Raw genomic sequence first — 57,671 nt, forward strand, 5'->3', positions numbered from 1 at the left:
AGATTAAAGAAAGTACAACTGACCCTGAGAGTGGCTACTATGTAAAAGATGAACGAACAAAACAGTTTGCCTATTCATTTCATGCGGCTGCAGACTGCAACGGTTTTGTGCTGGGGACGATTGTAACACCGGGAAATACGCATGATAGTCATACCTTAGAGCCTCTTGTTGAACAAGTGATTGAGAAAGTTGGAAAACCTGAAGCTGTTGCAGCAGATGCAGCTTACAAAACACCAGTCATTACAAGCTACCTTTTTGGGAAAGAAATCACACCAGCTTTACCTTATACACGTCCACGAACAAAAGAAGGGTTCTTTCGCAAGCATGACTATGTTTACGATGAACATTTTGATTGTTATCTCTGCCCATCGGGTGAGATTTTAAAGTACTCAACAACAAATAAAGAGGGCTATCGCGAGTACAAATCACCCAAACACACTTGTGCGACATGCTAATTTTTATCACAGTGTACAGAAAGCAAAGACCATCAAAAAGTGGTGACACGCCATATCTGGCAAAATTATATGGAAGAAGCAGATCATCTGCGTCATCACAAGGATGTAAAACCTATATATGCGAAACGTAAAGAAACAATAGAGCGTGTATTCGCAGATGCAAAAGAAAAGCATGGTATGCGTTGGACCACTTTAAGGGGACAAGGGGTGGCTTAATATAGTGGGCTCGTAGAGGCCCAATCTCTTAATCTTGAGCAAAATTCAAAGGGAATTTCAAAAGGGGTCCGGAATTAAAACATTCCGAACCCCTTTTGTCTACAAACTGGACAGCTCTTAAGTATGAGAGCTGTTTTTAGTTTGTATATAAAAATTGACAAATTTTTAATATTTGGTAAAATCTAAATAAATCCAGTTTAAGCATAATCATACTATTTCTCTTTATATGACTGGAAAAAATGTAAGCGGATACAACAGGAGGTGCTGTCTTACGGAGTTAAAAGAAAAAATCATCGAAACATCGCTGACACTCTTTGAACAGCATGGTTTTCATGGCGTCTCGGTTAATGAAATTGTAAAAGAATGCGGAACAAGCAAAGGTGGTTTTTATCACCATTTTTCTTCTAAAGACGAGCTCTTATTTGTCATTCATGATTACTTTATTTCATATGTTTTAACGAAAGCGCAGGAAGCCATTTCAGCAAGTACCCACCCAACAGAAAAAATGCAAAAGATTATTCAATCATTTGTTAAAGTTTTTGACCTCTATAAACCACACATCTCAGTTTTCTATCAAGAAAGCATATACTTAAAACCACCTTATGTAGTAGAAATCAAAAAAAAGCGTCAAATGTATAAAGAAATCATATTTTCCGTAATTCAAGAAGGAATTGACAAGGGAGAATTCCGCAGCGAACTGCCGGTTGAAATCACAGGAATGTCTATTTTAGGCATGGTAAATTGGTCCTATAAATGGTACAAAAGGGACGGGGGAAAAACAATCGAGGAAATTGGGGAAATTTACGTCGATTTAATATTACAAGCATTATTAACAGATAAACAAAAAAATGACGCAATAACCCAGCCATATTTACTAAAAAATCAGATGGTTGTGGATTAAAAATAAAAACGCTTGCATTTCACAGACCAACTAGTCGGTCTCAATAGAAAGGGGAACGAACAAATGGATTTCTCACTTACAAAAGAACAGCAGATGATTAAGGATATGGTAAGAGATTTCGCTGAAAAAGAAATTAAACCAATTGCAATAGAACTGGATGCAAAGTCCATGTTTGCAGAGGATGTATTCAAAAAAATGGGGAAGCTGGGGCTACTGGGGATTCCATTCCCTGATGAGTATGGTGGTTCAGGCGGAGACACGATTTCGTATGCTATTGCCGTTGAGGAGGTTGGCAAGGCCTGTGGAGGCACCGGTTTAAGCTATGCAGCAGCCGTTTCACTTGGAGCAAGCCCGATATATTATTTCGGTACTGAGGAACAGAAACAAAAATATCTTATTCCAATCACGACAGGTGAAACATTGGCAGCTTTCGGGTTGACCGAGCCGAATGCGGGATCTGATGCGGGTGGTACGAGAACGACCGCAGTATTAGAAGGTGATGAATATGTGATAAATGGCGAGAAAACATGGATAACTAATGCAAGCTATTCCAGAACTGTCACTGTAACGGCTGTATCTGGGAAAGACAGTCGAGGTAAGAACATCATCTCTGCATTCATCGTCCCAACGGATACACCGGGACTAACAATTAATAGTAATTATGAAAAAATGGGAGTTCGCGCTTCCAATACATGTGAAATCATTCTTGATAATGTCCGGGTACCAAAGGAAAACTTATTGGGGGATCAAGAAAAGGGATTCAAACAGTTTTTATTTACTTTAGACGGTGGAAGGATTTCAATTGCCGCGTTGGCGGTCGGTATTGCGCAGGCAGCCTTTGATAAAGCTTTAGCTTTTTCAAAAGAGCGAGTTCAATTCGGTAAATCTATTTCAAATTTCCAAGCAATCCAATTCAAGCTTGCTGACATGGCGATGGAGATTGAATTAGCGAGAAATATGGTATACAAAGCTGCGTGGTTAAAAGACAATAAAAAACCATTTGCGAAAGAAGCGGCGTTCGCTAAGCTTTTTGCAAGTGAGACTGCGTTCCGAACGAGCAATCAAGCGATTCAAATACATGGCGGCTCTGGCTATATGCGGGAATATGAGGTGGAACGCTATTTAAGAGATGCTAAATTACTAGAAATTGGGGAAGGGACATCAGAAATTCAAAGAATCGTAATCGCCAGACAATTGGGCTGTTAATCTTTTACGAACGCAAATGATCCAAAATGCTTCTGCTTATTTTGGTGAAAAGCAGATTATATCTATAAGGTAAAAAGCGTTCATACTTACTTTTACTTGATGGGAGGAGTTTGATGTCTGATTTGCTTGATGTTACTATCGGAAAACTTCTTGAAAAGACAGCTGAAGAATACGGAAATAATGAAGCGGTAGTTTATCACGAACTTGGTCTTCGTTATACGTACAGTGAATTTGAAAAAGTTTGCCGGAAGGCAGCACGCGGTTTCATGTCACTTGGGATTGAAAAAGGGGAACATATCGCCATATGGGCGTCTAATAAACCGGAATGGCTGATTTCCCAATTTTCAACTGCAAAAATGGGCGGTGTGCTGGTAACTGTCAATACAAATTACCGCACAAGTGAGCTCGAATATCTGCTTCATCAATCGGATGCGACGACGATTATTCTGATGGAACAATTTAAGGATCATTCCTATATAGAAACACTTTATGAGATAGTTCCTGAATTGAAAACAGCTAAACCAGGAAAACTACAATCGGAAAAACTACCAAAATTAAAGAATATCATTATCTTAGGTGAAACGCGTTATCCTGGTACGTTTTCGTGGGAAGACGTCATCAGCGGAAGCGAATCTGTTTCGGAGGAGATGCTGGACATCCAAATGAAGGACCTTGCTCCTGAGGATGTAATAAATATGCAATACACATCAGGGACAACTGGATTTCCAAAAGGAGTCATGCTGACACATTCGAATTTAGTCAACAATGGGCTAAATATTGCTGCATGTATGAAGCTTACAAAGAATGATCGGCTTTGTATCCCTGTCCCACTGTTTCATTGTTTTGGCTGTTCCCTTGGTACAATGGCTTCTGTTACTGTTGGAGCCACAATGGTGCCGATCGTAGAATTCAATCCACGTACTGTACTTCAAACAGTGGAAGCTGAAAAATGTACGGGGCTTCACGGGGTGCCGACGATGTTCATTGCTGAATTGAATCTCGATGACTTCGATCAGTATGATTTACGTTCATTACGGACTGGAATAATGGCTGGCTCCACTTGTCCGATAGAAGTGATGAAAAACGTGGTGAATAAGATGGGAATTTCCGAAATCACGATTACCTATGGTCAAACGGAATCGTCCCCAGGAATTACGATGACCCGCACCAATGACCCAATTGAACTTCGTGTATCCTCAGTGGGAAAGGCTCTTCCGAATGTGGAAGTGAAGATCATAGATCCTAATAGCGGAGAAGAAGTCAAGCGTGGAAGACAAGGAGAACTCTGTTCAAGAGGATACCATGTCATGAAGGGATATTATAATAATCCGGAAGCGACGGCGCAAGCGATTGATTCGGAGGGTTGGCTCCACACAGGAGATTTAGCGGTGATGGACGAAAACGGTTATTGCAAGATTACTGGTCGACTGAAAGATATGATCATTCGAGGCGGGGAAAATATTTATCCGCGCGAGATAGAAGAATTTCTCTATCAACATCCCGCTATAGTCGATGTCCAAATACTTGGTGTTCCCGATCAGAAGTATGGGGAAGAGGTAGCGGCATGGGTCATTTTGAAAGCAGGAGAAACATTGACGGAGGAAGAATTGAGAGCGTATTGCAAAGGGAAAATATCTTTTCACAAAATTCCTCGATACATTCAATTTACTGATGCATATCCAATGACTGCATCTGGGAAAATTCAAAAGTATAAGCTTCGGGAGCAAACGCTTGAACTATTAACGGAACGTACCAAATGAGGGGGATATCGAATGATTCGAAAAATTCTTATCGCAAACAGAGGAGAAATTGCATCACGCGTAATCCGTACGTGCAAGGATTTGGGAATTAGTACGGTCGCCGTCTATTCAGAGGCAGATTCGGAAGCACCATTTGTAGCATATGCGGATGAAGCCTATTTATTGGGAGGGTCCAGAGTTCAGGAAAGCTATTTAAACGTCAAGAAGATTTTAGAAATCGCTAAAGAAACCGGTGTAGATGCCATCCATCCAGGATACGGATTTCTAAGTGAAAATGCAGATTTCGCTCGCTCATGTGAAGATGCTGGATTGATCTTCATTGGACCCAGACCTGAAGTTATCCAGCAGATGGGCAATAAAGTTGAAGCGCGAAAAAAGATGGAGCAAGCAGGTCTTCCATTAGTGCCAGGATTCTCACGGCCATTAATTGATAGCAGTGAAGCAGCGGCAGTTGCCGAAAAGATAGGGTATCCAGTTATGCTGAAAGCGTCAGCCGGCGGTGGTGGTATCGGTATGCAAGCCGTTGCAAATGCCGATGAACTGTTAAAAGCATTCGAAGGGAATCAAAAACGCGCTCAATTATTTTTCGGTAATGGAGACATGTTCATTGAAAAATTGATTGAAAAACCCCGTCATATAGAAATTCAAGTATTAGCGGATACGTTTGGAAATGCTGTTTACTTATGGGAAAGAGAATGTTCCGTTCAAAGGCGCCACCAGAAGGTCGTAGAAGAAGCCCCATCTTCTTTCCTTGATGAAGAAACAAGAAAGCAGATGGGGATAGCCGCTGTAAAAGCGGTGAAGGCTATCGGGTATTGTAATGCGGGTACCCTTGAATTCTTAGTTGATGCCGATAAAAACTTCTATTTTCTTGAAATGAATACACGCCTTCAGGTTGAACATCCGGTCACTGAGGAAATTACAGGACTTGATCTTGTTGAACAGCAAATTAAAATTGCTTCAGGCAACAAACTCGATTTTACACAAGAAGAGGTTAAAAGGGAGGGGCACTCTATTGAAGTGCGCATATATGCGGAAGATCCCAAAACCTTTTATCCTGCACCGGGGAAAATCACCGGTTTGAAACTTCCTGAAGGTGAAGGGATTCGTCATGAACTGGCCGTTCAGAATACATCCGTCGTTTCACATTTTTACGACCCTATGATTGCCAAATTGGTAGTAAGCGGCGGTTCGAGGAATGAAGCCATCGATAGATTAAGAGAAGCCTTAGACACCTATAAAATAGATGGAATTAAAACGAACCTTCCTCTACTCAAGGAAATAATCGCCCATGAAGCTTTTTCAAAAGGCGATACAACAACGGATTTTATTGATAAATATATTAAAAAAATTACTGTATAAACTGTTGTCGGGGACTGGGAGGGAAAACCTCTCCGTTTCTAAAATCTAAAATTATTTGGAGGAATATGATATGGCGGAATTAAAAGCAAGTATGGCAGGAAGCGTATGGAAAATCGTAGCGGGTGAAGGTCAAAGTGTTACCGATGGTCAGGAAATAATAATCTTGGAATCTATGAAAATGGAAATCCCTATTACTGCTGAGGATGCGGGTACGGTTAAGGAACTTAAAGTAAATGAAGGGGATTTCGTAAATGAGGGCGACGTTTTGGCCGTCATTGAATAAAGAGACGGAGGGGTAAGATGAATTGGCCTGAAAAAGTAACCATTAAAGAAGTGGGTCCGCGTGATGGGCTTCAAAATGAAAAGGTCATTATACCGACGCAAAGAAAAATAGACTGGATCAATCAGCTTTCTGACACTGGTCTTTCCTATATTGAAGCAACTTCTTTTGTACATCCAAAATGGATTCCTCAATTGAGTGATGCTGTGGAGGTAGCCAAGGGAATCAACAGGAATCCAGATATCACCTATGCAGCTCTTGTTCCGAACAAAAGAGGATTGGAGTCGGCCCTTGAAGCGGATATTGATGAAATTTCAGTTTTCATGTCATCAAGTGAAACCCATAATCTAAAGAATATTAATAAAACGATTTCAAATACCTTTCCTGTATTAAAAGAAGTCATCGATTCAGCAGCAAGAAGCAGGAAATCGGTTCGAGGGTATGTTTCAACCGTATTCGGGTGTCCTTATGAAGGTGAGGTTGCTATCGAACAGGTTTTCCGGGTTTGTGATCAGCTGTTTGAATACGGAATCAGCGAGCTATCATTGGGAGATACCATCGGTGTGGCATCTCCTAGACAGGTAGCCTTATTCCTTGAACAGGCTGTAAAAAGATACGATACAAGCCGAATTGCTCTCCATTTTCATGATACAAGAGGCATGGCCCTCGCTAATGTCCTCAAATCACTAGATTATGGAATTAAAACTTTCGACTCCGCGCTCGGTGGTTTAGGGGGATGCCCATATGCACCAGGTGCGAGCGGGAATGTGGCTACGGATGACCTGATTCATATGCTACATAATATGGGGATTCACACGGGAATCGATCAAGGGAAACTTATAGGTGCAGCGTCTATGATGCAAAGCTTCTTGGAAAAACCATTGTCTAGCCATCAGATGGCTGTCTATAACGCTCAATAAAAAACAGGAGGTGAAACTATGACATCGATAGTAAAGATCAGTCATGAGGAACAGGGAATTGCCATTGTGACCTTAAATCGGCCGGATGCTGCCAATGCATTATCCACAGAACTACTTCATTGCTTATACGAAGGACTGAATGAATTGAAATTACAGTCTAATCTGCGGACAGTCATTATAACAGGAGCTGGAGAAAAGGCATTTTGTGCTGGTGCAGATCTAAAGGAACGAGCAGGGATGAACGACGAGAAAGTCAGGGAGACATTAAGGCTAATTGGTGACACGATTACAGCGGTTGAAAATCTTCCAGTTCCAGTCATTGCTGCAATAAATGGCTCCGCTTTTGGCGGAGGACTTGAGCTGGCTCTTGCCTGTGACATTCGCATTGCATCTGAAACGGCAAAGATGGGACTGACTGAAACTGCGCTTGGAATTATTCCAGGCGGTGGCGGTACTCAGAGGTTGCCGCGGATTGTCGGAATGGCGACTGCGAAAGAACTAATTTATACAGCTAGAAGACTGGACGCTAAAAATGCGCATGCCATGCAAATCATCAGCCATGTGTACCCGTCTCAACATTTGCTTGAGGAAGCGAAAAAACTAGCTGGAGAAATTGCTGTCAATGCTCCTTTAGCACTTAGAGCTGCAAAAGCGGCCATGAATCAAGGGGCAGATACAGACTTGAAAACAGGATTGCAAATCGAGAAGGACTGCTATCATAAAACGCTGCAAACCCGAGACCGACTGGAGGGTCTGTCAGCATTCAAGGAAAAACGCAAACCGGTATTTACAGGTAATTGATTTCAATTGAAGGAGGAACATAGATGGTTACGACGGATAAACTAACAGAAACGGTTGAAACTATAAAAAAAGGCGGTTTAGAAAAATATCATCAAAAAAATGCTGAAAAAGGGAAGTTTTTCGTACGTGAACGGCTACAACTTCTATTTGACGAAGGAGTTGAAATCGAGGACGCATTCTTCGCAAATTGTGCAAGTGATGGGCTGCCTGCAGATGGTGTCGTTACAGGCATCGGCAAAATCAACGGACAGAGGGTCTGTGTCATGGCCAATGATTCAACTGTAAAAGCCGGTTCTTGGGGAGCAAGGACCGTCGAGAAAATCATCCGCATTCAAGAAACCGCTGATAAGTTACAATTGCCACTCTTATATTTAGTCGATTCAGCCGGTGCTCGCATAACGGATCAAGTCGAAATGTTTCCAGGACGCCGTGGGGCAGGCCGGATCTTTTACAACCAAGTGAAGCTATCTGGAAAAGTACCTCAAATCTGCCTATTGTTCGGTCCTTCCGCAGCGGGTGGGGCATATATTCCTGCGTTTTGCGATATTGTTGTTATGGTTGATGGAAATGCATCCATGTATTTAGGTTCACCGAGGATGGCCGAAATGGTTATTGGCGAAAAAGTGACCGAAGAGGAAATGGGCGGAGCGAAAATGCATTGTTCCGTATCAGGATGTGGTGATGTACTTGTTAAATCAGAAGAAGAATCCATTGCATTTGCTCGCCGATACTTAAGCTATTTTCCAGGAAATTATCAACAAAAGCCGAAAGCTACCAAACCTGAGCTGCCTGCTGAGTTTGAAAAAACGCTGGAAGAGCTGATTCCAAAAAATCAAAATGCTGCCTTTAATATGTATGACTTAATCGACAGGATTATAGACCGTAATTCATTTTGCGAAATCAAAAAATTATTTGCCCCTGAATTGATTACTGGTCTTGCACGGTTAAATGGGCAAACGATTGGAATTATAGCCAACCAGCCGCGTGTCAAAGGGGGGGTTCTGTTCCATGATTCCGCTGACAAGGCTGCCAAGTTCATCAATTTATGTGACGCTTTCCATATCCCACTTTTGTTCCTAGTGGATATTCCAGGATTTATGATTGGAACTAAGGTCGAACAGGCGGGCATTATTCGCCATGGTGCAAAAATGATATCAGCAATGAGTGAAGCCACTGTTCCCAAAATTTCTGTCGTTGTTCGTAAGGCTTATGGTGCCGGATTATACGCGATGGCAGGTCCTGCTTTTGAACCGGATTGCGTTCTCGCGTTACCAACTGCTTTAATTGCGGTTATGGGTGCGGAAGCAGCGGTTAACGCAGTCTATGCTAATAAAATCAATGCAATGGATGCAGTAGAACGGCCTGCTTTCATCGAGCAGAAGCGAAATGAATATAATGAAGATATTGATATTTACCGCTTAGCCTCAGAAATGATTGTTGATGCTATTATCCAGCCAAATGACCTGCGTGATGAATTGAGCGCTCGGTTTGAAGCATATAGTAGCAAGCAAATGACATTTACTGAGCGTAAACACGGAGTATATCCAGTATAATAAATATAATAAACAGCCCGGTCATGTTGACCGGGCTATTTATTATGCGGTACGGAAAAATATGATGAATGATTTTTCTAATAATATGAAAATTTCACTAAATTAAATGTTGCAAAGTTAATCAAGGAAGAGTACTATAATTAGTAATTAATGATTTACTAATTACTACATTCCCATTCTTAGTAAAAGAAAGTGAGAGTTGCCATGGCTCAGCAGGAAAAAAAGAAATATATTACTCCAGATGGATACACAGCAGATATTGCGATCTTTACGATTACCACAAAGAAGACGGCAGAGAAAGCCCCGCCTGAAATGTGTTTAAAGCTATTATTAATCAAACGTGCTACAAAAGATAGGGAAGGAAGCCTGAATGTTGAAGGCGATAAATGGGCTTTACCCGGTGGTTTTGTGAACGCTGGCGAGACAGCCTATGAGGCAGCCAAACGAGAACTAAAAGAAGAAACAGGTGTGACAGGATTTCATGTGAAGCATTTTGGCGTATTTGACCATCCGGGTCGAGATCCGAGAGGATGGATTATTTCTAATGCTTTTTATGCAATTGTTCAGGAAGAATTTCTTCATCAAAGAAAAGCGAATGACGATGCAGCTGAGGTGGAATTGTTCACAATACAGGAAGCTTTAAAATTAGAACTTGCTTTTGATCATTATACAATTATTAATGAAGCGATAAATTTAATGAAAAAAGAAATGGTGCAAACAACGATAGCTCAAAAATTTTTACCAGAAGAATTTACACTTTCCGAACTCCAACGTGTTTTACTGACAGTTAGGGATGATGCGAAAATCAGTGCAGATTCACTTTTTTTTGCAAAAGCCCCAAAACTCCCTTTCTTGGAGAAAGTATTGGATGAAAAGGGAATGCAGAAGAAAACTAAACGTAATTCATATCGGCCTTCACAACTTTACCGATTTAATGCAGAGATTGTCATGGACTCTATTTATTATTAAGGAGGAATGAGTGAAATGGGTAAAAAGGCTTTAATCAATATCGATTATACGTACGACTTCGTGGCAGACGACGGTGCATTGACATGTGGACAGCCTGGTCAAGAAATTGAAGATACTCTGGTCGGTATAACTAAGGAATTTATCAAGCAAGGGGAATACACGGTTTTCGCGATTGACCTTCATGAAGAAGGAGACCGCTTACATCCTGAAACGAAATTGTTTCCACCACATAATATTAGCGGTACAATAGGTAGAGACCTATATGGTACGTTAAAAAAGGAATATGAAACAAATAAAAATCTAAAGAATGTTTATTATATAGATAAAACACGTTATTCGGCTTTTGCAGGAACGGACCTTGATATCAGACTTAGTGAACGGGACATTACCGACGTATATTTAGTCGGAGTTTGTACCGATATCTGTATATTGCATACTGCAATTGACGCTTACAATTTAGGCTATAATATCTTTGTTTTTGAAAATGCAGTGGCTTCATTCAATAGTGCGGGTCACGAATGGGCGCTTACACATTTTAAAGGATCACTCGGAGCAACCATTCTTTAATATCTATTTACGCAACAGAATAGAAGAGAGGCGACCGCTTCTCTTTTGGGAGGAACTATCCATGGAAAAAAAGTACAACGACGACAGTTACGCACTACACACTGACCTTTACCAAATTAATATGGCCCAAACTTATTGGCAAGATAACACACAAAACCGAAAGGCCGTATTTGAGATTTATTTCAGAAAGCTACCGTTTAACAGCGGATATGCAATCTTTGCGGGACTTGAGAAAATTGTTCATTACCTTCAGAACTTTTGCTTTTCGGAAAGTGATATCAACTATTTAAAAACGGAATTGCATTACGATGGTGAATTTTTGGATTATTTGCAGAACGTCCGTTTTACTGGAACGATTCGTTGTATGAAAGAAGGCGAGCTTGTTTTTGGTAACGAACCGATTTTACGTGTAGAGGCACCGCTTGGTGAAGCGCAACTCATTGAAACAGCGCTGCTGAATATTGTGAACTATCACACACTCGTGGCGACAAAAGCTTCGCGCATCAAACTAGTAATTGGTGATGAATCTGCACTTGAATTTGGCTCAAGACGAGCACAAGAAATGGATGCAGCAATATGGGGAGCACGCGCTGCCTACATTGCTGGCTTTGAATCTACGAGCAATGTCCGAGCCGGCAAGCTGTTCGGTATACCGGTTTCAGGAACACATGCACACTCCATGATTCAGGCTTATAAAGACGAATATACAGCATTTCATAAATATGCAAGCACTCATAAAGACTGTGTATTTTTGGTAGATACTTATGATACGCTACGTTCTGGCATCCCAAATGCTATCCGTGTCGCAAAGGAACTGGGCGATAAAATTAATTTCATTGGTGTCCGTCTTGACAGCGGCGATTTGGCTTACCTGTCAAAAGAAGCACGCCGTATGCTAGATGCTGCTGGTTTCCACGATGCGAAGATTGTCGCTTCCAATGACTTGGATGAATATACGATTATCAACCTGAAGCAACAAGGAGCAAGAATCGATATTTGGGGAATCGGGACCAAATTAATTACAGCTTATGACCAGCCTGCATTAGGTGCCGTTTATAAAATGGTTTCAATTGAGGACGAAAATGGGAATATGAGAGATACCATCAAAATTTCTTCAAACCCTGAAAAGGTAACGACACCTGGCCTTAAACGAGTATACCGAATCATTAATAAAGTTAACCACCATGCAGAAGGCGACTACTTGGCTATGGAATATGAAAAGCCTCAGGAACAGGAAAAGTTAAAAATGTTCCATCCTGTCCATACTTTCCTAAGCAAATTTGTCACTGATTTCGATGCGGTGGACCTTCATCAGGATATTTTTATGGACGGAAGTTTAACTTATGAATTACCATCCATTGATGAAATCAAGGCCTTTACGAAAAAAAATCTTCAAGTATTATGGCCAGAGTACTTACGTGCACTCAATCCTGAAGAATATCCGGTCGACTTAAGTCAGGATTGTTGGGATAATAAAATGAGAAATATAGATGAAGTAAAAGCAAATGTTGAGAGAATGCTTACGAAATAACCTATTTATTTCATAAGGAAAGAGAGGGGCTATGCCAATGCGTCCATTACAAAATGAAATCGTAAAAAAATTACTTGTCCAACCAACGATTAATCCTGAAGCCGAATTCAGAAAAAGTGTCGATCTTCTAAAAGATTATATGAAAAAAAACACTTTTCTAAAAAGCTTTGTACTTGGAATTTCTGGAGGTCAAGATTCTACGCTAGGCGGCTATATTGCACAAACTGCTGTTAATGAATTGAATCAGGAAACGAACAGTAAAGAATATAAATTTGTTGCTGTGAGCCTTCCATACGGTGTACAGGCTGATGAAGATGACAGACAACTGGCTTTGAAATTCATTAAACCAAGCCAAACAGTAACAGTTAATATTAAGGAAGCAGTCGATGCATCGGTAAAGGCTGTGGAAGAAGCAACGGGTGAAAAACTATCCCATTTCTTAAGAGGAAATGTCAAAGCACGTGAGCGGATGAAGGTGCAATACGATTTAGCCGGACTATATAAAGGAGTCGTGCTTGGTACAGACCATGCAGCGGAAGCAATCACCGGTTTCTTTACAAAACATGGTGACGGGGCAGCTGATATCATCCCGTTATATCGTTTGAATAAAAGGCAAGGAAAAGAAATCCTGAAATTCGTCGGAGCACCTGAGCGTCTATATATGAAAATCCCAACTGCAGATCTAGAAGATGACAAACCGTTGATTCCTGATGAAGTGGCTTTAGGTGTGAGCTATGATGAAATCGATGATTACCTTGAAGGTAAGGAGATCAGAAAGGAAGCAGCCGAGGTCATCGAAGGCTGGTATACTAAAACCGAGCATAAACGGAATGAAGCCATTAACGTGTACGATACTTGGTGGAAATGAAGGAATAATGGTGAAAATTAGTTAAGATAGGACTTCGGCTTGTAATTGAATGATAAACGCGCATCACTGGTGAAAATACAGGATTACGAATCTATTATTAGAGCCCATATTCCTAAGACGATGCAATAGAATACTATGGGTATGGGGAAGCAAACCATGGTGGACATCAGTTCGAATACAATCCAACTGGCCGAAATGGCACAGAGAATGCTTAAGGGAGAATAATATGAACAAAAAATCATCGCACACTTTAAGAGGTATGCGGTGGTTTTTTTAGTTGTAGGAACTATAACGTCATTTATAGGAAGACTCGTTAATACAAGGGGATACTCCATATACAGGTCCAAGAGAGCTTTTTACATCGGAAAATAGTAAACAAAGTATTTGTATATTTAGATATCTTGAAGTAAAGTATATTTAATATATATAATTTTAAATGGTTTTCCGATGGAGGTTCTTTTTACGATATGAAGGCGAGATATGAACTCGAAAACATGAACTTAACACTTAGCAATGTTACGTTACGCAATGCAGCGGACAGTTATGTTCTCTTAAAAGCGGCAGATGATCATAATAATAATGAAATAACGATTAAGCTTTCCCACGGTCAAGCAGAATTTCTAGAAGCGGAATTAAGAGAAGTAAACCGCCGTCGTAAGGGAAATAGCTCTGAAATATCTGGACATAATCAGGAAAGTTTAAATGACGACGATTCTTTCAATCTGTTTAGCATTGATTTATTTGATGAAAATGAAACGAAGTAAATTTGATTTTTTAAGATTGTAAAGTCTATTACTCCACATAATGCCACCTTCTCTGTAACTTCTCCCTTTTTCCATTCTTAAAATACTACAGAGAAAGTTCACATTATAACTTCTTATATAACTCCAAATGCTAAATTCCGAATAAACTAGCGTAAGCAATGTTTAGAGAAAGGTGACCTCTTATTACCTTTTTTTTGATTTTTTGAAGAATTTTTTTATCAATAAATACAGTGAGGAAATGGCAGCAAAAACTAAGAAAAATACGATGAAGCCCCAGAGGCCTACCGCAGCATCTTGAAATTCCATATTTCCTCTACTAGTTAGAGCTTGCTGTATTTCAATTGCAAATACTAAGACAACCATGACAGTAAAGGTATATAGGAAAGAGAGAATGGTAATCCCAAAACGCATCCGTGATATTATATTAGATAAAAATAACACAAACAAAAATATAATAATTCCTATAATACCCATTATCCAAAAATGTAGATCTTTGTCCGTTGCATTTGAATTTAGAGTGTCGCTTACAAATAATAAAATAAAGTCGTGAATATTGTTTGCGATTTCCGCTAATATCTGGATGAATTCTTTCATGTATAACACCTCCAATTCCTAAATTATAGCAGGTTATAATTTTATATAGAAGGGATAAGTTATTAGGGTTATTCTGCATAAATTAACATAGATGCCATAGAAAATATAGTTAGTCTGATTGAGAAGGAAGGATATATTAAAATAAATGCATTCGTTTAACGAATATTCTAAGACACTCATTAATACGATGCGTGTTTTTTTGTTTTTCAGTTATTTTTAGCTCAGCACAATGTTGGATCTTTTTTAGGGCAAAACTAGGAAAGAAAGTCATATCCGTAAAACTTAAGCATGGTGCAAAGGCAGCTAAATAAAGGTATAGTTAATATATGAAGTCTAGCTGATGGCTATACAACATTTGATACATAGGTAGGATAAACGATCAAGTAGAAAATGAAAGTAAGTAGGTGAGCATGATTTTTAATATTATAGTTCCTATATCAATTTTAGCCTTGAATGTATTGTTTGGCTTTTTCATTAATAAGTTGGTTAAAATAACAAAGAGATAAATTAGTTGATTACGAGTTCTATTATGTTCTAGTAACAAAAGGTATATTGGATTCTTATTATAAGTTAGGTTATTAACAATATGTAAAGGCTATTTGATTTATATAGTGGAGGAAAAAGAATGAATGATGAACATAATCACATGTTAACAATAATTGATTTTATGAAAACCGGTCACAATACTTACTTTGTGAAAGTAGTAGGTTTTGATGCTGATGCTGAAAGGGAATTTGAAGGGGAAGTCAAATTTGTCCAAGGTATGCCTTTTGGAGATTTGATTCACCCTCAAAGATCGTATTTATCTTCTACTTGCAGAGAATTTGTTCGTGAAAATTTGATAAACAGATATGATACATGTCAATTTAACTGAATTTAGGAAACTAACGTTCTATTTTGAATGAATATCTCCTTGTTAGTTCTTTGTTTACCTAGCTTATCAATATGTCTGATATAAATTTACTTGTAAGACATCATATTCTAAGATAATTTTTTGTTTCAGTAGAGGGGGCATCTTTTCATTCCATAGTTGATGAAGTGTTTTTTTTGTTGTTTAATTTTGGTAAAAAACAGGGTATAAAGAATTTGTTGTACATAAAAATGATTATGCCAATTTTCTCTGTTCACAGACAAAATAGCTTATTTTTCCCTATTTAATTCTCAGACTTTAATCCTTATAATAGAAAATATGAAAAATATGACAACTATAATAGAAATATACTATTTTTGAGGTGAGTCTTTATGGTATATGCAGACATATTGAGTAACATTCACTCTGCTATCTCCAGTAAAAAAGCTAGTTTAGACGAAAAAATTGAACGTTTAGTGAAAGCGAAAGACGATATTATAAAAGAACAAAGTATGTGTCTTAACGAGATTAGAAATATTAAAAATCCAGACCTGGGTAGTAGCTGGACAGGAAGCCGCTCAGATAATTTCCAAGAAGCCCGTAGTGATGCTTATAATGTGATGTTTAGTGTCATCCATGACGACTATGACGACTATCAATGGAAAATCGAAGCGATGATTACAAAGCTAAGTGCCGAGAATACGCTTCTGAGCATAGCGGGGAATATAGCCCAAGAAGCCGATTCCCTTTTGAGCAAAGGCGAAGAGGCGTTTGAGCAGCTAGAAAGTAAAATATCAGATTTAAAAAGGCGGTTGATTTAATGGCAACAATCAAACTGAATCATCCTGCCGTAACAAAGCAAGTTAATCAGGTGAAGACTGCTCTTGGTACAGTCACGCTTGGAAATCTGCCGGCCGACGAGCTTGGGAACAATAAGCTTGAATTTACCTCAAAGTGGATCGACCGTGAAGCAAACCTCGAGAAAGTATTTGAGCAATATATCAAAATCGTTCAAAAAAATGTGGAAGATACCCGTGCTAACATTGATCTATTGAAAGAACAGGACGAAGCCATAACCTATTCGTCTTCACAAGGGTAATGGTAACTCACTATGAAAATATATGAAGCGAATACATTGAAAGCTGCGACCAAGTCGCGTGCCGAACAATATGAACAGCTAAAGGAGCAAGTCGTCGCGTGAATTTCAGGGAATAGTCGGCTTGGATAACGAGTTTCAAGGTGCCGGTGCCACAGCGATAAAAAGTTTCTATGAAGCGCAGAGCGAGGTGGCGGACGCCTGGATTGAATTTTTCACCACCCAAATCAGTTTTTTGGAAGGCATTCCTGCCAGTCTGGAAGAAGCGGACCTTTCCGGAAATACAGTGGTCGAGGTTCCCTTTTTAGATGGCGAAGTTTCGAATGGCATTAATCAAGCGAAGTCGCTTGTCGATGAACAAGCGAGTGATCTTCAAAGCATCCTGAACAGCATTGACGATATCCTTCCTCTTCATATGTTCGACCAAAAAGACTTTAATGAAAAAATCACGCTGGCCGGACAAAGACTGGATGACACCGTGACAAAGGTCGAAAATGTCGACCGGCAATTGGTCGAGGAATATGATGTCTCCGTCGGGCAGGAAAACGTGGCTGTTGGCCTCTTCCGCGCCTTGTTGGATGCCACCAAACAGGACGGCAACGTTTCGCCGATAACTTTCAACCAATCGGCATTTAAGAATAGTGACGTCTATCAAGTGAAGGATGAAGTCGCCGGTCAGATGAAAGACTATCAGACCTTCAAAAAGCAGCAAGCCGAAGCTCGGAAAATCGAACGAGAAATGGAAGAACTTGAAAACCGCCCATGGTATGAAAAAGCCTGGGATACGACAAAAACCTTTACAGGGGAATTCACGGGATATTATGATTCTATCAGGGCCTCAACCGGAGTCGATCCAGTGACGGGCCGCAAGCTGTCCGAAGCCGAACGAATCGCCGCCGGCGCCATGGCAGCCGCTGGATTCATCCCCGTCGTCGGCTGGGCCGGCCGGGCCTTCAAAGGCGGCAGCGCCCTCTACAAAACGGGCAAAGGACTCAACGCGGCGAACCACGCGCTCGATGCCTATAAAACGACAAAAGGCTTTAGCCTCCTCCAGAAAACCGAATACGGGATATACGGACTACTCGCAGCCAACGGCCTCGGGGAAGCGGTCACCGGCAAAGACATGTTCGGCAACCAGCTAACCGAAGAACAGCGCCAGAACGGGCTGTTGATGGCCCTTGGAATCGGTGGTGTGGCTGGTGCGGCGAAGGTCGCTGATAAAATAGCAAGTGGTACAAAGTTCATCCCTTACAGCAAGGAATTTGCGCAAAGGCAGGTTCAGAAGGCAAAAGCATTCGGCCGGCAAATCGGCAATGTGGAAGTACCTCTTCGTTTCAGGGTAGAAGAGTTAGCGACAGCGTATGGAAGCAACTACAAGCATGTCTCATTTGATAGTACGACGATTAAGGATATCGTACAGAAGTTTGCGGTGAAGAGTGATGGTGGTAAGGGTATGGGTGTTTTGTACCATTTCCAAAGAATCTCAGAAATAGAAGTCAAGTTCAAGCAAAATCCTAAACACAATGCAGAAGAATTCGCAAGACAGTTAAAAGACCAAGAAAAAGGGCTGAATGATTTAACTATTGATGAGTATTTAAAGAATAGAGAAAGATATATAAAAGAAGGAAAAGCTTTAGAAGGGAATGCAGCTCAAAAGGCTGCAAGAGTAAAAGCTTATTTAGATAAAGTTGATGAGTTAAGGGATACAGGCTTATCTAGAAAAGAATCAGAAAAGCAGGCTACGGTATGGATAAATGAACAGGCTGCTTTACATAATCCAGATCAAATTGCTGGTGGCAATCCACTTGATATTGGTGGAATGGGGGATAAAAGGGTTAATTCATCCCTTGGTTCGCAATGGAGATATAGAATTGATGTTATAGATGAACAAATAAAATCTATTGCAGCTAGTATGACGGAAGTGGATAAAAAGTCAATATATTTAAATGTGAAATTAATACAATGAAAATGAAATAGAGGTGATTATAAAAATGTCAACTAACATTTTTGATAACTTTAAATTATTTGAAAAAGCACAAGCAGAAACTATTAATAATTTTAATGGTTACATACCTGAACAAGTATTAGAAGTGTGGAATAAATATGGTTTTGGTAGTATTTTAAACGGGTATTTAAATATTGTTAACCCAGAAGAATATCAGGAACTATTAAAGGATGTATATGTAAGAAACGAGGATACTCTAGTATTGTTTACTACATCAATGGGGGATCTAATTGTTTGGGAAGATAATAAATATTTAATTTTACTTAATTTTAGAAAGGGTGAAATTAAAGGGATATCGTCCGGTTTTAAATACTTCTTTCCTGATTTAGAAGATGAATCATTTTACCAAGAAATTTTAGACTGGAATCCTTATCCTGAAGCAGTTGAGAAATATGGAGAACCAGATTTTGATGAATGCTTTGGTTATACTCCTCTCCTTGGATTAGGTGGACCCGAGAAAGTGGAAAACATGAAAAAGGTGAAACTTATTGAGCATATTTATCTGATTACTCAATTCATGGGACCAATCGAATAAGGGAGAGCCAATGAAATTGAAAAGATTGTTGATGATTACAACTGACTATCAAAAGTAAATGAATCCAGGGTCTTTTTTGGGGTTATGTCAAAAGCCTAAAGATTAGGGGCTTATCGTTTTTTTCGATAAGCTCTTTTAATATGGTAAAAAAAGAATCCTAAGTACTAGAAATTGGTTTTAAAAGTAGAAAAGAAAATTAATCCCCAATTAACATAACTTCCAGAAGACCAAATGCGATCTGTTCGGATTGAAGCAGTCACAAAGACAAGTTCGACTGATCGAGGAAAAGCGCCAGAACAGGCTGATGACGGTACTTTGAATCCGCAATCAACAGGGGTGCAAGGATGACGAAAATCGCAAACATAGTATCAAGTGAAACAAAATCCCCCCCCCTTCCAGTAAGATATATTGGAGTTAAGAACATTTGAAAAAAGAGCAGGGGGATAAAAAATTGAATGAATCAAAACTAAATGATTATTATCAGAAAATAGCTCAAACTGTAAATGAGATGATTCCAGAAGGATGGAGTAAAGTAATTTTGTATGGAGAAATTACTGAGGGGACAGGGACTGCGTTCTTTTTCTATCAGTCTAATATTAATGATAAACTCATTTGTAGCCATGATATCCCTGAATTACATAGTATTAGTAGAATGGGGTATAGAGAAACATGGCGGAGGTTAATAAAGGTCTTAAAAGAATTATCAGAATAATTTAAACAGAATAATCAAGTACAATGGACCAATTTAACCCTTATTTTAGAAAGTAACGGTAAATTTAAGGTTGACTATGATTATGAAGATCTATCAGATGCAGATGATCACGAAAGAAGGGTTATTTGGGAATATACTCGCTTGGGTCTTTTACCTGAAACTGAATATGATAAGAGTATTCTAGAAGAATACCTTAAGAAAGAATAATGGAAGATAAAAAAAGTTTTGTTCTTTTGAACGACCTTAACGAAAAAGTTAAGGTCTATTCAGTGTTGAAAAATGAATGTGTATGTTCTTTAGCCATATCGATACCCCAGATAATAGACCAAGAGACCATAAAATAATCCTTTAGAAAAATTTATCGTTTATCAGATTCACAGTATGTTCAGACCTAAGGAAAGGTTTAAAACAAAGTAATAACCAGATCCCTTATAGTAAATCGCTCACGAAGCTGATGATTTGACCAGCGTTCCTCCAACTTCAAACGAGCGACTTCTCGCTTTAATTCTTCTGTATATGTTGGAAAGTTTTGCCCCTTTTTTGCCATAGAAAAATCCCTCCCAGATAGACTGTTAAGAATATATTATGATGCTCTCTTTTTTCTCTGTCTACCTGTAGGGGATAATACCACATTATAAAAGCAGCTATACTTTTTGTTTAAATTTAACAAAAAGTATAATAAAAGGGAATGGAAAATTGAAGAGAAAATTGGATGTGTGTATAATTCTATAAATATAGTATAGAAAGGAAGTTTTTTTATGGTAAGGATAAAAAAGGGTTTTTTAATTATTTTAACAAGTTTTAGTCTACTACTATTAAACATTTCGACACCTGTATCAGCTAAAGAATCGAAAACAAAACAAACGGTAATAACGAGTAAAGATGGATCAGTAATTTTAACTAAAATTCAAAAAGATGTGTGGGTTCATACTACTTATACTGAAATTGATGGTTTTAAGATTGCAGCAAATGGTTTAGTCCTTAATAATTCTAAAGGAATTGTATTAGTTGATGCAACATGGGATGATCAGTTAGCAAAACAATTATTAGAAATGATCCAGAAGGAATTTCAAAAACCTGTAAAACTAGCGATTATAACTCATCATAAATACGATAGAATAGGTGGCATCCAGACATTAATGGATCAGAAAATAAAAACTGTTAGTACCCCTGAAATAGCAAAAATGGCTAAAGAGTTCAATTATCCGATGCCCGAACCTTCTCTAGATTCTGTAGCGTCAACATTAAAGGTCGGAAATCTAAAGATTAAAACCTACTTTCCAGGAGAAGCCCATACATCAGATAATATTACAGTATGGCTACCCAAGTATAACTTGTTATTTGGTGATATGATTTTCGCTCTTGAACAGCAGAATTCTGGAATTATTGATGAAGCTAATATGGAAGCATGGCCAAACACTATGAAGAATTTAATGTATGTATATAATGACGCAAAAATCGTTGTGCCAGGTCATAAAACTTGGGGAGATTTTAGTTTGCTCCAGCATACGTTAGATATTGTCCGAAAACATGAAAATTAAGATCTAAAAAATGAGTAGAAAATATAAATCACTTTTGAAATTTTAATAATTATTTACAACCTACTTTTTTTGATTGCTTTTCTGTACTTGTCCACACTTTCTGTCAGTCTATGCATATACAATATTAAGGAGGGTGTTAGAATGAGCTGTTTTATAGAAAAATGCTTTGAGAATAATGATCCATGTACAGTTTGGGTTCCTAAAAAGCGTTGTAAATGTAAGAAAAAGCATCGTTTTTATTAATCATTTAAAGTAAGAAATAACGGTGGTTTTAGAAGTTTTTTTACAGTTTAGAAGCAATTAAGCAATAAGAATCCTGATAATAGAGCGTGCATACTAGATTTTGTTGTAATTGTAATAGTTTTTAGGGGCAGTCTCTAGGACTGCCCTTTTAAATGATAGAAATATAAAAGGGCACAATATGATATATAGTAATAGGCAAGATAATGATTGAACAGGAGTTATATGCTGAATGTATTAAGGAGTAACTGTTTGGGATATTTTCTATATAAGAGTAATAAACATATTGATTTTGCTTTACCTTTCAGGCTCCAAATAATATGTTATTGCTTATTGTCGACGAAAGTGAAAATTTGATAATCTACAATAGAAAAAAGCACTTAACTTTAATGGATGAGTGCTATTTACCTGGAACTATTCTTTCTTTAAAATTTGTCTGCTTTGTAGGATAATCTCGTTATTTTTATTGATTGCTTCAACATTGTTTAACTTAACATGGTCATTAATTAAATCGTTATCTTCCATATATTCAAGTAACAATTCGACAGACTTATCCAACAACCTTTCCAGTTGGATATTCCTTTCTTCGGATAAACGAGTGATTCGCATGTTTAAATGTGACGCCAGTGTTACCTCTATTGAATCTCTACCTCCGCTCAATAATTTTCCTCCTTCAGCTGCATTACTTCTAATATAGGATGGCAAGGATTGGAAGGCAAAATTATTATATGTTTTGTGAACTGAATGCAACAACTTGACTAGTATTACTGGTTGTATAAAAGACGCAGTCCAGCACCTATTTGTTTTAATGAATTATTAAATGTATTAGGAGTACAATAATAATAATGACATGTATACAGTTCAGAGGTATGTCCCCTAGGCGGATAAGGATTGTTCTTTGACTGACTAAACATTGGGATCTTTATTTGTTGTTATCATTTCTTCTATAAAATTGATGTATAATAATAGTATATTTTACAATTAGGAGGAATTTATGGATTCAGCTAGCAGTTTAATTGGTCTTTTTGCAATAATACCCATTTTATTTTATCTCGGACTTGTTGTTTTAAGTGTTTATTTTGTTATTAAGGTGATTAAATTTATTAATGCTAAGACAAGACTAGATCAGGAAAGAAACGAAAAGATGGATGAGTTAATTAGGGTTATCGGTAAGAAGGATCAGGAATAAATAGAAAAACACTTAACCTAAATGCTCGAGTGTTTTTTTGATATATGGAATTACTTTTTTTATTTATGTTATAACATTTGGGCTAGGAGTTATTGTTAGTGCATTAATGGTTGGTTTAAGAAGTGATAATAGATAAATATGATTTAATTGCTGGTACATACTTGACATCAACTAAACCTTAATACATCAATTTTAAGCAGTTTAATAGCTCCTTTTTTATTATACATGTTACCTTTTAATAAACAGTGGGAACAAACTGTAGGGTATTTAAAAAATAATAAGTTACAAAATACGAGTCGCCTCTTTAAGGGGGTGGCTTTTTATTATGCAAAAACCAGGTAGGTGTACAAGCATTTGTGATTAAATAGCATAAAAATAATAGGAGGTGAATAAATAAAATGACGGTAAAATTACAAACGTTATTAACCAGATCCGAAAAGCATATGGGCAGTGGTATACATCCAGTGGTGAAAGAATCAGCATTAGAAATGATTAAACGCGCCTATAAAGAAGGTATTTTTGTTCAAATCAGTTCGGGCTACCGTTCTATGGAAGAGCAAGCAAAGTTATATGGTCAAGGTCGCCTAGGATATAGTTATAATGGGAAAAATTATAGTGATCTATCGAAACCAAAAGTGACAAACGCTCAGCCAGGTCAATCTTATCACAACTATGGACTAGCCATTGATTATATCATAGTGCGTGATGATGGGAAGAATGCAATATGGACAGTTAATTCAAAATGGAAACGTGTAGCTGCTATTGGTAAAGATTTGGGTTTTCAATGGGGGGGAGATTGGGCTTCGTTTAAAGACTATCCTCATTTGGAGATGACGGGTGGATTATCCTATTCACAATTACAAGCAGGCAAAAAACCCCATTTGGTATCAAAGGTGCCTACTGGTGATCAGACTGTGAAACAAATCCAGAAAACATTAAACAGTAGGTATAATACAAAAATCGTTGTGGATGGGTTTTATGGCCCTAACACTAAAACGGCGCTGATAAAGGGGCTACAAACGGAGCTAAATAAACAATATAGTGCAAAGCTTAGAGTCGATGGGAAATGGGGTCCTAATACAAAGGCAGCTTTACCCATTGTTAGAGAAGGGGCGAATGGGAATATCACATATATCTTACAAGCTGCTCTTTATTCCGAAGGCTACAATCCAAATGGTGTAGATGGTATATTTGGAAGTGGCACAAAATCAGCGGTAAAAGTATTTCAAAAAGCTAAAGGGTTACCAGCTGATGGTATCGCTGGTGAAAATACATTTGCTAAGTTGTTTGCATGACATAAAGTTGTGTGAATGAATATGCAATATTTTTATGGGTAAATTATTGTATAACTCCCAGAATCACACCACGTTAGAAGCCCGTCTCTAAATCGAGAGGGGCTTTTTTTCTCTATCTATTCAAACAGAGTATATAATCTAATTGGTTTTTGGTTGCCAGAAGAATCTAATCCGGGATTTAAACTTAAAAATACAGTCTCTACACTTGAATTATTTGGATTGTTTTCAACTTTTATTCCCTCTGCTTCAAGAGTGCCTACATAACTTCCTGTTATTTTTATGGTGTTGATATGCTCTGCATTACCACCGTTACTATAAGAATATTTATAGAGTGTAGGTGTATCACCTGCTGCACCGCCATACAGATAAAGGAATTTGTTACCAGAACCTACTCCAGTGATATCAAAACCTTGAAAGGAATTATTGGGTCTTGTCAGTCCTGTAAAATTTGTCAACTGCAATGAGCTTAGATCTTTTATAGACATCTTATTTTCTGATGAAGCCTTTAATGCTTTTGTTACATCACTTAGTTTATATACGGCGTAGTAGGTATTAGATGCTGAAGTTCCAATTTGAATTCTAAAACAAATACGATCTTTGCCATCTGCTATTGCAACAGCACTTCTATAGGCACTACCACTTATTTTTGATGTGACTTCCTCTAGATTTGTTATCGTTTTTACATTTACTACTTCTGCGCCAGTTGATTTTGCAGGGTTAACTTTATACTCAATAAGTGATATATCAGTAGACCATTTATTACTATCACCACTATTTACGGTATTCCCTACCCATAATAAAGTTTTTCCATTCTCTTTTATCACTTCTAAAGACTCTCCGTGTCCATAGTCTCCAAGCATTACATAATCTTCTACTTCACATTTTTCACCTTTAATAATGCAGCGTGAAATCACTGTAGCCGATTTAACCCTCTGAGTAATAAAAACTTCATTCTTATCGCCATAATCAAAGTTTTGTATAGCATTTTCATATTTCAGGCCTAAATATTCAAAAACCCGGTCTATAGTAGTCGTTTTTGTTGGGACTGTGTTGGCAGCGCTAATAGGAATACCGGACATATTTAAGAGTATGAGGCATCCAAAAAGTGATATAAAAGTTTTTTTAAAAATCATTTTCATTTTATAATCCCCTTTTTTATTTTCTTATCATTATTATTTGCAGATAATATCATAACATGTTAATTATGTTTAATTTTATCTTAAAAGTTAAAATATATAATGAAGTAAAAGAGGATTAAAAGGTGTCGTTTATTTGGATGTAATTATAGGATCTACTACAAATTCAGGAACAGTCTTCACTTACGATTGAACAAGTTTTTTCTCAAGGAGTAACTGTACTAAACTGTGTAATACCAGCTAAGAGATAATTACCTGAATTGGAACTAGCATAAATGACCATAATGACCATAGATAAAAATATAAAGGATGATATCATGATTTATATCTATAATGACTATGGTGGGACACATACCACGGCTCTTGCAGCCGCCTATCATTTAAAAGAAATTACCCAATCAGAACGAAAACTAACTAAAGAAGAAATATTAAATGTTAATTATTTCAATAAATTAACTAAAAATGATTCAGGGAAAATCATTTTTCATGGGATAGATGAAAACGGAGACTCTGTTTATACTCTAGGACGGAAATCATCCAAAATTGTTGTTCCAGCATTAAAAAACTTAAGCTTAATACTTCAAAGCAAACATCAATTTCATGAAAAAATAATATTCTCTAATACATCACCAACTGTACCGTTGGTAATGTCAATTGGGGGTTTTTTATCAAGACAATTAAAAATTGATTTTATTGGTGTACCATTATTAATTTTAGGTGCCAAACAATGCTGTGATAATATTTTCCGGCTGGTTGAAAACACCAAACAAATAGGGAAATCCTCAGTTGAGGAAAAAGTGATTATTTTAGAAAATGAAAAATATAAGTAATATAGTTAATGTTTTATCTAGGTTAGAAAGAGATATCCATAGCACATAGAAAATCGGTTTTTACATTAAAATAAACTAAAATGTTAAGCATGATACATTGAGTCAACCATTAATGTTGGCTCTTTGTTGTTAACATCTGAAAGAAACTATGATGTAAATTATCTCTTATGAATTTAAAAAATCAAAAGTTTTTTGGAATCTATGTAAATTTTGTAATGAATATACGTGAATTTCGTAAACTTTTGGAATCCTAATTAATTTCCTGATTTTTAGTTGTATGATTGAGAAAAAGGAGTTTATTGAGATGAAATTTTCAAAGACTATTGTAAATTTTTTTTCAATCAAACAAAAAGAAATACCCGAAACTCACTTTCAATGTCATGTCTGTGACGGAACAGGTGCCTATGATATATATACTGACTGTCTTACTTGTAATGGAAAAGGGCTAATAAGTAAAGTTGAGTATTTTAGTAGGCTTGAAAACGGTGAAATCTAAAGGTTTTCATGTAGACTGTTACTATGCCTAACGATGTACAGAAGCACTGACAGAAAAGCTTACACAATAGTGGTTAAAAATGAAAGCAAATAAAGTTGTTTAGTGTGCGTATACGAGGATTTGACAGGGATTGAAGAGCAGGTTTAGTTGCACAGTAAGATTTTATTTTTTTATCTGTCTTAAAATAATAAGAAGTACAAGAACCTTTTCAAATATATTAGTTCCAGTCATTGATAATGACCTAATGATAGAAAAAAATCTACACTTATATTATTTCTAGTAAAATACATTAAATTTTAGTAGGAAACGGCCAAGTTACATGATCCAAATAAAAGTCCCTAGGAGGCGAATCCTATGTCGTCCAAAAGGACGGGCTTATTAATTTCGAAATGGAGAGACAAAAAGTGTTCAACTTGGATTATCAGCTTTATATAGTTTGGCAACAGGGTGCCAAACTATTCAAAGCATGGACACCACTTTTGGGAGTTACAATGGTCATTATTGCATAGACATTATAAAGGGATGTATAAAAGCTTTATGACAAAGGATTAAAAAGCAGAAAAATGTATCAAGGAATGATATCCATTTAAAATGAACCAGTCAGATAACATTGATAATTTTTTACAAGCAAAAGTAAAAACATTGATAGTTAAGGGTGACCTTTAATTGGTGCTGTAAGGAATTAATTAGAGGTGATTATATCCTTTAGTTGAAATGATTAGAATAGGAGTGGTGAGTGTGAATAAAGAAAGAGTACGTTTGGCTATTTTAAAGGAATTAGACAATGGAAATAACACCTTTAAACATGTTGATTTAGGGATTGAGCCTAATGCCCTTAAAGACGCTGTTGGATTCCTACAAGAGGGAGGGTATATTGATGGTGCTGAAGTATATTTTACAGGGAATTATGATATATCCAACGCTATGATAATTAAAAAGGGAGAAAATTATTTAGAGGATAATTACCTATTAATGAAAGCGTACAAGGGGTTGAAGGGAGCGAGAGATTGGATAAAAATTTAATAACAACATTAAAGCATCCAATCATTGGATGCATTTTTTTTGTCATAAATAAGAACAAATGTTCTATAATATAAATTATAGAATGAATGGAGTTGTTCCTATGTCACTTAAAGATCGCGGAAATATAAAATGGAAATCAGCTATGTTTTTGCCTGAGCACGTTAAATTACTAAAAGATTTAAATAAGGATTATTATCGGCAAGTAAAACCACTATTAGATGAATACCAAATAGAAGAGTTTGAAAACAAAATACACTATGCTATGGAGTTTAGTTCACCAGTAAAGTTTACTGTTTGGGAAGACGGCTTCGATTGGGAGTATACAGGATTATTACATAGATTAGACCCAATAACTAATTTGATTCATTTAGAGTTGGAGAAAGAAAAAGGATATATTATAAAAATAAAATTTGAAGATATTGTAGAGGTAGAGGTTAAAGAGTAAAGGTATTTAAATGGAAATATCAACTTTTCTATATTCTTAATCTTACTTGTTACTATAAAAAGTTAATTAATGTGAATATACTTAAAGCTAATAAAGGAAAAACGCTAAGACTATACATTAATATTACTTGGCTGTGTTCGTTTGAATTATTGCTAAGGAACACAGTCAAAGTCATAAAGGAATGTTGTGAGAAAAGAGATATGAATACACAATCACACGATTTGTTTTTTTACTTGTTTATCAAGCATTATAATAAGTATTTCACTTGCTTTCTTTTTCTTAATCGTCCTATTAATTGGCAAGCGTTGTCCTATATAGCCACGAATTTGTTTGTTATGATTAAAAAGCCTAGTATATTTAGGGTTGTAATACAAATTAGTAAACCAATCATATTCTTTTAACATATCAATGTGTTTATCCGTATGTTTTGTACTATTATGTAATGACATTGATGCAACGAATAAAAAATCTAATGCTAAGGATAATAATTCACCCATAATGAAGGAACCTCCTTTTATTTTATTGGTTAATTTTACCTTAAAAGGATACTTAGGAGAAATTATTTATTACAATAGCAGCATTATTTCAGAACAGAGCTTTTTGTTTACAATAAAATGAATTTATAAAAAAACCACCAGTCATATAGGATTGGTGGTCTTCTTTTGTTTCAATAAACTCAACAACTTCCTCAAGTTTACACAGATGTCAGGGACGGTGGCAAATACGTAAAATTCAAAGGGAAGGTTTCATCATATAAAGGTTCTTTAGAATGGAAAGCACCATTTAAACAGCTGCTCAAATAGTAGTTGATAATCATACTAGAATCTATTTGTATAGAAAACTGCTTATGGTAATTCAGGTATATATGTATTAGGATAAATATAGTAAATGGTTCATTATAACGAATTCAGGGGGAGAAAACGTGCGTAATAAAGGTATTTTGTCATTGGTTGCTGTAGGGTTATTAGCTTCCACAGTGTCCGTGGGTATTGTTAAGGCTGAAGGAAACGAGAACGAGTTAGCTAGGAAAGCTATAGAAAGTCAAGTAGAAAAACCTCTCCAAAAAGGTGTCATTGATCCTAAAACATTTAATCAAATTGAACAAGCATTAAAAGGTTCACAATCATACTCAGTAAATAGTTTCAATAAAATGGGTACGATGAGTAGTGGCAATTCTGATGAAGATTACTTGATTGAAAGTGAATATAATGACGACTTTAATTCAGCAAATATATCATCATATGAAAAGCCGACAATCGGTCAACTACTTCCGTTGTACGATGTTGATTTCTATAAAGTGAAAGTACCTCAGAGTGGAATTTTATTAGTAGGAGGAGAAACTAACTCATACTCCATTGATCTTCTATTTACTGCCGTGCAAAAAGATTTTGTTACTAACAGCAAATTAGAATATTTAGGTAGTGAATATGAGGATAATGTTGAAATACAAGCGTATCAAGCTAAAGCTGGAACGTACTATGTGGGTGTTATAGACACTGATAACGACTACGTTGACAATAATACAGAAGAGGATTTATATGCTATCTCAACTGGATTTGTAGACAATGTTAAACCATCTAAGCCAAGTGTTAATAAGGTTGACAATAATGACAAAGTAATTACAGGGAAAGCAGAAGCTAATTCTACGGTTACTGTTAAAAGTGGAAGTAAAGTATTAGGCTCTGCAAAAGCAACATCAAAAGGAACATTCTCTATTAAAATAGCAGTTCAAAAAGCGGGAACTAAATTGACCATCACAGCAAAAGATAGTTCAGGGAATGTGAGTTCAAGTGCTTCTGTAACTGTTATAGACGTTGTACCACCAAATACACCTACCGTAAGTAAGGTAGATAATAATGACAAAGTAGTAACAGGGAAAGCAGAAGCTAATTCTACGGTTACTGTTAAAAATGGAAGTAAAGCATTAGGCTCTGCAAAGGCAACAACTAAAGGAACATTCTCTATTAAAATAGCCGTGCAAAAAGCGGGAACTAAATTGACCATCACAGCAAAAGATAGTTCAGGGAATGTGAGTTCAAGTGCTTCTGTAACTGTTATAGACGTTGTACCACCAAGTAAGCCTACCGTAAGTAAGGTAGATGATAATGACAAAGTTGTAAGAGGGAAAGCAGAAGCATCATCAACTGTGACCGTAAAGGTAGGTAGTAAATCCCTTGGTTCAGCGAAAGCAACGTCTAACGGCAGCTACTCAGTTAAGATAAAAGCACAGAAAAAGGGAACAACCCTTTCGATAACTGCAAAAGATAAAGCAGGAAATATTAGTACAAAGACGACTACTAAGGTTGTAAAACATTAAATTCATTGAAAGAGTCGAGGAGTAATTCCTCGGCTTTTTTGTTGAAAGTTGGATACAAATTTCATTAGGGATGAAATATCTCATCTAGCTTTTTATCTGAAAAAAACTTTAAAAAAACAAAAAGGGTAATCCACATTGTTTATTAAATATCTAATTATTATGGGTAAGGTTTCATGTTAGTTAAATAAAAAAGGGAAACCAAAATATATCGAAAGAGATAAAGAGAGTCATATTACTTTTTTTATGTATATAAATAAAGATCACCCCGGACTAAGGAATTAGAAATCTAAAGAACTATACAGCGCCTTGACATAATTTTAGGGTTGAAGTGCAGAAAGAACCCGAAAACGAAAACATTCGTATCAAAGTTCTACAAAATAAAAAGTTATTGACTAAATATTCTAAATTATATAAAATTTAGAAAATAAAGTTAAAACTTCAAATTTAATTTTCAGTTGAAGTTAAAACTTTAAAAAGTTAAAAGGGGGTTATGGGGATTGAATTTATCCATGTGATTAAAATTCTTTAGTATGGAGGTTATAAATGATTACATAATGAAGTGGCCTATATGTCTGCAAGAGAATTAGCTTCTAAAATCAAAAACTTGAATTTTCCCCTGTAAAAGTGACAGAGGCCTTTATCACTCATATATAGGAGAGAAATAAAAGTTTAAATGTTTTTGTCTACTTTGGATATGAAGACGCATTGAAAAAAGCAAAAGAGGCGGAACGTTCTTTGTTAGCCTGTGAAGAAATAGACTCATTAAGTGGATGGAGTATGACCTATATGACTAATTTTACGGGTCACCCTTTTGCATCGATCCCTGCAGGGCTTGCAGACCAACTTCCCGTTGGAATGCAAATTATCGGGAAAAGGTATTCAAATACCGATGTTATAACAGCTAGTGCTGTATTTGATAAGCTAAAACCATGGAATAAAATTTATGACATATGAAAGAATCGATTCTTAGACCTTCATCAAATATCCTACAGAAATTAAACCTACCCCAACATAAATTAGTAACTCGTTTAGAAATAACAAACTTGCCAAGGGCAAAAACAAGAATAAGAACTCATTTTATGGCTTTACACATTTAATCCAAACAGCTTGGTTAATTAAAATTGAATAGGGAGGAAAATTATGGGGCGTTTGCAAGAGTTCTCACAGAATAAGTATTTTATACTTTTCGTTCTTTTTGCAGGTTGGATGGTTGCTTATTTAGACCGTATGGTAATGAGTGTGGCTCTAACATCAATAGGGGATGACCTTCATTTAAGTGCTGCATCATTAGGGATTGTTCTTAGTAGCTTTTTTGCTGGTTATGCATTAATGCAAATTCCAGGAGGTCTTTTGGCAGACAAGTTCGGTTCAAAAAGAGTAATGATTGTATCACTCATTGCATGGTCATTGTTCACGGCGTTTACAGGCTTTGCATGGTCATTGGCTTCTTTGCTCGTCATCCGTTTCTTGTTCGGAGTTGGTGAAAGTGGATTCCCTGCAGCCAGTTCAAAAGCAATTGCCGAATACTTTCCAAAAGCCGAACGAGCGAAGGCACAGTCCACCATGTTATCTTCCAACGCATTTGGCGCTGCCATAGCTCCTCTCTTTGCCGCACCAATGATGCTGTGGCTGGGCTGGAGAAACATGTTTGTCGTTATTGCACTAGTTGGAATGGTTCTAGTAGCTGTTTATTGGGTAGTTTTAAAGAAGCCAACAAACCAACAAAAAGATAATGCGAAGCATGTTGAGAATAAACAGATCTCAATGAAAGACTTACTGCGGACACCCACGATGTGGAAACTGGTTGTTGCATGGTTTGGATTAGATGTTGTGATCTGGGGTTTTTCATCTTGGCTTCCTTCCTACCTTTTAAAAGTACGTGAATTGGATCTTCTGCAGGCTGGTGTTATCTCATCATTGCCGTTTTTTGCAGGGGGAATTGCCATGATATTAGGAGGATGGGTAGTCGATAAATATTTTGTAGGTCGTGAAAAATATTTTGCGATTGTTGTGGAAATACTGGGGGCTGTGTTTCTTTACCTTATGTTTAAAACACCTTCCCTTGAAATGGCTGTTACCTATCAAATACTATCAGCCTTTTTCTTATATGCAGGGTTCGCAGGGATTTGGTCATTACCCCTAAAAATTCTCCCTACAGCAGTTATGGGATCTGCGGCGGGAATGATTAATTTCGGAGGTCAGTTAGCTGGCTTTGTGTCTCCAATGGTCATGGGCTTCTTAATCACTGCTTTTAATGGTTCTTACGATGCAGCATTCTGGTTTTTAATTCTTTCTACCATTATCTCTGTGGCAGCCTGCTTAACACTCGGTGATGCAAAAAAATCACTAGAATCAAAGGTAATAAGTGTATAGATTGCTAAGTTGAAATATCGAATAAATTAAAGAAAAGAGGAAGTTTATTTGAAAATAGCTCTAGCACAGATTGCTCATGAAACAAATACATTTTCTAATGTATCAACGACAGTAGAACTTTTTAAAAACTGGGAATGGGATTATAAGGAGAAAATTATTGAAAGACATTTAGAGGTTGATGATTACTTGGGGGGCATGATTGATAAATGCAACCAACTTGGTATCGAAATCGCTCCAACATTTTCAACCTTTACAGGCCCGTCAGGCATGATCACGAAAGAAACCTATGAAACGTTAGAGAATGAGTTAATCACAAGCATACAAAATGCAGGAGAAATAGATGGAATCTGTCTAGCTTTACATGGGGCTGGCGTTGCAGAAGGAATCGATGATTTAGAAGGGTATTTACTAAAAGCCCTGCGAAAATCCATAGGATATGAGATTCCTATTGTTGCAACATTAGATTTGCATGCCAATGTTACAGAATTAATGGTGCAAGAAGCAGATGCTCTTCTAGGCGTTAATTTTTATCCACATACGGATTCTCATGATAGAGGAAGGGAAGCCATTCAATTACTAGGACAAATCATTCAAGGTGAAATAGAGCCTGTAATGCATCTAGAAAAGCTGCCGCTTATCATTGCCACCTCAACAACATATGAATCCCCAGCAATGGATATCAATGAGTTATGCTGGGAATGGGAAAAGGAACAGGAAGTTGTGGATTGCACGTTCTTTCACGGGTTCCCTTATACTGATATTCCTGATGTTGGTGTTTCAGTAACCACCATTACAAACGGAAACCCTTTATTAGCGCAAAAAGTGGGGAATGAGGTGGCCAAAATAATCTGGGAAAAGAGAATGGAGTTTCGACGAGATCTACCAACTCCGGAGGACGGAATTCAACAGGCTTTATCTAAGCAAGGTCATCCGATCGTTATCAATGAAACGTCGGATAATCCAGGTGGAGGGTCTCCAGGGGATGGAACATTTTTATTAAGAGCAATGGTTGAAGCTAATGCTCCAAGGACATGCTTCGGATTCATTTACGACCCTGAAGTAGCAGAGTTGGCCCACCAAGTAGGGGAAGGGTCATATATAGATGTGGAAATAGGAGGAAAAACAGATTTATTACACGGCAAACCTTTGTCCGTAAAAGTTTATGTTAAGAATTTATCGGATGGTCAGTTTTTCCAAACGTCTCCCATGTGGCGAGGAATAAAGGTGGATCTTGGAAGATCCGCGAGATTACAAACCGGCAATGTAGATATTATTGTTTGCTCGGTAAGATCCCAAACCTTTGATGAGCAGGTTTTCTTGCTTCATGGAATGGATGTAACAAAATATAAAATTGTAGCGTTAAAATCAAGTCAGCACTTTAGAGCAACCTTTCAGTCCATAGCAAAAGAAATTATTACAGTAGATTCACCGGGTTTAAGCACTTGTGATTTTTCGTCATTTCATTATAAACGAATTAATCGACCGATCTACCCTTTAGACTCAGTTCAAGGTTATACAAATCAGACAACAAAGGTATAACAGAAATATTCGATATGAGAGATGTGAAACAGTAGGTGCCAATCCAAGCACCATATCATCTAGAAAGGAAGGTCAGGGATGGAACCTATCAACGAAGTCATCAGAAAGAATTTTAATACGCTAACGAATCGTCAAAAAATTGTAGCCAAATATATTTTGAATCATCCACAACAAATCGCATTCCAAAAGGCAAAAGAAGTCGGTGAGTTGACAACAACCAGTGAGACTACGGTGATACGTCTATGTTACGCGCTTGGATATAATGGATTTAGTCATTTGCAAAAGGAGATTCAGACAACTTTATTAGAGATTGGACAAACAGATCCATTAGAAAAGTATAGAGTATCAACTGGAGCCCTCAGTCAGAACAATGATGATCTTATTAAACAAATTAAGGAGGGGGATATTGCTTTTATAGCAAAAACCCTGGATTCTTTGGATGGGGAATTATACAAAAAAATTATAGATGCCATTCTGTATTCAAAAAAAAGATGTGTTGTTGGTATGAGAAGCTCGTATGCAGCAGCTAATTGGCTGGCGTATAGTTTAAACATTGTGAAAGGAAGCACCCATTTGTATAGAGGAGAAATTGACGACGCCATTTCTTTAATTTCAGACATGGACAAAGAAAGCTTAGTTATCGCCATTTCATTTCCGCGTTATGCTCAGGAGACCGTTTCGTTTGTCAAGGCCGCCAAGAAAAAGGGGGCGAAAATAATTGCCATAACGGATAATGAAATATCTCCCTTAGGATCATTTGCAGATTTGTTGGTAAAAGTTTACACCCCCTCTCCTACAGGACTAAACGGGATGGCTACCATGTTTTCATTGCTGAATGTTATTGTATCTGGCGTCGCCTCATCGAAGTGGGAAGAGGTACAAAATCGTATTAATGATTATGAACAAACGAGCGGACAATTTTTTCCATTTTTTGAGCAGTAGACCGATTCGATCCTCTAACATTAAATAGAGAAAGGGACTATGACATGAACATAAATAACAAATTTCCAGACTGAAAATGCCACTAAAACAACCATTTGAAACCAGCTTTGGCCGTTTGACTTATAAAGAGTTTATCGTAGTATGCGTTCATAGTGAATTGATGTAGGGGTAAGTATCGGAATCGAGGATACCGTGGAAAAAAGTGATTGAGAAAGTGTAGGAACTTATTGGCGAAGGTTACAAAAAAATTAAAGTGAAAATTAAACCATGTCATGATGTCGAAGTAATTCGTGCTGGGAGCAATTTGGCTCTAATATTCCTTTGATGGCTGATGCAAACTCTGCCTACTCATTAAATGATGTTAATATCCTTAAAGAATTGGACCAGTTTAACCCATTAATGATTGAGCAGCCATTGGCTCACAATGACATTATTAATCATTCTTAGCTTCAAAAACAGCTGGTTACGCTAATTTACCTGGATGAAAGTATTCATTCTGTAGAAGACGCTTGAAAAGCAATTGAATTAGGAAGCTGTAGAATTATTAATATTAAGTTTGGTCTAGGAGGAGAACTGACAGAAGCTAAAAAAATCCATGATCTATGTAAATCTGCCAATATTCCGGTTTGGTGTGGAGGGATGCTCGAAGCTGGGATCGGTCATGCACAAAATATTGCACTTTCGTCGCTCGACAACTTTAGCATTCCTGGGGATACATCCGCTTCTGATCGTTATTTGGCTTATGATATCGTTAAACCAAAGGTCATATTATATCAACCAGGTCGGTATCAAGTGCCGGACTCTCCTGGTATTGGTATGAAATTAACCAAGCTGTATTTTTCAATAAAGAGCCATTTACAAAAGAATTGATATTGCAATAATTGATAGTAGAACAAGCTAATAGGAGGGATTATATTGTTTGATTATATTATAAGAGGTGGACAAGTTTTTGATGGTACAGAAAATCCATGGACGAAAGTGGATATTGGTATTAAAAATGGGTTTATTAGTAAAATAGGTGATCTAAGTAACGAACAGGCTACAACGGAGATAGATGCTAAGGGATTGGCTGTTTCACCCGGTTTTATCGATACGCATGTCCATTCTGATTTGCTCTGTACAAAACCAGAGATCCACCATATAAAAGTATTACAAGGTGTTACGACTGAATTATTTGGCCAGGATGGTATTTCGGTTGCTCCGGTTTCTGAAGAAACCAAGCCTTTATGGCAAAAGCAGTTAAAAGGACTAAATGGAGATATAGGCGATTGGCCATGGAACTCAATAGATGAATACCTTCAGTTTTTGGAAGATTCCGATATTGCAGGAAATGCGACATACCTCGTGCCACATGGGGCTGTACGGACACTTGTCATGGGCTTTGCTGGACGTCAGGCGACACAAGAAGAAATGGATCAAATGCAACTCCTTGTGGAAGAGGGGATGAGGCAGGGAGCAGTAGGGGTATCTTCGGGTCTGGTCTATCCTCCCAATGTGTTTTCCAATAAAAAAGAATTAATTGCAATCTGTAAAGGGGCAGCTAAATATGACGGCTGCTTTGTGGTCCATATTCGTAACGAGAGTAACCACTCCTTAGAAGCGTTGGATGAGGTCATTGATGTTGCCCGTCAATCAGGTGTTCGTCTCCATGTCTCTCATTTCAAAGTCGCAGGTAAAATGAATCGAGATAAATTTGAAAAAGCTCTTAAAAAAATGGACCAGGGCCGTAATGAAGGAATTGAAATCACATTTGATCAATATCCGTATACAGCTGGATCAACCGTTTTTCACGCTATTTTACCTCCTTGGATGCATGGTGGAGGAACTTCTGAACTGTTAGAAAAATTAAAAGAACCGGATATTCGAGAAAAAATAAAACAAGAATTTAAGAATAATGAGGACTACGAAAACTGGGTCCTTACCTGTGGCTGGGAGAACATTATTATTACTGCTGTTTCTACAGAGAAAAACCGCTGGGCCGAAGGCAAAAACATGTATGAAGTAGCTAAATTATTAGAAGCAGATCCTGCAGACGCGGCCTTTGATTTACTTATTGAGGAGAATGCGGGAATTACAATGGTGATTCATTGGGGTGATGAGGAAGATGTAATTTATGGAATGAAACACCCCCTACAGATTGTGGGGTCGGACGGTATTTTTGGCGGGAAACCCCATCCTAGACTTTACGGGACATATCCACGTGTGTTGGGACGATATGTGCGCGAAAAGCAGACCCTTACCCTTGAACAGGCCGTGCGTAAGATGACAGGTGCGCCTGCTCAGTTGCTACGTTTAAAAGACAGAGGATTAATCCGAGAAAGTTATGCCGCGGACATTGTGGTGTTTGATCCCAGAACAGTGAAAGACCATTCAACATACGAAAACCCACTAGAAGAGCCGGTTGGAATTATTTACGTCCTTGTAAATGGGCAATTGGCCGTAAAAGAAGGCAAGTATATCGGTACTACTGCAGGAAAAGTGTTACGACAGGAGAACAGTTATGCAAGAAAAATTCACCTATAAGATTGTAACCGAAACTCGAATCACTGTCAGACATTGTTGAATTAAAAAAATGGGGTGGGGAGAAGAGGTAGTCACCTCTCTCCCACAAATGGTGGCTCCCATTCACAACGGCGGGGTAGTCATGGTGCATTTGATAAGAATGTAATAGACTATTGGGATTATGCTATTGAATTGCCAGTTACCGTAATCTCAGTAAAAAGCCCTATTTATGTTCTCATATGATGGCCATACACCTCCAATATCGAAATCAAGTAATGGGTGAGCAATTGAAATTAAAACAACGAGAGTGGGAGATTGGATATTTGACCCAATTGAAGTTAAAATTGGATATCTTAACTTTTCCAAACTTGTAGAGTATGTAAAAAACGTATATTGAAGCTTATTATGGTTACATGAATGATAAAATTAAATAAAGATATACCCTCCGACCGATTCTTGGTTGAATAGGATCTTTTGTCTGAGACGGTTATATTTACGCTTGAGGGAAACCGCAACCACCAAGCCGGGTAGAAGAAGAAACTATCTGACCTTAAGTTAGACGGTGAACATCCTATTCCTTATGTAAGGTCGGCTATTGGAACAAATGTATTTCCCTTGAATTTACCAGTTGAAATTGAGGGGGTCCTTGAAATAGAAGAGTAAAGATAAGATAAAACACTTTATGAGCCTTCTTTTAACACATTTAGAGCAATATATATCAGTACTGAAAGCACCATACATAAGAGGTGTGTGGGTGGAGAATTACACCGCATAATGTCTCACTTTTCTTTAGTAAAGAAAAAGGAAAATATACAACAGCCTAAATTAAAAGGACTGTTTTTGTTTTCCATTGAACGATAATAAGACACTATTTAGAATCAATTTACACTAATAACCCCGATGAAGCCATTTCTAATTTTATGTAGATTTAATACAACATTCTAGATGTGGTGGATATTTCGTCCAACTTTTCTTCTTCGTATTCATCAAACAATCTGTGTTTTTTCACGGAAAGCTCAACCTTTTTTCTAAGGTTTACAAAATGAGGTCCTACAAAAACGTTATTTGTTTTAAGTGTTTATGGAAAAATAAAATGATCAATTTACTGTTTGATTTGCGTATTTCCTTGCATTTATACAACAAGAACATTCCTTTTTCATGTTCAGTCGTTTTTTTTAACTAAACATACAATATACATTGTAGCCACTTTTGCGAAATGATTCAGTTCATAGGATTCATCAAAAATGCCATTCTGAAACCCGAACGGTTCAAATGACTTTAAGAGAGATAATAAACTGGTGTAAATCAAGGCCATCTTATGTAGAAGAACTTCTTGAGATTTCATTTTTCACAATGGATAAAATGAATAAAGCCCAATTCAAGAGCGAACAAGAAAGGAATAAATTTTAGTCCATGGAGTATCTGTGGATAGATACTATTGCCTATTCAGTTCTTTGATGGTCCTAAAAGAAAATATCAAAAAAATTAGTACAACTGCTATTAGGTATTTGAAAATGGTTTTATAATTCATTGAATTTCCCTTTAATAGTGTAGAAAGGAATTTATACTATGAAAAACAATTCCAATTAAATTCTTAAGAAGGAAATCCAACTCTGAATTCCCATTTTTCACTTATAATAAAGGGGATTAATTCCTATAGTAGAAAGGTAGAGTAAGGGGAGATAAATGACCGTAGATGAAAAGAATGCTCTTAGAGAAGAAAAACTTTAAGAGTTATATGACATAACGAAAAAAGTGGCGGAAGAGTAGCAGGTATCAAATATACTGATCTTTATGAAAACGATGATGATAAACAAGAGCATCTAGTGTATAGTATCTACATTATAAAGGATTAATTGACTATAAAATTCTAGGTAGAAACACTTACCAAGCCAAAATCACTCCACGTGGTATTGATAGAATAATAATAGGTGGGCAGTCCTTTAGGTCAATACATTATTGGGTTTAAACTTTATAAAAAGTAAAAACACTTTACCTTAAATGTCGAGTGCTTTTTTGTGTTTATATATTTAATACGTCTTTATTCTGATTAATGATGATTTTATTTCTTAATATCATTTCTTTATTATTAAGCCCAACATTTAGTTCGGTAGTATTGCTCATCTTCTCTAGAAGGGAAGCTACAGATATTTCTACTAATTCAGGGATAGACATGTCTGTTTTAGCTGATAAGCTTTCCAGCTTATCGATTAATTCTGGAGATAACAATAACTCTAATGCTTGTCTTTCCTTTGTGTCCATGATTGTACCCTCCAAATGATGAATTATTTTTAGTAGTTTAATTATATGTAGAAATTTTAACATCAACATTAAATTGGGGTAAGAAAAAGTAAAGTTTTAATGTCAATTGCAAAAGAAAGGTAGCATCCGGAATGTAATTTTGATTTGTATACGTTGGAAACTAAAAGACAGTAATCCAAGATAAGCTCACTGTCTTGTTGATTTAATATTTTAAGTGTACTTAATTAAAGGAAACCCTTATTAACATAACATGATTAAGAGCATAAAATTTCGCTATAAAGTCGCTATTTTTATGATTACAAAACTTATCACAGAATCCCTGCATTTTTTCAATTTTCTCAAACCTTACTACTAAATTGCTCCACAATCTCCATCAAATCATCGGGCCTGTGAAATTCAATTGGCGAAACGCCTTTATCAACTCTATTGTATCGGCTTCAATCATTAATACATACTTCCCGTTAATCTTCCCTAAATGGATGCTGTCACCAAAATCGGCTAGAAGTCCTTTGACAGATGTGCTCCCAAGTTTCATTCGCAGTTCGGCTTCATGTGTATGCTCGACGACTTGGTGCGTTTCAAGACGTTCTTAGATTTAACGTTTTTCGCTCGATTCCCAGATTTCCAGGTCCTGTTCGAATTGATGTAGCTCTTCACTGTTCTCGGGAACCAATGGAAATAATTATAAGATAATAAATGAAATTATGCAAAATATCAGTGTATATGAAATGGGGTTTTATGAATCAAAGTTTACTTCTGAAAGGGAATTATTAGAAGAGGAAGACCGGGAAATGGTGGTGGGTGTTTTTATCAGAATATGGAATTTCCACTAAAGAATTTGTTGATTACTGTATTGCAGAGAATTTATATTCCGAATAATACATAGATTAATTATTACATAGAAAACCACGTTAAAATATATAAGTAATACATAGAATACATATCATAAATCATTCCATCCGAAGGGATGACTATTAGGTTTATGGACAGATGTGTCGACAGGTTTATAAATAAAATACTAATTAATGGAGCTGCTAAAAGATGTATCTGTAATGATCTCCATACCATCATCAGGTATACTGTTGAAGCTGAAGTTGCTGATGCTGTATTACTCGGAATAGAGGATGCTAGAATTCCTACTTGTAGGATAAAACTCATTAAAATTGATATTTTTTCATATTTCACAGATATCCCTTTTTGTGTTTATTTAGTCAACGTGTTTTATGCTAACATACTATTATTCTATTTTATAGGAAATAAATATAAAACAGTAAAAAAATAGAATTAATGAAAAAGTGAAATATGTTAGAATCCCACTTAAAAAATGAACGTTTAGTGCAAAAATCATTGAAAGATTTGATAATGCAATGATTAAGAAAATATTCACCCTATGCTTATTTTTATAAAACAGACTAAAAATAATTGATGAAAAAAACAATATACTGGCTAAATAAAATATAAAATCCGCCGGGGAATTTTTCTGGTACAGAACAACATACCAATAGAGAAGCACAACAAAAATTATTTTTACAAACTTGAACACAAAATCCCTCCTACTATGTATTTTATAAGTTAGATGTACCTTTAAATGTTAGAGTTAGTTTTGATGAAATTCTCCCGCTCCTTCCAATTAAGTATTCTGCATTTCAACAAAATGGTGATGGCAATCAAGGCTATTAATATCCTTGTAATGAAGAACTGGCTATTAAACTTCTAGATTTGTCACCGAAGGGATTCATTTCTTCAATAACTCTAAAATACGTTTCGACATCTCCAGCTAGTACGTTTTTAGCAAATACGACAAGTTCTTCCCAATCCTTATATGCTTTCTCGTCTTCCGCTTTAGCTTGCTTAATTTGCTTAGACATTTGACTATAAGCTTTTTCCTCTCTTTTAAACAACATTCGAAAAACCTGTTTGTAATATTGGTTATTTTGAGTAGCTTCATTTTCTTTAGGTCCAGTTTCTCCAAATCGATATGGTGGATTGCTATTTAGTATATTAGCCCAATCTACATAATCGTCACACTCTTTATGTATAGATTTTACAAGTTCACATTGATTTTCATATACATCGACTTCATATTTTGTGAGTCCTTTTTCCTGTTCTCTATTTAATTGTTTTTGTTGAGCCTGTAAATTTCTCTGTGTTTGATAAGCTTTCGATTTATAAGACTTACCTGATGTAGAAACATGGGAAAGACCTGTTCCTGGGATTCCAACACTACTTGTTCTTCTACCATAACTGTTGATACGGTAATTTCCCACCGAAACTAACACCTGTACTTTTGTTGCTGACATTTAGACGAACCCCTGGGGCAATCTTAAAGCATTTTCGAAACCGTAACCCCATCTGAATTCCCTCTTTTTGGTAAGTATTTATTATTCTATTATTTTCTATAATAGGGAATATGTAAAACAAATTACATATAATCTATAAAAAAATAGGATATTCTAGATAAGGTAAAAATAGGGATATCTAGTTTTCTATTTTAAGGAGGAGATATCATGAGGAAACCGTTTATAAGCAGTTTATGTTGCTTATTTCTTTTATTACCCTCAACAGTAACTGCCCACTCTGGCAGAACAGATAGTAATGGTAGTCATTATTGCTCAGAGAAATCCATAGCTAAAGGTCTTTGTTCAGGGTATCACTATCATAATGGAGGCGGTAGTAGTAGCGGTAGTAGTTCGAATTCAAGTTCGAGTTCAGGTTCATCTAGTAGCAGTTCAACGAAATCTGCTCCTTCAACTCCAGCACCAGCACCAAAAGTAGATGAAAAACAGGTACGAGCCAATGAGTATTACAAAACCGCAAATGATTTATATAATAGCACCGATTACCAAGCTGCAATTATCGAACTTGAAAAGATTTATGAATTGAAAAAAAGTGATAGTAAAACAGACGCCCTTGTTCAAAAATCCGTTTCAGCTATTTATGAATTGGCAGAAACTGCTTTTAGAAAAGAGGATAATTCAACAGCTAAGGATTATTTGGCTTATATCCAAGATAACCAGCGTTCTAGCGACCAAATTAAACAAAAGGCAAATACACTACTTAAACAAATCAAAATAAATGAAGAAGTTGTAGCGACACTATCCAAGGCTACAACTTCTAGGGATGAAAAAAATTATGAAGAAACATTAACATTCATCCAAGAGGCTCAGAAAATAAAAGACACAAAAGAAATCAAATATTTTTATAATGAAACGATTGAAGCTTTAACCAATGATACAGAGGCAGCTTATCAGAAAAAGCAATATAATCAGGCTAATAAATTTTACAAGTTATTGGTCAAAATTGCAGCTAATCCAAAATTAAAGGCTCAATATCAAACAACACTTCAGCAAATACAAGATGAACAGATAATACAAGAAACCTTTGAGATTGATACGACAGATTTCAAAGGAAAGTCTCTCTTTAATCATATAATGGAAGAAGAAAATGAGACTCCTTATAGTGAAAACGTAGTAAATTTTCTTGAATCTTCCATAGAAGAAGAGGCAAAAGATGCAATGAACTTTATTTTTAATGTTAACATCAAAGATTTATTTAAAGGTGGTCAAAAAGAAGCAGCCTGAGACAAATTTAAAACGCAGAACCCCAGTTTTCCAAAATGTTTGGTTTATGTGGTTCTGGCTAATTTTTTTTCCTCCTGTTGGAATACTTCTTATGTGGAGAAGGGGTAGATTTACCAAAGTTAAACGGATTGTAGCAACATTGATAGCAACTGCATATTTTGTCTTTCCTATCATAGCGGTTATGACCACAACGCTACCACTTTACAATAATCAAAAAGAATTTTTAGAAAAAAAGTTGAAATTGCCTTATTCTTTAGAGAATGTAAAAAAAGAAGATGAAACCATTACCTCAAAATTAAATGATGATGTCACATTAATTGAAAATATTGATGATAATGGTGCAGTTCATGAGCTAATTATGGTTGGTCAAGGAGAAGGGACAGATATTGTTCTTTCAATGGGGTTGTTAATTGGTATGACAAATCCTGATTTAAGTCAAAAAGATGTAGGGCAAGTCTTAAAGGATTTACGTTTATTTGATGAGAGCTATAAATATCAAAAGAATGAAACGAAAGTGGAGAAAAATACGATTCGTTATAATTTAAAATACGATCAAGATGCTGGTGTGATTTTTAGTGTTTCAAAAGTGAATTAAGGTATACAGCTTACGGATAATTCCGTAGAAATCGACTATGACGTGCAAGGTTTGTATCATAACTTAATGTTTAGTCATAAACGAAAAGGCAGTAAGCAAAGATAAGCTCACTGTCTTTTTGAATTAATATTTGGTTGTACTTAATTAAAGGAAACCCTTATTTACATGTTTTAGAGCATAAATTTGATCACAGATTTGATCACACAAAGGATCACAAACGTTTAAATGGCACTGTTTTTATGATCACAACAATGATCACAAAACCCCTAAATTAATCATCACCATTTTCTCAAACCTTCCTACTAATCCGCTCCACAATCTCCATCAAATCATCCGGCCTATGAAACTCAATCGGCGAAACGCCTTTATCGAACTCTATCGTATCGGATTCTATCATCAATACATACTTCCCATTAATTTTTCCTAAATGGATGCTATCGCTAAAATCGGCTAGTAGTCCTTTGATAGATGTACTGCCAAGCTTCATTCGCAGTTCGGCTTCAGGTGTATGCTCGACAATCTGGGCAGTGGCTTCGACGACTTGGTGGGTTTCAAGACGTTCTTGGATTTCGCGTTTTTCGCTCGTTTCCCAGATTTCCAGGTCTTGTTCGAATTTCTGCAGTTCGTCACTGTTTTCTTCGAATTGTGCGGATACATGTTCATGAACCATATGGATGACTTGGTTTTTCATGATTTCCGGCATCGATTCACCATATTCGACGAATTTCAAAAAGTCCTCGAAGTAGCGGGCATGTGAAGCCTGGTGGATTTTCAGTTCGGCTTCTTCTACCATTCCTTCTTCGGGCATGTAGGGATATTGAATGGATTTCATATTTTTAGTGGTGATTGCCATTTCAACGTGTCGAATTAGTGTTCGTTCATCTGAAATGGAAGCAACCTTCGGCTCGAAATCACATTTTAATAAGAAGACGAACGGTTCATCTAGATATTTCGTTAATTTAGCAGATGCTACTAGGAAGACCCCGCCGCGCACTGCACTAGTATCTATATAAGACTGGGCGAATTGTTCATTTTCCTGCTGGAAGACTTCTTTTGTACCGGCAAAGCGGACACGGTTAAATACATTGTAATTAGGATTGGAATCAAGTGCATGTCCTTCTTCAACAATAAAAGAACCGATTTTTGTGGGTATTTGTTCAGTTTTTGGATGACGGTCTACTTTTCGTTTGGAGATTTTCATCAATTCCCCATCCAAAAAATCCTTTAAAGGACTTTCTTCGTATTCCTGGGTATCGAGTGTTTGAAAATGTTTAAATCGCTTATCAGCCTGATCGCCTTTTCCTTCAACCTGTATTAAATAAAATGACAGGTAAGTAATCGTAAAATCCATGAAAGTCACCTTCTTCAATTAAGCATATTTCCCGTACTTTATAAGACTTAATAAGTATAGAGATGTACATCGATTCCGTCAAACTAATAGTGCGTGAATGGATAGAATAATTATGGTTTATTATTCCATAATAATAAGTGTAGGGGAAATAAATAGGAGACTCTATCTAAATTTTGAAGATTTCAGTAAATCAAATGAAAAGCTAAAAAGCAGGATGGAGGTATCCTAATTCATATTTATGAAATCCCCATTAATGTAAGATAAGAAAAATTTGATATGAATTTCAAAGTTCTAAATTGCGAAAAAGAAAATAAAAAAATTAACTACTGCTATTAAAGTAATACACCTAAAAAATGATGGAGAATTATGTCGAAAAATCACTAAGTATATTCAGCGAATTTTCAAAATAGAAATTCTACTATAATTAAATCGTTGACGTATAAGGGTTTAATACGTATGATTTGAAAATCAGATAATTCAGGAATTGATGAATTTTGTCGAAAATTCTCTGCTATAAATAAAAAGTTAATTTATTTATTTGTTATTTTCTGAATATTTTTTTAAATTTATGGAGGAGAAAACATGAGTATTTTTAGAAAGAAGTCTATTGAGGACTTATTGAAAAACGCTGGCTCCAACAGTAAGGGATTGAAAAGGGAACTAGGTGCTTGGGATTTAACGATGCTTGGAATTGGAGCAATTATTGGCACAGGTATTTTTGTATTAACGGGAACTGGAGCAGTCAATGCTGGTCCGGCACTTTCGTTATCGTTCGTCATTGCGGGCCTTGCTTGTTTATTCGCAGCACTTTCATATGCTGAATTTGCATCATCTGTGCCGGTATCTGGTTCAACGTACACTTATGCATATGCAACACTAGGTGAATTTGCTGCCTGGATTATAGGGTGGGATTTAATCCTTGAATACTTATTGGCAGTTAGTGCCGTATCGGCCGGCTGGTCTGGTTATTTCCAATCGTTTTTAAACGGATTCGGTATTAACTTTCCAGAGAAACTAACGGCAGCACCTGGTTCAATTGAGGGTGTTACAACTTATATGAACTTGCCAGCCTTTTTAATTGTTATGGCTATTACTTTGTTGATTTCTAGAGGTACGAAACAAACTACTAGGATCAACAACATTATGGTTGTAATTAAAGTGCTCGTTGTTTTGTTGTTTATCGTCTCTTCTATTTACTATGTAAAACCTGAAAACTGGCAGCCATTCATGCCGTTCGGAATCAGTGGGGTATTTTCTACAGCCGCTTTAATGTTCTTTGCATTTATCGGCTTTGATGCAGTAGCATCTGCAGCAGAAGAAACAAGAGATCCAGGAAAGAATTTACCACGAGGAATTATCGGTTCATTGATTATTTGTGTTGTACTTTATATGATTGTTAGTTTAATTATGACAGGTGTAGTACCGTATGCACAGTTCGCAACGGCACTGGATCACCCGATTTCTTTAGTACTACAAAGCGCAGGACAGAATTGGATTGCAGGAATTATTGACCTTGGAGCCTTTATTGGAATGACAACGGTCATCTTGGTTATGTTATATGGACAAACTCGTATCATGTTTGCGATGTCACGTGATGGATTGATGCCTAAATCTTTATCAAAACTTCATAAGAAATATAATACTCCTTATGCGGCATCATGGATGTTTGGTATAATTGCAGCCTTACTAGGAGCCTTTATACCCCTTGGAGAATTGGCCGAATTAGTTAATATCGGAACTTTAACAGCGTTTACGATGATTTCCGTAGCGGTAATCGTTTTACGTAAAACAAGACCAGACATGAAACGTGCTTTCTATTGTCCGGCTGTACCGCTTGTGCCCGGTTTAGCCATCGTTTTTTGTGTATTTCTTATGTTACAACTAGGTAGCCATACATGGATACGCTTCTTAATTTGGATGGCTATCGGTATCGTGATTTACTTTGTTTATTCACGAAAACATTCAAACCTGAATCAGCAGGAAAAATAATAATTTAAAAAACACTTTTCGGAGTGTTTTTTTGTCTTACAAATAAAATGTGGCTGTAGTCAAAGTAGTTAAGACTAACAATTAATAGGGGCAAGTATATATTGAAGCTTGATCATCAATGATCAAGCTATTTTAAATGGCGCTGAAATTAATAGTAAAAAACAAGGTTATGTATTAAACGTAAATAAGAGAGGGGGGCGTCTAAAAGATGTTGCAAAAAGGATCGTAGTATCATTACAAAAAAACACATTAAAAGGGCTAATATCTATGGTTTTCCAGTAAAGAAGGTAGATATTAATTTTTATATTTGAAAAGCTTCCTCGGTAGAATATTTGAAAGTAAAACCTAAACACTAGTTAGTAAGATAAAATTACATGGTTTTTTATTGATCTACATCCAATTACAGAAAAAGAAGCAGTATTACACTAACGACCTAGAACAATAAGATATCTCCCTTTAAGGAATTTCAATAATTCTCTTGAAATAATAGAGGATAAATGTTATATTAATAAAGCGATGAGCTAATTTGTGTAAGTCGAAGAACATGCTTTTTAAGCTAAACGTCGGGATGTGGCCTGACGGTTCCCGCCTCAAACGCATCAAAGACGTCTGCTGCGTGCAGGCGTCTTTTTCATTGCTTTTTTTATTTTGCCGATTCTTTTTTCGCAGATTTAACGTCTTCTTTAAATTCCTCTTGAATTTCATCTGTTATTCCCTTTGTTGCATCCTTAAACTCTCGAAGCGAAGTACCTACAGCGCGTCCGATTTGAGGAAGTTTATTCGGCCCAAAGACAATTAATGCTAAAAGAAAGATTAGAATTAAACCAGGAAAACCAATGTTTGAAAGCATAGCTAATCACTCCTATCAAATCTAATATATAATATTATAGACCTCTAACGAACATTTGCAAATGTTAATTACTATTAATTGTAAGATTCTATATCTAAAAGGGATAAATATTACCTTCCTGTTATTTAAAAACCTTTAGATTCTACCTCCTTTATTTTACAAATCGCATTAGCTTCTATAAATCTTTCTTCCATTATTGTGGCTGTAACATAAAATTACATATAGAACTTTTTTTAAAAAAATTAATAGGTTGAAGTGGTCACAGATTCCTTTCTTTGTAACAGTTATGTTTTGCCGAAACAAGATAGCCACTTGGCGTAAAAATGCAAAACCAGTCAAGTGTATTAAAGAAAATAGACGGATAGTAGATGTTAGGATTTTTCACATAAAGTGAATTTGGTATAGCTGAAGATGTATTGGAAAGCTAACCATGATGGAGTAAAGAGAATAAAGCTATTGGCTAGAAGCCAGTTACAATTGTGAAAAAGGAAATTGATGTGTATATTCAGTTAGTCTTTAATGGAAGAATTACAGAACCCACTATTAGAGTCGCTTTGCAATCAATGACTAATTACGAAACCAAAAAACTTTTTTGTTAGTTGGGAATTATTAGCCTTGCAAGATAGAATGAATTTAGGTATTATAACTATACAAGCTGCGTTGTTCGTAATGATAATTAAGTTTTAACCTTTAAGCTGTAATAGGGAGTTTTACATCGAAACAGGAATGTTATGCCTCGTCACTGACTTGGACAACAGGATTGTTTCTGCAAACACCCACTTTGAGGAGTGGTGGTTTAAAACTTTCTTACTTGAATACGGCAATAGCGGCTCTATCTTTAAAATTAGAAACCAGTTCCGATCAGGGACTGGTTTTTTTCCTGTTTTAGCTATTGAATAACTGATCTATAATAAATGGTTGTTGTATAATAGTGCGAAAAAAATATTTTTTTAATACAGATAACTTAGGAAACGATTTCAATCGAAATCACCTTAATACTCCATACCACTCATGAATTCAGGATATTTCAAAATGGTATTCTCTTTGGTGTTTTGTTGTTTATGACTAATTTGTGAAAATTTTTATTGAAATATCAGATAATCGCCTATTATAATAACAATTAGATAACTCAGTTCGCTATTTGTGGAAATTTAGGTGGTGGAATGTTATCTTTTTTAATAAGAAATTCCGTAAGCGCTATCATATGGACTATTGGTAGTCACCTAGAGAGGGGAAATTTTTATGGCTAGTATTAACACGACAGAGGTAATTAGTAACAGTAAATTTAACCGCTTTCATTTCGGTTTGTTGGCATGGTGTTTCATTATCATCCTTTTTGATGGCTACGACCTTGTCGTTTACGGAACGGTTGTCCCGGTGTTAACAGAGGAGTGGAATCTAACTTCAGTGGAAGCGGGAGCAATGGGTAGCTATGGTCTATTCGGTATGATGTTCGGCGCCATCTTTTTTGGGACATTAGCGGATCGGATTGGAAGAAAAAACGTCATTGCCATTTCATTGATTTTATTTAGTTTATTTACACTGCTATGTGGATTTGCGAATACACCTACCATATTTTCTACTTTTCGATTTTTAGCGGGATTAGGACTGGGAGGCATTATGCCGAACGTCATCGCTTTATTGACAGATTACGCACCGAAAACAATGAGAAGCATGGTCGTTTCGATTGTATTATGCGGCTATTCATTCGGGGGGATGCTTGCCCCGATACTAGGTATCCTACTTATGCCTTCACTAGGCTGGGAGTCAATATTCTGGTTTGCCGGCGTACCGTTACTATTTCTACCAATCATGATGAAGTATTTACCAGAAACCTCCACACATCTAATTAGAATTAACAGAAAAGAAGAATTAATCAGAGTATTATCCAAAGTAAGTCCTGAAAGCAATTTCACCATACATGACGAAATTGTAGAAGTGAAAAAATTAGATGAGAAACTGCCGATTGTCGGATTGTTTAAAGATTCCCGCGCTATAAGTACTTTGATGTTCTGGGTTGCCTTTTTCATGTGTCTATTGATGGTATATGGGTTGAATACATGGCTACCAAAGCTAATGATTGAAGCGGGTTATGCTTTGAATTCAAGTCTAGGTTTCTTAATCGTTCTTCAAGGTGGAGCTATCGTAGGTACGCTTATAATCGCTAAACTTTGTGATCGATATGGTTCTAAAAAAATGCTTGTACCGTTGTATGCGCTAGGTGCAATTAGTTTGACACTGTTAGGAATGGGTGGAAGTTCTTTCGTGATTTATACATTAGTAGCAATTGCAGGTGCCTGTACGATTGGCGCCCAAAATCTTGTACAAGCCTATGTTTCCCAGTACTATCCACCAAATATTAGATCGACTGCACTTGGGGTGGCATCTGGAATTGGAAGGATTGGTGGTATGCTCGGACCCATCCTTGGTGGATTCTTATTATCAATCTCGCTACCAATTCAATTGAATTTTATTGCTTTTGCTATTCCTGGTCTTATTGCCGCGATTGCTTTATCCTTTGTTCCAGTGAAGATGGCTTATTATAAAAATAATCAACTAGAACAAAGTGAAGAAATAGAGTTAGACTCCAATAAAATGAATATACTGTAAGAATAAATTCATGAAAATGGCAGCGTAGGAGATATCTTCGCTGCCATTTTCATGTTTATTTTATGTTAGGAGACAATGTATGTATATTTGATAATGATAGGCTGTAAAAATAAATGATGAAGTTGTAAAGTTTTAGAACAATAATAAAATTCCAATGAAAAATTGCTTAATTGTTCATAATTTCGCAATATGATTTACTCCATTATTTAAAGGATAAATGTTAAAATGAAGGTACAGATAATTAAAATTCCTCCTTGAAATGGAGCGAACTAGAATAATTAATCTCATCTATTGAGAGGGAGTAACTACTTTGAAAAAAATTCTAAAACATTTAATCTTTTGGTTATCTATAATAGGAACATTATTCTCCATGATATATTTCTTTGTAGCGGATATTCCGTTATATATTAAATTGTTCGGAGCAGCCATTATCCTTTATCTTGGTTATGATCTTATAACTGAATCTAAAAAAAGAAAGAGAAAAGAAGCATCAGATGCCTAAATTCCTTTATTTCAAAAAAGTCCTCTTTGAATAGAGGACTTTTTTTTGCTTTTTTTCGTAAAAAGTTTTTACTCTATAGCACTTAATGCACTTTGATTATTGACAATATTCTAAAAATTAAGTTAATATATAGTGAACTTAGTTCTATATATGTGTAATTTAAGTCTTTATTGTTGTTTTTTATTAGGTGGTTAGCTGGTCCCAAAAAACTTATAAGGTTCCTTTGGACTTTTGTCAATAAAGGAAAAGAAGAAAGAGGCGAAGGAAATGCGTACAATCCGTGTATCTGAAATGATTGATGAACAAAAATTTAACCGCTTTCATTTACAGATTTTATTATGTTGTATCTTTATCATTATTTGTGATGGATATGATATGTTCATGCTTGGAACAATCCTACCATCTTTGATGACTGAGTGGAAAATTACTGCTGTAGATGCAGGCTTATTTAGCAGCTATGCTTTGTTTGGAATGATGATAGGCGCGTTAGTCTTTGGACCGCTTGCTGATAAATTTGGAAGAAAGAAAGTCATCTTAATTTGCACGGTCATTTTTTCTGTATTTACTTTTACTTCAGGGTTTGCAGATACGCCAACTTCTTTTGGAATACAACGTTTTGTTGCAGGTTTAGGCTTGGGGGGAGTAATGCCTAATCTAATAGCAATTATTACTGAATATGCTCCGGAAAAAATTCGTAGTACATTGGTTGCTATTATGTTCAGCGGACATGCTTTAGGTGGTGTTGTAGCATCATTAGGTGCGATGTATCTGATTCCTAACTTTGGATGGCGCGCAGTGGTATGGCTTGGTGCGCTTCCACTGATTTTTATGCCGATTCTTTATAAAATGTTACCTGAGTCAATAACCTATTTCATTACGAAAAACAAAAAAAGTAAATTGACGGACGTTCTGAATCATGTGAATGTAAACGGACAATACACCATATATGACAATTATGTTCTTCAGGAGGAACATAAGAATGAAATGAAAGGGTTTCCAGTTAAACAATTATTTAAAAATGGACGAACTATAAGTACCCTCATGTTCTGGATTGCCTTTTTCATGTGTTTATTCGTTATGTATGGATTGAGTACATGGCTTCCAAAAATCATGGGAGGAGCAGGATATGAATTAGGTTCAAGCTTGACATTCTTAGTCGTATTGAATCTTGGAGCTGTTTTAGGAGCGATTGTTGGAGGGAAACTTGCCGACCGATTTGGTTCTAAGAGGGTTCTTGTTTCATTCTTGGTCATTGGTTTTATTAGCCTCACGATGCTGAGCTTCAAACCTAGCATGATTATGCTTTATGTACTAATTGCCATTGCAGGTGGGACGACAACAGGTACACAAATCGTAACGAATGCATATGTATCCCAGTATTATCCGAATGAAATCCGTTCTACAGGAGTCGGCTGGGCCTTAGGTGTCGGTAGAATTGGTGGAATCCTCGCTCCTACTTTCTGCGGGATTCTGCTTGATATGAAATTATCATTGCAAGTTAATTATTTAGCCTTTGCCATACCATGCATTATTGCAGCGGTTGCGATTTGGTTCATTCAAGATAGTATCAGCAATATGACCGCTAGTAGACAGGAAAAGAAATTAATCTAGAGTCTACCTATTCAAGAGCCAGCTATTTAAAAATTTATCAGTACCCTTAAAGAAAAGTATTTGATCATCACGACATATATGGAATCAACAGATTACAGGGTTGAATGGATAATTAATGATGAAGAAACTGGAAGATGTGATAGAAGGACACTTTCCAACTGCGGAAGTTTGTAAAAACAATGAACATTAATGAATGGTGGCTAGTCCTGATGGGAACCTACCGAGGAGAATATAAGGGTGTTCTATTTGGGAATAAGACGCTGAAATTTTTATATTGTTTGCACTTTTATTTCAGACTGTAGACAAACTCGATGAAAATCGAGTTTGCCTACAGTTTTTTTATGGCTTGTACAATTTGAACGTTGATTGGAACGTAGGGCACTTGCTTTCCGCGGGCGGTCCGGGAGCCTCCTCGGCTTGCGCCTGCGGGGTCTCCCCTAGACACGCATTTCCCGCAGGAGTCTCGCACCTTCCGCTCCAAACAACTTTGTTATAAAATTTAGATAGAACATCTTTTGTCTACAAACTGGAATTAAAGGGCTTAGAGCCCTTTAATTTTTTTAATGTCTCGGCGCCCAAAGGATGACAGACACCCCGATTAAACAGATTGCAGCCCCGATCCAATCAAATAAATCAGGCGTTTCCTTATCGATGCCCCATCCCCATAATACCGATAAAACAATAAAAACACCGCCATATGCCGCATAAACACGCCCAAAAGTTGGAAACGTTTGGAATGTTGCAATGATGCCATATAAAACTAAAACGATTCCTCCAATTAATCCTAAATAAATGGGTTTTCCCTCTCTTAACCAAAGCCAAATAAGGTAACCCCCACCAATCTCAGCTAGACCGGCCAAAAGAAATATAAGGGTGGTCACTAACATATGTAAACCTCACTTTCTCCTTGAAATTTTATCATAACTGAAAACGGAAAATAATCATTATTTATTGGTACTTAAAGGTCGATTCTATTATTTTGTGAATAATAGTGATAATAACTGAAGTTAGCAACAGAATCTCTATCAATTCTAGCACTATTAAGAAGATGAAGTCATGCTACATCTAAACTAGGAAATTCATTAATTGGGTTTATCAGAGATAATTAACCATGTTTTCGACAAATCGAAGCTTTTCAATAAAAAATTCAATGGGCACTTCCTAAGTTGGAAGTGCTTAAGGCAGTGTAACACTAAAATTAAAAGGCCTGAATATTCTTTAAAAGATTACTTACAGATTAGCTTTTTCTTATTGCCTTTTTAGGTATCTTAGTTTTAGTCATTCATATCATACTAGAACCATCAATAAATAATAAAAACCAAAAAATATATGATCCAAGAGTAAAAAAACTTCACAAATGTAACAATTTTGTCGTTCCTAAGAATAATAAGGTTACTGAAGCTAAAATAACCTGAGAAATTTAAGGGGGGGGGGGTTGGGAGAGCTGTACCTTTTACCTTTAAACTTGGGTTGCAAATACAAAAAGGGGTATACCTAAAACGGATATAGAGGAGCTGCATCTATGAAATCCCAATCATTTGCATATATGTTGGCCATATTTCATGCCAGTATTGTCGGCCTATCATTCTTATTCTCTAAAATGGCAATTGGTGAATCAAATCCACTTGATACATTGGCGTTCCGATTCAGCGTTTCCTTCGCCATCATATCATTATTTATTGCTTTTAAAGTCATCAAAGTAAATTACACGTGGGGGTCAGCAAAAAAACTGGTTCCGCTGTCATTATTATTTCCCACTCTTTTCTTTGCTTTTCAAACTTTCGGACTTAAATACTCCCAATCCACCGATGCTGGAATCTTATCAGCCGTTACCCCGATCATAACGGTGATGATAGCGGGATATTACTTAAAGGAAAAAACGTCTTTATATCAAAAGCTTTCGATTGTCTTATCGGTAGTTGGAGTCATTTTTATTTTTGTTTTGAGAGGGAGCTCAATCAATTTTTCCGACATGCTCGGAATGGTTTTAATTCTTCTATCCTGTATTGCAACTGCATGTTATACGACAATGATCCGTTCACTTGCACAAGATTATACGCCAGGTGAAATGTCCTTTTTTATGATGGGAACAGGCTTCGTAATTTTTAACATTGCTGCTTTCAGTTCCCACATAAACCAAGGAACAATGCAGGAATTCTTTTTACCTTGGTTGAGCAGGGAATTCATTTTTTCCATTTTGTATTTAGGAATATTGGCCTCATTGGTCACTTCGTTGTTATCCAACACCATTTTATCAAAAATCAAGGCGTCACAAATGAGTGTTTTCGCAAACCTTTCCACCGTTGTCACGATAGTGGCAGGAGCTCTTATTCTTAATGAAAAAATTATAACCTACGATATTATCGGGTCGGTTCTTATCATTTTAGGTGTAATAGGAACAAATTATTTTGGGGGAAAGAAAAATTATTCTATAAAATTGAATCTTCATTAGAATAAGAAGGAACACAGTTAAATAAATAAAACCAGTCTATCCCAAGTTAGGATAGACTGATTTTATTTCCACCAAATTGTTTGCGGAAACTCTTTTACTCCAATAAATACTGGTTCGCCTATTTGCGGTGTGGAAACATGTACGGAATGTTCTTTGGCCGCTTTAGTTACCCGCTCAATTGGGTCTGTCCAGTCATGAAATGACAATGTGAACCCTGCCCAATGAATTGGAATCATTAGTTTTCCTTGCACATCAATGTTTGCTTGAACTGTTTCTTCAGGCATCATATGGATGGTGGACCAGCGCTCATCATATTGGCCACATTCCATTAATGTAAGATCAAATGGACCGAATTTTTCTCCAATTTCTTTAAAATGAGTACCATACCCACTGTCGCCGCTAAAAAATATCTTGTCTTGTTTTCCGTTAATTACCCAGGAACACCACAGCGTCGTATTGCCATCTCGTAAACTTCTTCCGGAAAAATGCCTCGCAGGCGTGCAAACCAAATGCAGGCCCTTGAAAGTAACTTCATCCCACCAATTATGCTCCTGAATCTTTTCTTTTTTAACACCCCATCTTTCAAGATGGCCCCCAACCCCCAGTGGAACAATGAACTGACCGACCTTATCTTTTATCTTCTTTATAGAGTAATAATCTAAATGATCATAGTGGTCATGTGATAGGAGAACCGCATCGATTGGCGGCAGTCTTTCCAAATCAATAGGCAAGTCCCCGCTAAACCGCTTATTTCCAAACAGCGGAAAGGGAGTGGGGGCCTTACCAAACATTGGATCCACTAATAAGGTTTTTCCATCCATCTCTAACATGAAGGCAGAATGTCCAAACCAGGTGATTTTATTGAAATCACCTATCATAGGTTCTTTAGTTTCAATCAGAATTGGATTGTCGGGCCGCCTACTGGGATTTCCTTTTATATAATCCCGTAGAATCGACCCTGTATGTTTGAGGCTCATCACCTGACTTGCAGGAATCTGGTTGATAAACTTCCCATTTACAAAATTTTCTTTCGTGCTGAAACTTTTAACTTTTTCTTTAGTTGCTCGTCTTCCTAGAGGAGGATAAAGGTATAAAAAAAGTGTCCCTGAAATAAAAAAGAAAGTTAAAAACTTTATAATTTTCAGCATATATACTTTCCTCCTAAATTTAATCAATATTTTCGTTCACTTATCATAACACAGAATTTTGAAGGTTATTTACTGTGATGTTCTAAAAATTCTTTCATCTTATTCTTTAACTGGCATGTTTATTGCATATTACTAAACTGAAGTAAACAGGAGGAGTGAAGGATATGTTTGATTTAGGTTTGAAAATAGAATAATTCCATTAAAATAAACTTCAGTTAACTATCTTACTTCAAAAAACAGCAAGGAATTCAGAAAAATCCCTTGCTGTTTTTTATATCTTACTTTTTATTTCATTATTGGGTTGGCGTGTCGGCCATACATCTTGTTGGATTCTTTTCCTCCATAAATCTAAGGATGACAGCATGGTAGAGAAGTAAAAGCGTTTGCTCGAAAAGAAAGCCAATTGGCGGATTAGTTGGCGTTTCAGGCTTTATCCTTCTCCAGAAAAAGATAGTCCAACTTGGGCTGGAAGATTTGATGAAATTACTGCAAAAATTGAAAATGAGAAGTACAGGTGCGTCTTTCTAATTCAAAGACTGAAAAGTTGGGACCCAGTATATTAAGAAGTAATATCAAATACTGTAAGTAGTGCGCTAGTATTATAAGATCAACCAGTAATAACTGGCTGACCTCATAATACGAAAGGGGTAGGAATGCTGCCCCTTTAGCCCTCGTGGAAATTTGGGTGAATCATACGGGTTTATTTCTCATTATCATACCAAGGATTTAAGTGTATGAGAACTTCATCTACATCATGGTGATTTTCCATTATTGTTTTCTTTATATTGCGGATAATGTCATGACCTTCTTGAATTGTCTTTCCACCAGGAACACCAACACGAAGATCCACCAATACATAATGCCCATGCTCCCTAGCACGTAGGCGATCTATTCGTTTCACTTCTGG

At 36.5% G+C, this 57,671-nt stretch carries 50 protein-coding genes, 1 other RNA gene and 10 pseudogenes (1 of these 61 running past the window's edge); 46 read left to right on the forward strand and 15 right to left on the reverse strand.

The features are described from left to right. From ACQKMR_RS11015 to ACQKMR_RS11080, 14 genes and pseudogenes are all read left to right on the forward strand, one after another. Positions 1-656: pseudogene (locus tag ACQKMR_RS11015) on the forward strand (transposase); the annotation flags it as partial. 241 nt (positions 657-897) lie between these two features. Next, complete coding sequence (locus tag ACQKMR_RS11020; protein WP_427697337.1) at positions 898-1,572, forward strand: TetR/AcrR family transcriptional regulator; 675 nt, start codon at positions 898-900, stop codon at positions 1,570-1,572. A 63-nt stretch (positions 1,573-1,635) separates the two neighbouring features. Beyond that, complete coding sequence (locus tag ACQKMR_RS11025) at positions 1,636-2,778, forward strand: acyl-CoA dehydrogenase (protein WP_427697338.1); 1,143 nt, start codon at positions 1,636-1,638, stop codon at positions 2,776-2,778. Between the two features lie 113 nt (positions 2,779-2,891). Next, positions 2,892-4,538, forward strand: a complete 1,647-nt coding sequence (locus tag ACQKMR_RS11030) for an AMP-binding protein (protein ID WP_427697339.1) — start codon at positions 2,892-2,894, stop codon at positions 4,536-4,538. Positions 4,539-4,550: 12 nt separating this feature from the next. Beyond that, the gene (locus tag ACQKMR_RS11035) at positions 4,551-5,900 is read left to right on the forward strand and encodes an acetyl-CoA carboxylase biotin carboxylase subunit (protein ID WP_427697340.1); all 1,350 of its coding nucleotides are present in this window, start codon (positions 4,551-4,553) and stop codon (positions 5,898-5,900) included. A gap of 70 nt (positions 5,901-5,970) precedes the next feature. Continuing rightward, positions 5,971-6,183: an acetyl-CoA carboxylase biotin carboxyl carrier protein subunit gene (locus ACQKMR_RS11040; RefSeq protein WP_427697341.1), complete on the forward strand. Its 213-nt coding sequence runs from the start codon at positions 5,971-5,973 to the stop codon at positions 6,181-6,183. Between the two features lie 17 nt (positions 6,184-6,200). Further along, the gene (locus ACQKMR_RS11045; RefSeq protein WP_427697342.1) at positions 6,201-7,100 is read left to right on the forward strand and encodes a hydroxymethylglutaryl-CoA lyase; all 900 of its coding nucleotides are present in this window, start codon (positions 6,201-6,203) and stop codon (positions 7,098-7,100) included. An 18-nt stretch (positions 7,101-7,118) separates the two neighbouring features. Further along, positions 7,119-7,901, forward strand: coding sequence for an enoyl-CoA hydratase (locus ACQKMR_RS11050; protein WP_427697343.1), 783 nt, complete (start codon positions 7,119-7,121; stop codon positions 7,899-7,901). A gap of 23 nt (positions 7,902-7,924) precedes the next feature. After that, a complete protein-coding gene (locus ACQKMR_RS11055; protein ID WP_427697344.1) occupies positions 7,925-9,454 on the forward strand; it encodes an acyl-CoA carboxylase subunit beta in 1,530 nt (509 codons plus the stop codon). A gap of 204 nt (positions 9,455-9,658) precedes the next feature. Next, on the forward strand, positions 9,659-10,423 hold the full coding sequence (locus ACQKMR_RS11060; protein WP_427697345.1) for an NUDIX domain-containing protein: 765 nt from the start codon (positions 9,659-9,661) through the stop codon (positions 10,421-10,423). A gap of 15 nt (positions 10,424-10,438) precedes the next feature. After that, entirely contained in the window at positions 10,439-10,990 is a 552-nt protein-coding gene (locus tag ACQKMR_RS11065) for a cysteine hydrolase family protein (RefSeq protein WP_427697346.1), read from the forward strand. Between the two features lie 61 nt (positions 10,991-11,051). Then, positions 11,052-12,521 (forward strand): nicotinate phosphoribosyltransferase, encoded by a 1,470-nt coding sequence (locus ACQKMR_RS11070; protein WP_427697347.1) that lies wholly within the window; start codon positions 11,052-11,054, stop codon positions 12,519-12,521. Positions 12,522-12,558: 37 nt separating this feature from the next. Continuing rightward, the gene (nadE, locus tag ACQKMR_RS11075) at positions 12,559-13,389 is read left to right on the forward strand and encodes an ammonia-dependent NAD(+) synthetase (protein WP_427697348.1); all 831 of its coding nucleotides are present in this window, start codon (positions 12,559-12,561) and stop codon (positions 13,387-13,389) included. A 467-nt stretch (positions 13,390-13,856) separates the two neighbouring features. Next, complete coding sequence (locus ACQKMR_RS11080) at positions 13,857-14,153, forward strand: hypothetical protein (protein ID WP_427697349.1); 297 nt, start codon at positions 13,857-13,859, stop codon at positions 14,151-14,153. Positions 14,154-14,336: 183 nt separating this feature from the next. Here ACQKMR_RS11080 and ACQKMR_RS11085 read toward each other — a convergent pair whose 3' ends face one another. Further along, the gene (locus ACQKMR_RS11085) at positions 14,337-14,747 is read right to left on the reverse strand and encodes a hypothetical protein (RefSeq protein ID WP_427697350.1); all 411 of its coding nucleotides are present in this window, start codon (positions 14,745-14,747) and stop codon (positions 14,337-14,339) included. Positions 14,748-15,372: 625 nt separating this feature from the next. Between ACQKMR_RS11085 and ACQKMR_RS11090 the strand changes: the two genes are divergently transcribed. The 7 genes and pseudogenes from ACQKMR_RS11090 (at position 15,373) to ACQKMR_RS11120 (ending at position 20,152) form a co-directional block, all read left to right on the forward strand. Then, a complete protein-coding gene (locus ACQKMR_RS11090) occupies positions 15,373-15,621 on the forward strand; it encodes a hypothetical protein (protein ID WP_427697351.1) in 249 nt (82 codons plus the stop codon). A 368-nt stretch (positions 15,622-15,989) separates the two neighbouring features. Next, entirely contained in the window at positions 15,990-16,418 is a 429-nt protein-coding gene (locus ACQKMR_RS11095) for a YwqH-like family protein (RefSeq protein WP_427697352.1), read from the forward strand. Continuing rightward, the gene (locus ACQKMR_RS11100) at positions 16,418-16,696 is read left to right on the forward strand and encodes a YwqI/YxiC family protein (protein ID WP_427697353.1); all 279 of its coding nucleotides are present in this window, start codon (positions 16,418-16,420) and stop codon (positions 16,694-16,696) included. Before ACQKMR_RS11095 ends, ACQKMR_RS11100 begins: the two co-directional genes overlap by 1 nt. A gap of 106 nt (positions 16,697-16,802) precedes the next feature. Further along, positions 16,803-17,645, forward strand: a pseudogene (locus ACQKMR_RS11105) (ribonuclease YeeF family protein); the annotation flags it as partial. A gap of 171 nt (positions 17,646-17,816) precedes the next feature. Beyond that, entirely contained in the window at positions 17,817-18,659 is an 843-nt protein-coding gene (locus tag ACQKMR_RS11110; RefSeq protein WP_427697448.1) for a polymorphic toxin type 15 domain-containing protein, read from the forward strand. A gap of 25 nt (positions 18,660-18,684) precedes the next feature. Next, positions 18,685-19,233: a T6SS immunity protein Tdi1 domain-containing protein gene (locus ACQKMR_RS11115; RefSeq protein ID WP_427697354.1), complete on the forward strand. Its 549-nt coding sequence runs from the start codon at positions 18,685-18,687 to the stop codon at positions 19,231-19,233. Positions 19,234-19,684: 451 nt separating this feature from the next. Further along, positions 19,685-20,152: pseudogene (locus tag ACQKMR_RS11120) on the forward strand (immunity protein YezG family protein). A 220-nt stretch (positions 20,153-20,372) separates the two neighbouring features. On the opposite strand, the pseudogene ACQKMR_RS11125 reads toward ACQKMR_RS11120, so the two are convergent. Next, positions 20,373-20,492, reverse strand: a pseudogene (locus ACQKMR_RS11125) (IS3-like element ISBth8 family transposase); the annotation flags it as partial. Between the two features lie 211 nt (positions 20,493-20,703). Here ACQKMR_RS11125 and bla point away from each other — a divergent pair. Then, positions 20,704-21,486: a subclass B1 metallo-beta-lactamase gene (gene bla, locus ACQKMR_RS11130; protein WP_427697355.1), complete on the forward strand. Its 783-nt coding sequence runs from the start codon at positions 20,704-20,706 to the stop codon at positions 21,484-21,486. A gap of 654 nt (positions 21,487-22,140) precedes the next feature. Here the strand turns inward: bla and ACQKMR_RS11135 are convergent. Beyond that, positions 22,141-22,386 (reverse strand): hypothetical protein, encoded by a 246-nt coding sequence (locus ACQKMR_RS11135; protein WP_427697356.1) that lies wholly within the window; start codon positions 22,384-22,386, stop codon positions 22,141-22,143. 334 nt (positions 22,387-22,720) lie between these two features. Between ACQKMR_RS11135 and ACQKMR_RS11140 the strand changes: the two genes are divergently transcribed. The 3 genes and pseudogenes from ACQKMR_RS11140 to ACQKMR_RS11150 all read left to right on the forward strand — a co-directional run bounded on the left by ACQKMR_RS11140 (position 22,721) and on the right by ACQKMR_RS11150 (position 24,210). Then, complete coding sequence (locus ACQKMR_RS11140; RefSeq protein ID WP_427697357.1) at positions 22,721-22,915, forward strand: hypothetical protein; 195 nt, start codon at positions 22,721-22,723, stop codon at positions 22,913-22,915. Between the two features lie 61 nt (positions 22,916-22,976). Further along, positions 22,977-23,097: pseudogene (locus tag ACQKMR_RS11145) on the forward strand (RDD family protein); the annotation flags it as partial. A gap of 216 nt (positions 23,098-23,313) precedes the next feature. Continuing rightward, entirely contained in the window at positions 23,314-24,210 is an 897-nt protein-coding gene (locus ACQKMR_RS11150) for a peptidoglycan-binding protein (protein ID WP_427697358.1), read from the forward strand. A gap of 116 nt (positions 24,211-24,326) precedes the next feature. Here the strand turns inward: ACQKMR_RS11150 and ACQKMR_RS11155 are convergent, their stop codons facing one another. Further along, positions 24,327-25,349 (reverse strand): hypothetical protein, encoded by a 1,023-nt coding sequence (locus ACQKMR_RS11155; RefSeq protein ID WP_427697359.1) that lies wholly within the window; start codon positions 25,347-25,349, stop codon positions 24,327-24,329. A gap of 314 nt (positions 25,350-25,663) precedes the next feature. On the opposite strand from ACQKMR_RS11155, the gene ACQKMR_RS11160 reads away from it, so the two are divergent. From ACQKMR_RS11160 to ACQKMR_RS11175, 4 genes are all read left to right on the forward strand, one after another. Then, positions 25,664-26,176, forward strand: coding sequence for a DUF3189 family protein (locus ACQKMR_RS11160; protein ID WP_427697360.1), 513 nt, complete (start codon positions 25,664-25,666; stop codon positions 26,174-26,176). A 304-nt stretch (positions 26,177-26,480) separates the two neighbouring features. Further along, positions 26,481-26,672: a hypothetical protein gene (locus ACQKMR_RS11165; RefSeq protein ID WP_427697361.1), complete on the forward strand. Its 192-nt coding sequence runs from the start codon at positions 26,481-26,483 to the stop codon at positions 26,670-26,672. 738 nt (positions 26,673-27,410) lie between these two features. Next, on the forward strand, positions 27,411-27,695 hold the full coding sequence (locus ACQKMR_RS11170; RefSeq protein ID WP_427697362.1) for a YjcQ family protein: 285 nt from the start codon (positions 27,411-27,413) through the stop codon (positions 27,693-27,695). A gap of 100 nt (positions 27,696-27,795) precedes the next feature. Continuing rightward, the gene (locus ACQKMR_RS11175) at positions 27,796-28,140 is read left to right on the forward strand and encodes a YolD-like family protein (RefSeq protein WP_427697363.1); all 345 of its coding nucleotides are present in this window, start codon (positions 27,796-27,798) and stop codon (positions 28,138-28,140) included. A gap of 212 nt (positions 28,141-28,352) precedes the next feature. On the opposite strand, the gene ACQKMR_RS11180 is transcribed toward ACQKMR_RS11175, so the two are convergent. Then, positions 28,353-28,637, reverse strand: a complete 285-nt coding sequence (locus tag ACQKMR_RS11180; protein ID WP_427697364.1) for a hypothetical protein — start codon at positions 28,635-28,637, stop codon at positions 28,353-28,355. Between the two features lie 425 nt (positions 28,638-29,062). Here ACQKMR_RS11180 and ACQKMR_RS11185 point away from each other — a divergent pair, with 425 nt between their 5' ends. The 7 genes and pseudogenes from ACQKMR_RS11185 (at position 29,063) to ACQKMR_RS11215 (ending at position 37,834) form a co-directional block, all read left to right on the forward strand. Further along, entirely contained in the window at positions 29,063-30,457 is a 1,395-nt protein-coding gene (locus ACQKMR_RS11185; protein ID WP_427697365.1) for an Ig-like domain-containing protein, read from the forward strand. Between the two features lie 705 nt (positions 30,458-31,162). Further along, complete coding sequence (locus ACQKMR_RS11190; protein WP_427697366.1) at positions 31,163-31,411, forward strand: hypothetical protein; 249 nt, start codon at positions 31,163-31,165, stop codon at positions 31,409-31,411. Between the two features lie 186 nt (positions 31,412-31,597). After that, entirely contained in the window at positions 31,598-32,830 is a 1,233-nt protein-coding gene (locus ACQKMR_RS11195; protein WP_427697367.1) for an MFS transporter, read from the forward strand. Positions 32,831-32,878: 48 nt separating this feature from the next. Beyond that, positions 32,879-34,369 (forward strand): M81 family metallopeptidase, encoded by a 1,491-nt coding sequence (locus ACQKMR_RS11200; RefSeq protein WP_427697368.1) that lies wholly within the window; start codon positions 32,879-32,881, stop codon positions 34,367-34,369. Between the two features lie 78 nt (positions 34,370-34,447). After that, the gene (locus ACQKMR_RS11205; RefSeq protein ID WP_427697369.1) at positions 34,448-35,311 is read left to right on the forward strand and encodes a MurR/RpiR family transcriptional regulator; all 864 of its coding nucleotides are present in this window, start codon (positions 34,448-34,450) and stop codon (positions 35,309-35,311) included. 156 nt (positions 35,312-35,467) lie between these two features. Beyond that, positions 35,468-36,181 (forward strand): annotated as a pseudogene (gene menC / locus ACQKMR_RS11210) (o-succinylbenzoate synthase); the annotation flags it as partial. Between the two features lie 45 nt (positions 36,182-36,226). After that, positions 36,227-37,834, forward strand: coding sequence for an N-acyl-D-amino-acid deacylase family protein (locus tag ACQKMR_RS11215; RefSeq protein WP_427697370.1), 1,608 nt, complete (start codon positions 36,227-36,229; stop codon positions 37,832-37,834). A gap of 2,001 nt (positions 37,835-39,835) precedes the next feature. Here the strand turns inward: ACQKMR_RS11215 and ACQKMR_RS11220 are convergent. The 3 genes and pseudogenes from ACQKMR_RS11220 to ACQKMR_RS11230 all read right to left on the reverse strand — a co-directional run bounded on the left by ACQKMR_RS11220 (position 39,836) and on the right by ACQKMR_RS11230 (position 41,260). Then, positions 39,836-40,075 (reverse strand): hypothetical protein, encoded by a 240-nt coding sequence (locus tag ACQKMR_RS11220; protein ID WP_427697371.1) that lies wholly within the window; start codon positions 40,073-40,075, stop codon positions 39,836-39,838. Positions 40,076-40,413: 338 nt separating this feature from the next. After that, positions 40,414-40,739 (reverse strand): annotated as a pseudogene (locus ACQKMR_RS11225) (DUF3898 domain-containing protein); the annotation flags it as partial. A 230-nt stretch (positions 40,740-40,969) separates the two neighbouring features. Beyond that, the gene (locus ACQKMR_RS11230; protein ID WP_427697372.1) at positions 40,970-41,260 is read right to left on the reverse strand and encodes a hypothetical protein; all 291 of its coding nucleotides are present in this window, start codon (positions 41,258-41,260) and stop codon (positions 40,970-40,972) included. 393 nt (positions 41,261-41,653) lie between these two features. On the opposite strand from ACQKMR_RS11230, the pseudogene ACQKMR_RS11235 reads away from it, so the two are divergent. Beyond that, a pseudogene (locus ACQKMR_RS11235) lies at positions 41,654-41,752 on the forward strand (HNH endonuclease); the annotation flags it as partial. Positions 41,753-42,310: 558 nt separating this feature from the next. On the opposite strand, the gene ACQKMR_RS11240 reads toward ACQKMR_RS11235, so the two are convergent. Next, on the reverse strand, positions 42,311-42,427 hold the full coding sequence (locus ACQKMR_RS11240; RefSeq protein WP_427697373.1) for a DUF4236 domain-containing protein: 117 nt from the start codon (positions 42,425-42,427) through the stop codon (positions 42,311-42,313). A gap of 155 nt (positions 42,428-42,582) precedes the next feature. Here ACQKMR_RS11240 and ACQKMR_RS11245 point away from each other — a divergent pair, with 155 nt between their 5' ends. Together ACQKMR_RS11245 and ACQKMR_RS11250 are read left to right on the forward strand one after the other, a co-directional pair. Then, positions 42,583-43,656, forward strand: coding sequence for a YHYH domain-containing protein (locus tag ACQKMR_RS11245; protein ID WP_427697374.1), 1,074 nt, complete (start codon positions 42,583-42,585; stop codon positions 43,654-43,656). Continuing rightward, positions 43,634-44,251 (forward strand): hypothetical protein, encoded by a 618-nt coding sequence (locus tag ACQKMR_RS11250; protein WP_427697375.1) that lies wholly within the window; start codon positions 43,634-43,636, stop codon positions 44,249-44,251. The genes ACQKMR_RS11245 and ACQKMR_RS11250 overlap by 23 nt, the downstream gene beginning before the upstream one ends. 289 nt (positions 44,252-44,540) lie before the next feature. Here ACQKMR_RS11250 and ACQKMR_RS11255 read toward each other — a convergent pair whose 3' ends face one another. Next, positions 44,541-45,602 (reverse strand): DUF3900 domain-containing protein, encoded by a 1,062-nt coding sequence (locus ACQKMR_RS11255; RefSeq protein WP_427697376.1) that lies wholly within the window; start codon positions 45,600-45,602, stop codon positions 44,541-44,543. Between the two features lie 582 nt (positions 45,603-46,184). Here ACQKMR_RS11255 and ACQKMR_RS11260 point away from each other — a divergent pair. After that, positions 46,185-47,591 carry an amino acid permease gene (locus ACQKMR_RS11260; protein ID WP_427697377.1) on the forward strand — a complete coding sequence of 469 codons (1,407 nt, stop codon included), beginning with the start codon at positions 46,185-46,187 and terminating at the stop codon, positions 47,589-47,591. Positions 47,592-48,234: 643 nt separating this feature from the next. Here ACQKMR_RS11260 and tatA read toward each other — a convergent pair. After that, positions 48,235-48,441, reverse strand: coding sequence for a twin-arginine translocase TatA/TatE family subunit (tatA, locus tag ACQKMR_RS11265; RefSeq protein WP_427697378.1), 207 nt, complete (start codon positions 48,439-48,441; stop codon positions 48,235-48,237). Positions 48,442-49,090: 649 nt separating this feature from the next. Between tatA and ssrS the strand changes: the two genes are divergently transcribed. From ssrS to ACQKMR_RS11285, 4 genes are all read left to right on the forward strand, one after another. Continuing rightward, a non-coding RNA gene (gene ssrS, locus ACQKMR_RS11270) (6S RNA) lies at positions 49,091-49,278 on the forward strand. Between the two features lie 405 nt (positions 49,279-49,683). Beyond that, on the forward strand, positions 49,684-51,051 hold the full coding sequence (locus tag ACQKMR_RS11275) for an MFS transporter (protein ID WP_427697379.1): 1,368 nt from the start codon (positions 49,684-49,686) through the stop codon (positions 51,049-51,051). Between the two features lie 310 nt (positions 51,052-51,361). Then, complete coding sequence (locus tag ACQKMR_RS11280) at positions 51,362-51,553, forward strand: hypothetical protein (RefSeq protein ID WP_427697380.1); 192 nt, start codon at positions 51,362-51,364, stop codon at positions 51,551-51,553. 267 nt (positions 51,554-51,820) lie between these two features. Beyond that, positions 51,821-53,164, forward strand: coding sequence for an MFS transporter (locus ACQKMR_RS11285; protein WP_427697381.1), 1,344 nt, complete (start codon positions 51,821-51,823; stop codon positions 53,162-53,164). 560 nt (positions 53,165-53,724) lie between these two features. On the opposite strand, the gene ACQKMR_RS11290 is transcribed toward ACQKMR_RS11285, so the two are convergent. Continuing rightward, positions 53,725-54,051 carry a YnfA family protein gene (locus ACQKMR_RS11290; protein WP_427697382.1) on the reverse strand — a complete coding sequence of 109 codons (327 nt, stop codon included), beginning with the start codon at positions 54,049-54,051 and terminating at the stop codon, positions 53,725-53,727. Positions 54,052-54,686: 635 nt separating this feature from the next. Here ACQKMR_RS11290 and ACQKMR_RS11295 point away from each other — a divergent pair. Further along, the gene (locus ACQKMR_RS11295) at positions 54,687-55,616 is read left to right on the forward strand and encodes a DMT family transporter (RefSeq protein ID WP_427697383.1); all 930 of its coding nucleotides are present in this window, start codon (positions 54,687-54,689) and stop codon (positions 55,614-55,616) included. 62 nt (positions 55,617-55,678) lie between these two features. Here the strand turns inward: ACQKMR_RS11295 and ACQKMR_RS11300 are convergent, their stop codons facing one another. Both ACQKMR_RS11300 and ACQKMR_RS11305 read right to left on the reverse strand, forming a co-directional pair. Next, positions 55,679-56,764, reverse strand: a complete 1,086-nt coding sequence (locus ACQKMR_RS11300) for an MBL fold metallo-hydrolase (RefSeq protein WP_427697384.1) — start codon at positions 56,762-56,764, stop codon at positions 55,679-55,681. A 285-nt stretch (positions 56,765-57,049) separates the two neighbouring features. Then, positions 57,050-57,180, reverse strand: a pseudogene (locus ACQKMR_RS11305) (6-phospho-3-hexuloisomerase); the annotation flags it as partial. Between ACQKMR_RS11305 and ACQKMR_RS11310 the strand changes: the two are divergent. Beyond that, positions 57,175-57,353, forward strand: a pseudogene (locus tag ACQKMR_RS11310) (hypothetical protein); the annotation flags it as partial. The pseudogenes ACQKMR_RS11305 and ACQKMR_RS11310 sit on opposite strands and share 6 nt — an antisense overlap. 111 nt (positions 57,354-57,464) lie before the next feature. Here the strand turns inward: ACQKMR_RS11310 and ACQKMR_RS11315 are convergent. Further along, positions 57,465-57,671, reverse strand: the 3' portion of a protein-coding gene (locus ACQKMR_RS11315) for a cation diffusion facilitator family transporter (RefSeq protein ID WP_427697385.1). It continues 693 nt past the right edge of the window; 207 of the gene's 900 nt are visible here — the last part of the coding sequence; the start codon falls outside the window, past its right edge; its stop codon occupies positions 57,465-57,467.

This window comes from Peribacillus sp. NPDC096540, from assembly GCF_050278525.1.
GTDB lineage: Bacteria > Bacillota > Bacilli > Bacillales > DSM-1321 > Peribacillus.

Bases quoted from the DNA above. Each gene is read 5' to 3' on its own strand.
- ACQKMR_RS11150 (WP_427697358.1), top strand. From the start codon at position 23,314: ATGACGGTAAAATTACAAACGTTATTAACCAGATCCGAAAAGCATATG.
- ACQKMR_RS11180 (WP_427697364.1), bottom strand. From the start codon at position 28,637: ATGGGTGAATTATTATCCTTAGCATTAGATTTTTTATTCGTTGCATCA.
- ACQKMR_RS11255 (WP_427697376.1), bottom strand. From the start codon at position 45,602: ATGGATTTTACGATTACTTACCTGTCATTTTATTTAATACAGGTTGAA.
- ACQKMR_RS11295 (WP_427697383.1), top strand. From the start codon at position 54,687: ATGAAATCCCAATCATTTGCATATATGTTGGCCATATTTCATGCCAGT.
- ACQKMR_RS11095 (WP_427697352.1), top strand. From the start codon at position 15,990: ATGGTATATGCAGACATATTGAGTAACATTCACTCTGCTATCTCCAGT.
- ACQKMR_RS11060 (WP_427697345.1), top strand. From the start codon at position 9,659: ATGGCTCAGCAGGAAAAAAAGAAATATATTACTCCAGATGGATACACA.
- ACQKMR_RS11115 (WP_427697354.1), top strand. From the start codon at position 18,685: ATGTCAACTAACATTTTTGATAACTTTAAATTATTTGAAAAAGCACAA.
- ACQKMR_RS11035 (WP_427697340.1), top strand. From the start codon at position 4,551: ATGATTCGAAAAATTCTTATCGCAAACAGAGGAGAAATTGCATCACGC.
- ACQKMR_RS11045 (WP_427697342.1), top strand. From the start codon at position 6,201: ATGAATTGGCCTGAAAAAGTAACCATTAAAGAAGTGGGTCCGCGTGAT.
- ACQKMR_RS11285 (WP_427697381.1), top strand. From the start codon at position 51,821: ATGCGTACAATCCGTGTATCTGAAATGATTGATGAACAAAAATTTAAC.
- ACQKMR_RS11100 (WP_427697353.1), top strand. From the start codon at position 16,418: ATGGCAACAATCAAACTGAATCATCCTGCCGTAACAAAGCAAGTTAAT.
- ACQKMR_RS11260 (WP_427697377.1), top strand. From the start codon at position 46,185: ATGAGTATTTTTAGAAAGAAGTCTATTGAGGACTTATTGAAAAACGCT.
- ACQKMR_RS11175 (WP_427697363.1), top strand. From the start codon at position 27,796: ATGTCACTTAAAGATCGCGGAAATATAAAATGGAAATCAGCTATGTTT.
- nadE (WP_427697348.1), top strand. From the start codon at position 12,559: ATGCGTCCATTACAAAATGAAATCGTAAAAAAATTACTTGTCCAACCA.
- tatA (WP_427697378.1), bottom strand. From the start codon at position 48,441: ATGCTTTCAAACATTGGTTTTCCTGGTTTAATTCTAATCTTTCTTTTA.
- ACQKMR_RS11025 (WP_427697338.1), top strand. From the start codon at position 1,636: ATGGATTTCTCACTTACAAAAGAACAGCAGATGATTAAGGATATGGTA.
- ACQKMR_RS11205 (WP_427697369.1), top strand. From the start codon at position 34,448: ATGGAACCTATCAACGAAGTCATCAGAAAGAATTTTAATACGCTAACG.
- bla (WP_427697355.1), top strand. From the start codon at position 20,704: ATGGTAAGGATAAAAAAGGGTTTTTTAATTATTTTAACAAGTTTTAGT.
- ACQKMR_RS11165 (WP_427697361.1), top strand. From the start codon at position 26,481: ATGAAATTTTCAAAGACTATTGTAAATTTTTTTTCAATCAAACAAAAA.
- ACQKMR_RS11055 (WP_427697344.1), top strand. From the start codon at position 7,925: ATGGTTACGACGGATAAACTAACAGAAACGGTTGAAACTATAAAAAAA.
- ACQKMR_RS11160 (WP_427697360.1), top strand. From the start codon at position 25,664: ATGATTTATATCTATAATGACTATGGTGGGACACATACCACGGCTCTT.
- ACQKMR_RS11085 (WP_427697350.1), bottom strand. From the start codon at position 14,747: ATGAAAGAATTCATCCAGATATTAGCGGAAATCGCAAACAATATTCAC.
- ACQKMR_RS11140 (WP_427697357.1), top strand. From the start codon at position 22,721: ATGGATTCAGCTAGCAGTTTAATTGGTCTTTTTGCAATAATACCCATT.
- ACQKMR_RS11155 (WP_427697359.1), bottom strand. From the start codon at position 25,349: ATGAAAATGATTTTTAAAAAAACTTTTATATCACTTTTTGGATGCCTC.
- ACQKMR_RS11220 (WP_427697371.1), bottom strand. From the start codon at position 40,075: ATGGACACAAAGGAAAGACAAGCATTAGAGTTATTGTTATCTCCAGAA.
- ACQKMR_RS11300 (WP_427697384.1), bottom strand. From the start codon at position 56,764: ATGCTGAAAATTATAAAGTTTTTAACTTTCTTTTTTATTTCAGGGACA.
- ACQKMR_RS11080 (WP_427697349.1), top strand. From the start codon at position 13,857: ATGAAGGCGAGATATGAACTCGAAAACATGAACTTAACACTTAGCAAT.
- ACQKMR_RS11070 (WP_427697347.1), top strand. From the start codon at position 11,052: ATGGAAAAAAAGTACAACGACGACAGTTACGCACTACACACTGACCTT.
- ACQKMR_RS11020 (WP_427697337.1), top strand. From the start codon at position 898: ATGACTGGAAAAAATGTAAGCGGATACAACAGGAGGTGCTGTCTTACG.
- ACQKMR_RS11040 (WP_427697341.1), top strand. From the start codon at position 5,971: ATGGCGGAATTAAAAGCAAGTATGGCAGGAAGCGTATGGAAAATCGTA.
- ACQKMR_RS11065 (WP_427697346.1), top strand. From the start codon at position 10,439: ATGGGTAAAAAGGCTTTAATCAATATCGATTATACGTACGACTTCGTG.
- ACQKMR_RS11090 (WP_427697351.1), top strand. From the start codon at position 15,373: ATGAATGATGAACATAATCACATGTTAACAATAATTGATTTTATGAAA.
- ACQKMR_RS11245 (WP_427697374.1), top strand. From the start codon at position 42,583: ATGAGGAAACCGTTTATAAGCAGTTTATGTTGCTTATTTCTTTTATTA.
- ACQKMR_RS11050 (WP_427697343.1), top strand. From the start codon at position 7,119: ATGACATCGATAGTAAAGATCAGTCATGAGGAACAGGGAATTGCCATT.
- ACQKMR_RS11275 (WP_427697379.1), top strand. From the start codon at position 49,684: ATGGCTAGTATTAACACGACAGAGGTAATTAGTAACAGTAAATTTAAC.
- ACQKMR_RS11195 (WP_427697367.1), top strand. From the start codon at position 31,598: ATGGGGCGTTTGCAAGAGTTCTCACAGAATAAGTATTTTATACTTTTC.
- ACQKMR_RS11290 (WP_427697382.1), bottom strand. From the start codon at position 54,051: ATGTTAGTGACCACCCTTATATTTCTTTTGGCCGGTCTAGCTGAGATT.
- ACQKMR_RS11240 (WP_427697373.1), bottom strand. From the start codon at position 42,427: ATGGGGTTACGGTTTCGAAAATGCTTTAAGATTGCCCCAGGGGTTCGT.
- ACQKMR_RS11030 (WP_427697339.1), top strand. From the start codon at position 2,892: ATGTCTGATTTGCTTGATGTTACTATCGGAAAACTTCTTGAAAAGACA.
- ACQKMR_RS11110 (WP_427697448.1), top strand. From the start codon at position 17,817: ATGTTCGGCAACCAGCTAACCGAAGAACAGCGCCAGAACGGGCTGTTG.